36 protein-coding genes and 1 pseudogene are annotated in these 45,721 nt (G+C 53.1%); 15 read left to right on the top strand and 22 right to left on the bottom strand.

All coding sequences use genetic code 11. The features are described from left to right. Positions 1-25 precede the first annotated feature (25 nt). The 6 genes and pseudogenes from glgP to asd all read right to left on the bottom strand — a co-directional run bounded on the left by glgP (position 26) and on the right by asd (position 11,036). On the bottom strand, positions 26-2,473 hold the full coding sequence (gene glgP, locus UC14_RS06475) for a glycogen phosphorylase (RefSeq protein WP_014411488.1): 2,448 nt from the start codon (positions 2,471-2,473) through the stop codon (positions 26-28). A gap of 37 nt (positions 2,474-2,510) precedes the next feature. Further along, on the bottom strand, positions 2,511-3,947 hold the full coding sequence (gene glgA / locus UC14_RS06470) for a glycogen synthase GlgA (protein WP_013573553.1): 1,437 nt from the start codon (positions 3,945-3,947) through the stop codon (positions 2,511-2,513). A gap of 71 nt (positions 3,948-4,018) precedes the next feature. Continuing rightward, positions 4,019-5,296, bottom strand: coding sequence for a glucose-1-phosphate adenylyltransferase (gene glgC, locus UC14_RS06465; RefSeq protein ID WP_013573552.1), 1,278 nt, complete (start codon positions 5,294-5,296; stop codon positions 4,019-4,021). A 17-nt stretch (positions 5,297-5,313) separates the two neighbouring features. After that, positions 5,314-7,338 carry a glycogen debranching protein GlgX gene (gene glgX, locus UC14_RS06460; RefSeq protein WP_112197403.1) on the bottom strand — a complete coding sequence of 675 codons (2,025 nt, stop codon included), beginning with the start codon at positions 7,336-7,338 and terminating at the stop codon, positions 5,314-5,316. Next, positions 7,338-9,520 (bottom strand): annotated as a pseudogene (gene glgB / locus UC14_RS06455) (1,4-alpha-glucan branching protein GlgB). Before glgB ends, glgX begins: the two are co-directional and overlap by 1 nt. A gap of 412 nt (positions 9,521-9,932) precedes the next feature. Then, positions 9,933-11,036 (bottom strand): aspartate-semialdehyde dehydrogenase, encoded by a 1,104-nt coding sequence (gene asd / locus UC14_RS06450; RefSeq protein ID WP_013573549.1) that lies wholly within the window; start codon positions 11,034-11,036, stop codon positions 9,933-9,935. A gap of 210 nt (positions 11,037-11,246) precedes the next feature. On the opposite strand from asd, the gene UC14_RS06445 reads away from it, so the two are divergent. Continuing rightward, positions 11,247-11,840 carry a YhgN family NAAT transporter gene (locus UC14_RS06445; RefSeq protein WP_013573548.1) on the top strand — a complete coding sequence of 198 codons (594 nt, stop codon included), beginning with the start codon at positions 11,247-11,249 and terminating at the stop codon, positions 11,838-11,840. 54 nt (positions 11,841-11,894) lie between these two features. On the opposite strand, the gene nadS is transcribed toward UC14_RS06445, so the two are convergent. The 3 genes from nadS to gntT form a co-directional block, all read right to left on the bottom strand. Beyond that, a complete protein-coding gene (gene nadS / locus UC14_RS06440; RefSeq protein ID WP_013573547.1) occupies positions 11,895-12,185 on the bottom strand; it encodes a NadS family protein in 291 nt (96 codons plus the stop codon). A gap of 15 nt (positions 12,186-12,200) precedes the next feature. Continuing rightward, a complete protein-coding gene (locus tag UC14_RS06435) occupies positions 12,201-12,524 on the bottom strand; it encodes a toxin RelE (protein ID WP_014411485.1) in 324 nt (107 codons plus the stop codon). Between the two features lie 131 nt (positions 12,525-12,655). Further along, a complete protein-coding gene (gene gntT / locus UC14_RS06430) occupies positions 12,656-13,972 on the bottom strand; it encodes a gluconate transporter (RefSeq protein ID WP_013573545.1) in 1,317 nt (438 codons plus the stop codon). A gap of 246 nt (positions 13,973-14,218) precedes the next feature. Between gntT and UC14_RS06425 the strand changes: the two genes are divergently transcribed. Continuing rightward, complete coding sequence (locus tag UC14_RS06425) at positions 14,219-14,734, top strand: gluconokinase (RefSeq protein ID WP_013573544.1); 516 nt, start codon at positions 14,219-14,221, stop codon at positions 14,732-14,734. Positions 14,735-14,879: 145 nt separating this feature from the next. Here the strand turns inward: UC14_RS06425 and gntR are convergent, their stop codons facing one another. From gntR to UC14_RS06395, 5 genes are all read right to left on the bottom strand, one after another. Then, positions 14,880-15,875 (bottom strand): gluconate operon transcriptional repressor GntR, encoded by a 996-nt coding sequence (gene gntR / locus UC14_RS06415; RefSeq protein ID WP_014411484.1) that lies wholly within the window; start codon positions 15,873-15,875, stop codon positions 14,880-14,882. A 105-nt stretch (positions 15,876-15,980) separates the two neighbouring features. Then, positions 15,981-16,898, bottom strand: coding sequence for a LacI family DNA-binding transcriptional regulator (locus UC14_RS06410; RefSeq protein ID WP_013573542.1), 918 nt, complete (start codon positions 16,896-16,898; stop codon positions 15,981-15,983). Positions 16,899-16,911: 13 nt separating this feature from the next. Beyond that, positions 16,912-18,294, bottom strand: a complete 1,383-nt coding sequence (locus UC14_RS06405) for a glycoside hydrolase family 1 protein (protein ID WP_112197405.1) — start codon at positions 18,292-18,294, stop codon at positions 16,912-16,914. A gap of 53 nt (positions 18,295-18,347) precedes the next feature. Then, positions 18,348-19,676, bottom strand: coding sequence for a PTS cellobiose transporter subunit IIC (locus UC14_RS06400; protein ID WP_013573540.1), 1,329 nt, complete (start codon positions 19,674-19,676; stop codon positions 18,348-18,350). Continuing rightward, the gene (locus UC14_RS06395; protein ID WP_013573539.1) at positions 19,673-19,996 is read right to left on the bottom strand and encodes a PTS sugar transporter subunit IIB; all 324 of its coding nucleotides are present in this window, start codon (positions 19,994-19,996) and stop codon (positions 19,673-19,675) included. The genes UC14_RS06400 and UC14_RS06395 overlap by 4 nt, the downstream gene beginning before the upstream one ends. A gap of 400 nt (positions 19,997-20,396) precedes the next feature. Between UC14_RS06395 and UC14_RS06390 the strand changes: the two genes are divergently transcribed. Continuing rightward, positions 20,397-22,184 (top strand): autotransporter outer membrane beta-barrel domain-containing protein, encoded by a 1,788-nt coding sequence (locus tag UC14_RS06390; protein WP_232829642.1) that lies wholly within the window; start codon positions 20,397-20,399, stop codon positions 22,182-22,184. Beyond that, the gene (locus tag UC14_RS27025; protein WP_232829641.1) at positions 22,109-23,116 is read left to right on the top strand and encodes an autotransporter outer membrane beta-barrel domain-containing protein; all 1,008 of its coding nucleotides are present in this window, start codon (positions 22,109-22,111) and stop codon (positions 23,114-23,116) included. Before UC14_RS06390 ends, UC14_RS27025 begins: the two co-directional genes overlap by 76 nt. Before the next feature lie 64 nt (positions 23,117-23,180). Here the strand turns inward: UC14_RS27025 and UC14_RS06385 are convergent, their stop codons facing one another. Next, positions 23,181-23,876: a pirin family protein gene (locus UC14_RS06385; RefSeq protein WP_013573537.1), complete on the bottom strand. Its 696-nt coding sequence runs from the start codon at positions 23,874-23,876 to the stop codon at positions 23,181-23,183. Positions 23,877-24,113: 237 nt separating this feature from the next. Here UC14_RS06385 and UC14_RS06380 point away from each other — a divergent pair, with 237 nt between their 5' ends. The 4 genes from UC14_RS06380 to UC14_RS06370 all read left to right on the top strand — a co-directional run bounded on the left by UC14_RS06380 (position 24,114) and on the right by UC14_RS06370 (position 29,037). Further along, positions 24,114-26,210 (top strand): hypothetical protein, encoded by a 2,097-nt coding sequence (locus UC14_RS06380; protein WP_112197402.1) that lies wholly within the window; start codon positions 24,114-24,116, stop codon positions 26,208-26,210. A gap of 42 nt (positions 26,211-26,252) precedes the next feature. Further along, positions 26,253-27,707: a hypothetical protein gene (locus UC14_RS06375; protein ID WP_232829640.1), complete on the top strand. Its 1,455-nt coding sequence runs from the start codon at positions 26,253-26,255 to the stop codon at positions 27,705-27,707. Beyond that, positions 27,671-28,102 (top strand): hypothetical protein, encoded by a 432-nt coding sequence (locus tag UC14_RS27020; protein WP_232829639.1) that lies wholly within the window; start codon positions 27,671-27,673, stop codon positions 28,100-28,102. The genes UC14_RS06375 and UC14_RS27020 overlap by 37 nt, the downstream gene beginning before the upstream one ends. Positions 28,103-28,527: 425 nt before the next feature. Continuing rightward, on the top strand, positions 28,528-29,037 hold the full coding sequence (locus tag UC14_RS06370; RefSeq protein ID WP_037033731.1) for a GNAT family N-acetyltransferase: 510 nt from the start codon (positions 28,528-28,530) through the stop codon (positions 29,035-29,037). Here UC14_RS06370 and UC14_RS06365 read toward each other — a convergent pair. Then, on the bottom strand, positions 29,034-30,260 hold the full coding sequence (locus UC14_RS06365; RefSeq protein ID WP_013573533.1) for an MFS transporter: 1,227 nt from the start codon (positions 30,258-30,260) through the stop codon (positions 29,034-29,036). The two genes, UC14_RS06370 and UC14_RS06365, sit on opposite strands and share 4 nt — an antisense overlap. Positions 30,261-30,458: 198 nt before the next feature. Here UC14_RS06365 and UC14_RS06360 point away from each other — a divergent pair, with 198 nt between their 5' ends. Continuing rightward, entirely contained in the window at positions 30,459-32,165 is a 1,707-nt protein-coding gene (locus UC14_RS06360) for a lysophospholipid acyltransferase family protein (protein WP_037033733.1), read from the top strand. A 1-nt stretch (position 32,166) separates the two neighbouring features. Here the strand turns inward: UC14_RS06360 and UC14_RS06355 are convergent, their stop codons facing one another. Both UC14_RS06355 and UC14_RS06350 read right to left on the bottom strand, forming a co-directional pair. Next, the gene (locus tag UC14_RS06355) at positions 32,167-33,378 is read right to left on the bottom strand and encodes a serine hydrolase (protein WP_112152015.1); all 1,212 of its coding nucleotides are present in this window, start codon (positions 33,376-33,378) and stop codon (positions 32,167-32,169) included. A gap of 35 nt (positions 33,379-33,413) precedes the next feature. Beyond that, positions 33,414-33,656, bottom strand: a complete 243-nt coding sequence (locus UC14_RS06350; protein WP_013573530.1) for a hypothetical protein — start codon at positions 33,654-33,656, stop codon at positions 33,414-33,416. 156 nt (positions 33,657-33,812) lie between these two features. Between UC14_RS06350 and UC14_RS06345 the strand changes: the two genes are divergently transcribed. Together UC14_RS06345 and UC14_RS06340 are read left to right on the top strand one after the other, a co-directional pair. Further along, on the top strand, positions 33,813-35,468 hold the full coding sequence (locus UC14_RS06345; protein WP_013573529.1) for a methyl-accepting chemotaxis protein: 1,656 nt from the start codon (positions 33,813-33,815) through the stop codon (positions 35,466-35,468). Positions 35,469-35,509: 41 nt separating this feature from the next. Then, the gene (locus tag UC14_RS06340; protein WP_013573528.1) at positions 35,510-35,818 is read left to right on the top strand and encodes a hypothetical protein; all 309 of its coding nucleotides are present in this window, start codon (positions 35,510-35,512) and stop codon (positions 35,816-35,818) included. Between the two features lie 140 nt (positions 35,819-35,958). On the opposite strand, the gene UC14_RS06335 is transcribed toward UC14_RS06340, so the two are convergent. Beyond that, positions 35,959-37,161, bottom strand: coding sequence for an NAD(P)/FAD-dependent oxidoreductase (locus tag UC14_RS06335; protein WP_112197401.1), 1,203 nt, complete (start codon positions 37,159-37,161; stop codon positions 35,959-35,961). 311 nt (positions 37,162-37,472) lie between these two features. Here UC14_RS06335 and pitA point away from each other — a divergent pair, with 311 nt between their 5' ends. Further along, positions 37,473-38,978: an inorganic phosphate transporter PitA gene (pitA, locus tag UC14_RS06330; RefSeq protein WP_013573526.1), complete on the top strand. Its 1,506-nt coding sequence runs from the start codon at positions 37,473-37,475 to the stop codon at positions 38,976-38,978. A 100-nt stretch (positions 38,979-39,078) separates the two neighbouring features. Here pitA and uspB read toward each other — a convergent pair whose 3' ends face one another. Next, entirely contained in the window at positions 39,079-39,414 is a 336-nt protein-coding gene (gene uspB, locus UC14_RS06325) for a universal stress protein UspB (protein WP_013573525.1), read from the bottom strand. 337 nt (positions 39,415-39,751) lie between these two features. Between uspB and uspA the strand changes: the two genes are divergently transcribed. After that, positions 39,752-40,192, top strand: coding sequence for a universal stress protein UspA (gene uspA / locus UC14_RS06320; RefSeq protein WP_013573524.1), 441 nt, complete (start codon positions 39,752-39,754; stop codon positions 40,190-40,192). 93 nt (positions 40,193-40,285) lie between these two features. On the opposite strand, the gene rsmJ is transcribed toward uspA, so the two are convergent. Both rsmJ and prlC read right to left on the bottom strand, forming a co-directional pair. Further along, positions 40,286-41,032 carry a 16S rRNA (guanine(1516)-N(2))-methyltransferase RsmJ gene (rsmJ, locus tag UC14_RS06315; protein WP_037033739.1) on the bottom strand — a complete coding sequence of 249 codons (747 nt, stop codon included), beginning with the start codon at positions 41,030-41,032 and terminating at the stop codon, positions 40,286-40,288. Between the two features lie 9 nt (positions 41,033-41,041). After that, positions 41,042-43,102: an oligopeptidase A gene (prlC, locus tag UC14_RS06310; protein WP_112151950.1), complete on the bottom strand. Its 2,061-nt coding sequence runs from the start codon at positions 43,100-43,102 to the stop codon at positions 41,042-41,044. A gap of 181 nt (positions 43,103-43,283) precedes the next feature. Here prlC and UC14_RS06305 point away from each other — a divergent pair, with 181 nt between their 5' ends. Continuing rightward, positions 43,284-44,126, top strand: a complete 843-nt coding sequence (locus UC14_RS06305) for a 23S rRNA (adenine(2030)-N(6))-methyltransferase RlmJ (protein WP_112197404.1) — start codon at positions 43,284-43,286, stop codon at positions 44,124-44,126. A gap of 176 nt (positions 44,127-44,302) precedes the next feature. Continuing rightward, positions 44,303-45,655, top strand: a complete 1,353-nt coding sequence (gene gorA / locus UC14_RS06300) for a glutathione-disulfide reductase (RefSeq protein ID WP_112197400.1) — start codon at positions 44,303-44,305, stop codon at positions 45,653-45,655. Positions 45,656-45,721 lie beyond the last annotated feature (66 nt).

Genomic DNA, 45,721 nt, shown 5'->3' with positions numbered 1-45,721 from the left:
CTTCGCAGGGGAGGGAGCGACTCCTCTACAACTTCACCGGCTTAATGTTCCAGATCTCATCGGCGTATTCCTGAATGGTACGGTCCGAGGAGAAATAGCCCATGTTGGCGATGTTATGCAGCGTGCGGCGCGTCCATTCTTCCGGCAGTTTATACAGCTCATCGACTTTATCCTGCGTATCGACATAACTGCGGTAATCCGCCAGCACCTGATAGTGATCGCCGAGATTGACCAGCGTATCGAACAGGTTGGTGTAGCGCTTCGGCTCGCCTGGGCTGAAGACCCCGGTGGCGATTTGCGTCAGCACCTGATGCAGCTCGGCGTCCTGCTCGAAGTAAGTATGCGGGTTGTAGCCTTTGCGGCGTAATTCCTCGACCTGCGGCGTGGTATTGCCAAAGATAAAGATATTCTCCTCGCCCACGTGTTCGAGCATTTCGACGTTGGCACCGTCAAGCGTACCGATAGTCAGCGCGCCATTGAGAGCAAATTTCATGTTACTGGTGCCGGAGGCTTCGGTACCGGCCAGAGAGATTTGCTCGGAAAGATCTGCCGCCGGAATGATCAGTTGCGCCAGGCTGACACTGTAGTTCGGAATGAAAACGATCTTCAGCTTGTTGCCAATACGCGGATCGTTGTTGATCACCGCCGCCACATCGTTGATCAGCCGGATGATCTGCTTCGCCGCATAATACGCCGAGGCCGCTTTGCCGGCGAAAATCACTGTGCGTGGCACCCATTCGGCATCTGGCTCTTCGAGAATGCGGTTATAACGGGTGATGACGTGCAGCACATTCATTAGCTGACGTTTATATTCGTGGATACGCTTAATCTGCACGTCGAACAGGCTTTTCGGATCCACCACAATATTCAGCTTCTGGGCGATATACAGCGCCAGCCGCTTTTTGTTGTCCAGCTTGGCCTTGCGGATTGCCTGCAGGAAGCTCAGGTAATCCAGATTCTGTTTCAGTTCCGCCAGCTGGCTGAGATCAGAACGCCAGGTCTGGCCGATGGCATCGTCAATTACCGCTGACAGCGGTTTGTTGGCCAGTGCCAGCCAGCGGCGCGGCGTCACGCCGTTGGTTTTATTACAGAAACGGTCCGGATAAATACGGGCGAAATCAGCAAACAACGACTGCACCATCAGCTCGGAATGCAGCTCAGACACACCGTTAACTTTGTGGCTGGCGATCACCGCAAGCCATGCCATCCGCACTTTGCGGCCATTGCCTTCATCGATAATCGAAACGCGTGACAGCAGGCCATTATCATTGGGTATCTTTTCCGCCACTTCTTTGAGGAAGTGATCGTTAATCTGGAAAATAATCTCCAGATGACGCGGCAGGATTTTGCCGATCATGTCTACCGGCCAGGTTTCCAGCGCTTCGCTCATCAGCGTGTGGTTGGTGTAAGAGAACACGCTGCACACGGTTTGCCACGCGGCTTGCCACTCGAATTTATGCTCGTCGATTAACAGGCGCATCAGCTCAGGGATCGACAATACCGGGTGCGTGTCGTTGAGGTGGATGGCGATTTTATCGGCCAGATTGTCGTAAGTATGGTGCGTGGTGTAATGCCGGTTGAGAATATCCTGCACGGTCGCCGACACCAGAAAATATTCCTGACGCAACCGCAGCTCGCGGCCAGAATAAGTTGAGTCATCGGGATACAACACGCGGGACACGTTCTCAGAATGGTTTTTATCTTCCACCGCCGCGAAGTAATCGCCCTGATTAAATTTCCCCAGATTGATTTCGTTACTGGCCTGCGCGCCCCACAAGCGCAGCGTGTTGGTCGCGTCGGTGTCGTAGCCGGGAATGACCTGATCATAGGCGCAGGCGATGACCTCCTCGGTTTCCAGCCAGCGGGTTTTGATGCCTTCATGCTGCACCCGTCCGCCGAAACGCACTTTATAACGGGTATTGTAACGCTGGAATTCCCACGGGTTACCGTATTCCAGCCAGTAATCCGGCGCTTCTTTTTGCTCACCGTTGATGATGCTTTGCGCAAACATACCGTATTCATACCGGATGCCGTAACCGCGCCCCGGCAGCGCCAGCGTCGCCAGCGAATCAAGGAAACAGGCCGCCAGTCGTCCGAGTCCGCCGTTGCCTAAACCAGGGTCATTTTCTTCACCGATCAGTTCTTCGAGATCAAAGCCCATTTCATCAAGCGCGCTTTTCAGGTCGTCGTAAATACCCATCGCCAGCAACGCATTGGAAAGCGTCCGTCCAATCAGAAACTCCATCGACAGGTAATAAACCTGCCGGACGTCCTGTGAGGTTTGCGCCCGGTTAGAACGCAACCAGCGTTCCACCATGCGATCGCGCACCGCAAACAATGTGGCGTTCAGCCAGTCGTGTTGTGTCGCAATAGACGGATCCTTGCCGATGATAAACATCAGTTTATAGGCAATAGAATGCTTAAGCGCTTCGACACTGACTGTCGGTGAGTTGTAATTAAACGGTGAAGTCATAGCGTTACATTCCCGATCAAGTTAGCTACGTTCAGGGTCAGGACAGCAGGCGGTTATACAGGGTGATATATTCCTGCGCAGCCACCTTCCAGCCAAAATCAATACCCATGGCGTGTTGTTGGACGTGTCGCCAGTGTTTCGGTCGGCTCCACAAAACAAATGCCCGGCGGATCGCATTTCCCAGCGATTTCCCCGTTGCTTCTTCAAAGACAAAACCACTGGCTGTTCCGTCGGCCAGATTTTCCAGTGCACAATCGACCACCGTGTCGGCCAGCCCGCCGGTGCGGCGCACCAGCGGCAACGTACCGTATTTGAGGCCATATAATTGGGTTAATCCGCAAGGCTCAAAACGGCTCGGCACCATAATGACATCCGCCCCGCCGATAATGCGATGGGAAAACGCTTCGTGATAGCCGAGCTGCACGCCGACCTGGCCAGGATTGTCCGCCGCGGCTGCCAGAAATGCCTGTTGCAGCACCGCGTCACCCGCGCCCAGCAGCGCCAGCTGACCGCCGCGTTCGAGTAAATCCGGCAAGGCTTCCAGCACCAGATCCAGCCCTTTCTGGCTGGTCAGGCGACTGACGACAGCAAATACCAGCCGCGAATCATCCACATCCAGCCCCATCGCCCGTTGCAGATAGGCTTTATTGACCGCTTTCGAGCGTAAATCCTCCGCGTCGTAACGCGCTGACAGCAGCACGTCATCACGCGGCTGCCAGATAGCGTCATCGACGCCGTTAAGGATCCCCGTCAGCCGCCCTTGCATTTCACGTTCCAGCAGCAGCGATTCCATGCCATAGCCAAATTCCGGACGGGTGATTTCTTTCGCGTACGTTGGGCTGACGGTGGTCACGTGGTCGGAATAGAACAGACCGGCTTTCAGGAAAGATATCTGGCCGTAGAATTCCAGCCCGTGCATCTGAAAGAACTCGCGCGGGATATACAGCTCATCGAGATGATGCGCGCCAAACAATCCCTGAAACGCCAGATTATGTACGGTGAAAACCGTCCGCACCGGCGCATTACGGGCGCGGATATACGCGGAACATAGACCGGCGTGCCAGTCATGAGAGTGGACGATATCGGGTTGCCAGTGTGGATCGAAATTCAGTGCCAGTTCGCAGGCCATCCAGCTCAGCAACGCAAAGCGCAGATGGTTATCCGGATAGGCAAACGACGATTGATCGTGATACGGGCTGCCGGGACGGTCATACAATCCCGGCACATCAATCAGATAAATACCCACGCCATCAAAGTAACCCAGTGAAAGGGTGACATGCCCGGCAAAAGTTGCCAGCGTGCCAATCACCTGTGTTTCCCCCAGTCCTTTTTTGACGTCAGGGAAAGCCGGAATGAGCACGCGGACATCCGCGCCTTCCGCAATCTGAGCGGCGGGTAATGCACCGGCGACATCCGCAAGGCCGCCCGTTTTTAACAGCGGAAACAGCTCAGAACAAACATGTAAAACCTGCATTCGCGCTCCTGATTATCCCGGTCATCCCGGCGTTCACCGGGATGACGAAAAGTCGTACTTCTATCGTCTGTTTATAGTTTCGCCAGCATTGCGCGGGTCACCAGCACCACGCCACCTTCCGAACGGTAGAAACGGCGGCTGTCTTCATCGGCATTCTCACCAATCACCATGCCTTCAGGGATCTGACAAGCGCGGTCAATGACGCATTTGCGTAGACGGCATGAACGCCCCACATTCACATCCGGCAGGATGATGGCCGAATCGATATTGCAGAAAGAGTTGACGCGTACCCGCGGGAACAGCACGGAATGCACCACCACCGAACCGGAAACAATCACGCCACCGGCCACCAGCGAATTCATGGTCATGCCGTGGCTGCCTGAGCGATCCTGTACAAATTTGGCGGGCGGCAGCGGCTCCATGTGGGTACGGATCGGCCAGTCGCGGTCGTACATATCCAGTTCCGGCGTGACAGAAGCCAGATCCAGATTAGCGCGCCAGTAGGCATCGAGCGTGCCGACATCACGCCAGTACGGCGGCGCTTCATCGTTTTGCGTGACGCAGGAAAGACCAAACGGATGCGCGCGGGCAACGCCCTGACGGGTCAGTTTCGGGATCAGGTCTTTGCCGAAATCGTGGCTCGACTCTTCACTCGCCATATCTTCTTCGAGCATGCGAAACAGATAGTCTGCATTAAAAATGTAGATGCCCATGCTCGCCAGCGCCATATCGGGATTGCCGGGCATCGGCGGCGGGTCTTTGGGTTTTTCGACGAAACTGGTGATGTGATAATCCTCAGTGACGCCGATAACACCGAATTCACTGGCCTCGGTGCGCGGCACTTCCAGGCAGGCGACGGTACATTCACCGCCCTTCTGCACGTGGTCGATCAGCATCCGCGAGTAGTCCATCTTGTAGATATGATCACCCGCCAGGATCACCACAAACTCGGCGTTATAGCGGCGGATGATATCCAGATTCTGATAAACCGCATCGGCGGTACCTTTGTACCAGTGCTCGGTGCTGTGGCGTTGCTGCGCCGGAAGTAGATCCACGAATTCGTTCATTTCTTCGTTAAGGAAAGACCAGCCGCGCTGGATATGCTGAACCAGCGTGTGTGACTGATATTGTGTAATCACGCCGATGCGACGAATGCCGGAGTTCAGGCAATTTGACAGGGCGAAATCAATGATGCGGAATTTTCCGCCAAAGTGAACGGCGGGTTTTGCCCGGGTTGCGGTTAAATCTTTCAGTCTTGAACCACGGCCCCCGGCAAGGATTAATGCCACGGATTTCAGCGGCAACTGCCTTGCCAGCATGACCGGGTCCCGGTTATCTAATGTCGCCATATCTGACTCCTTTGTTTTTATAATGACCGGCTCTGTGAAGTGAAATCTTGTAGGACACAGAGGGTTTTTGCTGCTGCCCGCCATTGCGAGCCTTCCATGACACGCCGGGGTTCCTCATCAAAAAGCACGCTGTTGAACGGTGCCACTGGCTGCCAGTTTCCCGGCGGCAGGTGCAAATCCACCTCGTGCAGTGAGGCATTAACGATAACCAACCAGCGCTGTGACAGGCAGATTTGCAGCCACTGCTGCGGCCCCTGCTCCCAGTCGCCGGGGCTCATCGGTTGCCCCTGTTGATTCAGCCATTGCACGTCATCGCTGCCTTCCTGCCACCAGCGGTTTTGCGTCAGTGCCGGAATTTTCCGGCGCAGCGCAATCAGCGCGCAGGTATAGGCTGTCAGGCTTTCATCGGCGTTCTCCCAGTCAAGCCAGGTCAGCGGATTGTCCTGACAGTAGGCATTGTTGTTGCCCGACTGGCTGTTGCCGAGTTCATCACCGGCCAGCAACATCGGCGTGCCCTGTGACAAACAGAGCGTCGCCAGCAAGGCACGCTGGCTGAGACGGCGCTGCTGTAATACGCCTTCAGACGCCGCAAGCCCTTCTTCACCGTGGTTTTGGCTGAAATTTTCGTTATGGCCGTCGCGATTTTCTTCACCGTTGGCCTGGTTATGTTTCTGGTTAAAACTGACGAGATCGCGCAACGTGAAGCCGTCGTGCGCCGTCAGCATGTTGATGCTGGCGTAAGGCTCACGCTGCGCGGGGTTGAACTTGTCGGCGGAGGCGGCAAAACGCCCGGCAAACTGCCCCAGAGAAAGATCGCCATGCAGCCAGAACTGGCGCATATCGTCGCGCCACACATCACTCCATTCGGCAAAGGGTGCCGGGAAATTTCCGAGCTGATAGCCCCCGGCCCCGATATCCCACGGCTCGGCAATCAGTTTGATTTTCGAGAGGATGTCATCGTTTTTAATGGCCAGGAACAACGGCGATTGTGCGGTGAATTCCGGTGTTCTGCCGAGAACTGTCGCTAAATCAAAACGGAAGCCATCAACATGACATTCACGTACCCAGTAATGCAGGCAATCGAGGGTCCAGGCGATCATGTCCTCGTCCATCAGCCGTATCGTGTTGCCGCAGCCGGTCATGTTGTTGTCGGAACCGTCGTCGTTAAGCCAGTACCCGCTGGCGTTATCAATGCCACGAAACGAAATAAACGGCCCGTCGATATCCAGCTCAGCGCTGTGGTTGAACACCACATCGAGGATCACTTCAATACCCGCCTGATGCAGTGCTTTAACCGCTGATTTAAATTCATTCAGCGCCGACACACCGCCCAGCCCGCTGGCGTAACGCGGTTCAACCGCGCACGGTGCCAGCACGTTGTAGCCCCAGTAATTACTCAGTCCAAGGTGTTGCAGGCGTGGTTCGTCGGCATGATGCTGCACCGGCAAAAGTTCTATCGCGGTGACGCCCAGATGCTGCAAATATTCAAGCATCACCGGATGCGCCAGCCCGGCATAGGTGCCGCGAAGGGCTGCCGGAATATGGGGATGCTGGCGAGTGAGGCCGCGCACATGCGCCTCGTAAATCACCGTTTCACCCCAGGGTTTCGCGGGCGGTTTATCATCACCCCAGTCGAAATTTCCGGCGACCACCACGGATTTCGGCGCAACCACGGCGCTGTCTTTATCGTCGGGCGCATCGGTGCCGCCGGTGAACCGTGCGTTGTCGAGCAGTACGCCGTCAATCGCACGTGCGCTTGGGTCGATCAGCACTTTCTTCGGGTTAAACCGGTGACCCTTTTTCGGGTCGAACGGTCCGTAAACCCGGTAGCCGTAGCGTTGTCCGGCTTTCAGCCCCGGCACAAACCCATGCCAGAGATGGCCGGTGCGCCCGGTCAAAGGCAAATGTTGCTCGCTGCCGGTCTCATCAAAAAGACAGAGTTCCACTTTTTCCGCATGTGCAGAGTACAGGCAAAAATTGACGCCACTATCTCTGAGATGCGCACCAAAAGGTGCGGGCAGACCGGGACCGAGCTGTTTCATTACGCCTCCCTTCGCAAATAAACCGTCGCCAGCGGCGGAATAGTCACGCTGATCGAATGGTCACGCTGATGATGGCCAATATTTTCACTGTAAATATCGCAACCGTTGCCGACATTACTGCCACGGTAGAAATGCGAATCGGTATTGAGGATTTCGTGATAACGCCCAGGCTGACTGATGCCTATGCGATAATGCTCACGCGGAACCGGCGTAAAGTTACTGATGACGATCACTTCACCGCCATTTTCGTCACGGCGGGCAAAGGCGAAAATCGAGTTTTCGTGATCGTCGACCACCAGCCATTCGAAACCGCGCGGTTGTAATCGAGCTCATACAAAGGCGCATTGGCCTGATAGGTCTGGTTCAGGTCGCGTACCAGATGTTGTACGCCTCTGTGCCAGCCGCTTGGATCGTCAAGCAGATGCCAGTCGAGGCTGGCGTCAAAATTCCACTCACGCCCCTGCGCAAATTCATTGCCCATAAACAGCAATTTCTTACCCGGATGTGCCCACATAAAGCCGTAGTAAGCGCGCAGGTTGGCGAACTTCTGCCACACATCGCCGGGCATTTTATCCAGCAAGGATTTTTTACCGTGTACCACTTCGTCGTGGGACAGCGGCAATATAAAGTTCTCGCTGTAAGCGTAAAGCACGCCGAATGTCATGAGGTTGTGATGATATTTGCGGTGAACCGGATCAAGCTGCATATAGGTCAGGGAATCGTGCATCCAGCCCATATTCCACTTGTAATGGAAACCCAGCCCGTTAGCATCCGGCGGCATGGTGACGCCGGGATAATCGGTCGATTCTTCCGCCAGCGTCACCGCACCGCCGAGTTCACGACCAATGGTCTGGTTGGTGTATTTCAGGAAGGAAATGGCTTCGAGGTTTTCGCGGCCACCGTAATAATTCGGGATCCACTCCCCGGCTTTACGGCTGTAATCGCGGTAAATCATGGAAGCCACCGCATCGACACGCAGGCCGTCAATGCCAAACCGTTCAATCCAGTAAAAACCATTGCCTGCCAGATAGTTACGCACTTCATGGCGGCCATAGTTATAAATCAGCGTGTTCCAGTCCTGATGATAACCTTCACGAGGATCGGCATATTCGTACAGCGCGGTGCCGTCAAACTGCGCTAAACCATAGGTGTCGCTCGGAAAATGTCCCGGCACCCAGTCGAGAATGACGTTCAGCCCGGCGTTATGCGCGGCATCGACAAAGGCTTTGAATTCCATCGGCGTGCCGAAACGACGGGTCGGCGCATACATGCCAAGCGGCTGATAACCCCAGCTCCCGTCGAACGGATGTTCGTTGACCGGCATCAGTTCGATGTGCGTAAAACCCATCCATTTGGCATATGAGACTAATTGCTCGGCCAGTTCACCATAGCTGAGCCAGAAATTATCATCGGTATGACGACGCCAGGAACCCAGGTGCACTTCATACACGGAAACCGGCTGATTCAGCGCATTGGCTTTCTTTCGGCTTTCTGAATGCGGCACAACATCCGGTAATTTACGCACGCACGAGGCAGTATCCGGACGCATCTGCGCCTCAAAAGCATAAGGGTCGGCGCGCAGGCTGACATGCCCGCGGCAGTCGATAATTTCGAATTTATACAGTTGACCTTCGCGGACGGCGGGAATGAAGAGTTCCCAGATACCATTTTCACGGCGCTGGCGCATCGGGTGTCGGCGGCCGTCCCAGAAGTTGAATTCACCCACGACGGAAACCCGCGTGGCGTTCGGTGCCCAGACGGCAAAACTGACACCCTCGACGTCATCCAGCGTTTGCAGATGTGCGCCGAGTTTTTCGTATGGCCGCAGGTGCGTGCCTTCTGCCAGCAACCAGATATCCAGTTCCTGCAACAATGTGCCGAACCGGTACGGATCGTCAATCACATGCAGATTCTCGCCCCAGCGGACTTCCAGCTTGTAACGAAAGGCATTTTTACGCCGCGGGATCAGGCCGACAAAGAAACCGCGATCATCGTAACGACGCAGTTCCGCCACCTGTTTACCTTTTTCTACATCAATAACCCAGACCTGATCCGCATCCGGCAACAGGGCACGCACTTCCAGCCCGGCGGCCACAGAATGCATACCCAAAAGAGAAAAAGGATCAGCGTAGTGGCCAGATATAATTTGGTTAATGACGTGCTGATCGGGAAGTACAGACATGTATTTCGTCCTATGATTAATTAAATCAATAAATCCAATAAAATCATTCAGGTATTCAATACGAAACGTGATCCCAGTGTGCTCCCCTTTTTATCGCCGCTTTGTGATCCGGCTGTGTTTCGGTTTTGCCAAAAAGTGCGCGATGACGCTTACGCTCACAATTTCCAAATAAGTGCTTATTTCAGCTTCTCAAAGAGGCATAGCTCTTCTACTAAGCATAGACAAAGGTTCGAAAAATCAGCGGGAAGAAACCGATGAATTTTTCGCAAAATGAAATACAGAGAGTTGCGCTGGAAAAAGGCGGATAAACGGTGAAGTGATTGATGACAGAATCAAAAACGGGACACCGTGCTGGTGTCCCGCAGGGAAATCTTTACAAAGAAAACAGGGCAGTTTTCAATATTGCATCGCGTTAGAGAAGAATACGCAGCATGCGGCGTAAAGGCTCTGCCGCGCCCCACAGCAGCTGATCACCCACGGTGAATGCAGACAGATATTGCGGGCCCATATTCAGTTTACGCAGACGGCCGACCGGTGTGTTCATGGTGCCGGTGACAGCCGCTGGCGTCAGTTCACGCATCGACAGTTCGCGGTCATTTGGGATCACGCGAACCCAGTCATTATGCGAAGCCAGCATCTGTTCGATTTCCGGAATTGACACGTCTTGTTTCAATTTCAGCGTGAAAGCCTGGCTGTGACAACGCAGCGCGCCGATACGAACACACAAGCCATCCACCGGAATAATGCTGGAAGTGCCGAGAATTTTGTTGGTTTCCGCCTGACCTTTCCATTCTTCTTTGGTCTGGCCGTTATCGAGCTGTTTGTCGATCCACGGGATCAGACCGCCCGCCAGCGGAACACCGAAGTTATCGGTTGGCAACGTACCGCTGCGGGTCAGCGCGGTCACTTTACGTTCGATGTCCAGAATGGCGGACGCCGGGTTTTCCAGCTCTTTCGCCACGCTGCTATGCAGCATACCCATCTGGGTCAGCAGTTCACGCATGTGACGCGCACCGCCGCCGGAGGCTGCCTGGTACGTGGCGACAGACGCCCACTCGATCAGGTCATTCGCAAACAGGCCGCCGAGCGACATCAGCATCAGGCTGACGGTACAGTTACCGCCCACAAAGGTTTTAATGCCTTTGTCGATGCCCTGATGGATCACTGCGCTGTTCACCGGGTCAAGGATGATTATCGCGTCATCTTCCATTCTCAGAGAGGATGCTGCGTCAATCCAGTAGCCAGACCAACCGATTTCACGCAGCTTAGGATAGATTTCATTGGTATAATCGCCGCCCTGACAGGTGATGATAATGTCCAGCGCGCTCAGAGCGTCCAGATCATAGGCATCCTGCAAGGTTCCGGACTGACCCGTGAAAGAAGGCGCGGCCTGACCGTGCTGAGAGGTGGAGAAGAATACCGGACGGATAGCGTCGAAATCGCGTTCTTCAATCATGCGTTGCATGAGTACAGAACCGACCATCCCGCGCCAGCCAACGAAACCTACATTTTTCATAATATCTGTCCTGCCCTGAGGGTGATAACTGCTTAAAACGGCTTGAACGCGCGTTTGCACTAAGTTAGTGCCTGTTTTGATGCACTGTGCCCCGTTAACGCGCTGGTCTACCACCTTACAAAATGTAGTAGAAGTGGCAAGTGAATTTAATCAATAGTGCAGCTTTTAATAGCAGCGCAACTTATAACAGGCATTTTTTCTGAGGTAGTCATGACCGAAATGATTTCAGCAACCATTTTGCTGTTTTTAATTATGGATCCGCTGGGCAACTTACCGATTTTTATGTCGGTTTTAAAACATCTCGACCCGAAACGTCGCCGGGTCGTGTTAATCCGCGAAATGCTGATCGCACTGATCCTGATGCTGATCTTCCTGTTCGCCGGGGAAAAAATCCTGTCGTTCCTGAATTTACGTACCGAAACCGTGTCGATTTCCGGCGGTATTATTTTGTTCCTGATTGCTATCAAAATGATTTTCCCGTCAGAAGAGAAAAGCAGCAGCGGCCTGCCAGCCGGTGAAGAACCCTTCCTCGTACCGATGGCCATCCCGCTGGTTGCTGGCCCGTCGATTCTCGCCACGCTGATGCTGCTTTCGCACCAGTATCCGAATCAGATGAGTCATCTCACGCTGGCGCTGTTTATCGCCTGGGGCATGTCGATGGCGATCCTTCTGCTGTCGAACCTGTTCCTGCGCCTGCTCGGCGACAAAGGCGTCAGCGCCCTCGAACGCCTGATGGGCCTGATTCTGGTGATGCTCTCAACACAGATGTTCCTTGATGGGATCAGGGCGTATCTGAAGATTTAGCGGCAGAAAAAACGAAAAAGGCGAGCCACGCGTCTCGCCTTTTTTACATCTGTTTTAAATCGTTTTAAGCGTCTGGATAATTTGCGGATTCAGTTCGAGCATTTTCAATAATTTCAGCGCAGCGCCATTCGGCAAACGCTTTTGTTGTTCCCACGCCTGCACCAGCGAAGGAGATACACCGAGCAGTCGGGCAAATTCATCCTGCTTAATTCCCGCCTTTGTACGGATTTGTTTTACTTCGGGCATGGCAACACGCGTGATATGCGCAGGTGTCATTTCGCCTTTATGGATAGCGACCATCTCTTCAGCGGATTGTCGCAATTCTTCAAAGAATTCTTTCGTCATGGTCTATCTCCTGTGTCATGACAGACTTCGTACAATGTTTTTCAAAATCAATTTTTCGCTTTCCGTCAGTGAATCTTTCTCACTCTTCGGATAAACCAGCAGCATGAAAATCTGACCGTCAGCGCACAGGTAATAATAAATCGCCCGCACACCCGCACTTTTTCCACGCCTTTGATGACCCCAGCGGATTTTTCTGCATCCACCGGTGCCGACAATCAAAGCCCCTGCGTCGGGATAATGGGTGAGGTATTCCTGAAACTGGCGATATTCCTCCTCAGTCAGCAGCTCTTTGCATTTGCGGCTAAAGGTCGGAGTTTCGATAAACTCCAGATATTCCATATGACTCATTCCATGACTCAAGATGGCTGAATAATACTCTCACAGGGTAAGAGTTCGACGCGAGGTTTTTCTCGTCAGAAACGAAAAAGGCGAGCCACGCGGCTCGCCTTTTATATGCTAACAATTTGTCGTCAGACGACCATCGACAACAGCAGACATCCCGCCAGACCGCACAGGGAAATGATGGTTTCCAGCACAGACCAGGATTTGAAGGTTTCGACAATGCTCAGGTTGAAATATTCCTTGAACAACCAGAAGCCCGGATCGTTGACGTGCGAGAAAATCACGCTGCCGGAACCGACGGCGATCACCATCAGTTCAGGGCTGACGCCCGTGGTGGCGATCAGTGGCGCGGCAATACCGCCCGCAGTAATCGCTGCCACGGTAGCAGACCCCAATGCGATACGCAGAACCGCCGCAATGGACCAGGCCAGCAGGATTGGCGAGAGCGTGCTGCCGTCCATCAGAGCTGCAATGTATTTTTCAATACCGCTGTCCACCAGCACCTGTTTAAACGCACCGCCGCCGCCGATGATTAACAACATCATCGCGATGATTTTGATGGAATCGGTCACAGTTGCCATCACATCTTCCATCTTACGGCCACGGTTCAGACCGAAAGTGAAGATAGCGATCAGCACCGCAATCAGCGTTGCCATCACCGGGTCGCCGAAGAATTCAGCATACGCCAGCACCGGATGCCCTTTCGGCAGGATCATTTCGCAAAGTGCGCGGAATGCCATCAGAATAACCGGCACCAGTGAAGTCGCGACGCTGACGCCAAAGCCCGGCATCTCTTCTTCCGTGAAGGTTTTCGGGTTAAACAGACCTTCAGGCACCGGTTTGTCGATACCTTTCAGGAAGCGCGCATACACCGGCCCTGCCAGAATCACCGTCGGCACCGCCAGCAGTGAACCAAACAGCAGTGTTTTACCCATATCCGCATGGAAAATCGTCGCAATCGCCGTCGGACCAGGGTGCGGAGGCAGGAACCCGTGTGTAACGGATAACGCAGCCGCCATCGGAACCCCGACATACAGCAATGGTAAACGCGCCGCCGCGGCCACAGTGAAGACCAGTGGCAACATCAGCACGAAACCGACTTCATAGAACAGGGCAAACCCGACGATGAAACCTGTCAGCACGATCGCCCACTGAATGTGCTCACGGCCAAACTTTTCGATAAGGGTGGTCGCGATACGTTGTGCGCCACCGCAATCCGCCAGCATTTTACCGAGCATGGCACCGAAGCCCATGATCAGCGCAAGACTGCCAAGCGTCCCGCCTACCCCGTTTTTGATCGAGGTGATAACTTTATCGACCGGCATTCCCTGCATAATCCCCACCGCCAGCGCGACAAGAATCAGTGCAATGAAGCCATTAAGCTTAAATCGGATCATAAGTAACAACAGCAGTGCGACACCCACCGCTACAATAACTAATGGCATATTCTTCCCCTCACGCTGTCACCCGGGTATGACTAAAAACCGGGTGAAGCATTGTTTTTAATTTTCAAGATGTTGTAGGAATTAACAGTGCTACGGGTACAGACCGCGACCGCTAAAACAGCAGTGCATTCCTTTGTGATATTAGTCACATCTCCATTTGTTACCGGTATCATGATACCGGTAACATGGTAATATTAGGACTCACTACGCAGTCAAAATGTTCATTTTGGGATAGAGATCATACTTATGGCAGGACAAAGCATCATTCTGATGGGCGTGTCAGGCAGCGGTAAATCCACCGTCGGCGCGGCACTGGCCCGTGAAATTAACGCGAAATTTATCGACGGCGATGATCTTCATCCCCGCGCCAATATTCAAAAGATGGCCAGCGGCACGCCACTGAACGACGATGACCGCGCGCCGTGGTTATTGCGTCTCAACGACGCGGCTTACAGCCTGCGCCATAAAAATGAAACCGGCATCATTGTCTGTTCTGCACTGAAGCGTCGCTACCGTGACGCCCTGCGTAAAGACAACGAAGGCATGGTGTTCATCTACATGAAAGGCAGTTTTGAAGTGATTGCCGAGCGCCTTAAAGCGCGTGCCGGACATTTCATGCCGACCGATTTACTGCGCAGCCAGTTCGATGCGCTCGAAGAACCGGGCGAAGACGAACCGGATGTGTTGCGCGTGAATATCGATCACAAGTTTGAAGGTGTGGTAGATCGTTGTATCGCGGCTTTGAAGACGGTACAGAAGTAAGACTTTAAAAAAGCCACAGGTGAGCCGTCGGTGGCGCAGCCAATTTGGATTCGGGTGGAGCACAGGCCCCGGAGCGTACACGTAGTACGTGAGGAGGACGAGCACCACCCGGATTCAAAGTGGCAAGTAAACCAGGCTCAACAAATCAGATACTTCCACCCGCAGATATCGTAAACCCGACATCCACCATTCTCGGCACCACTTCTTCGCCGCGAAGTCTCGCCAGCAGACGTTCGGCGGAGATTTGCCCCATTCTTTCGCGCGGTGTCAGCACGCTGGCGAGTGGTGGCTCCATCGCCTGCCCCATGTTGTGCCCATGAAAACCGGCAATCGCCATTTGTGAAGGGATTTTCAGCCCCTGGCGCTGACATTCAAAAAATGCGCCCGCCGCGAGGTCATCGTTGGTACAGAAAATACTGTCGATTTGTGGCCAGTCTTTTTGCGCCTGACGCAGTAATTCCGCGCCGCCACTGTAACTGGAAGAACGGCTGGTCATCACACTGTAAGGCTCCAGACCGGATTCACGCATCGCCTGTTCGTAACCCTGCTGTTTGATAATGGTTCGCTCATCCTGACGAGCGCCGAAATACACCACATGACGATGGCCGCGCGCGATAATTTGTTGCGTCATCTGCCGCGCGGCTTCGAAGTTGTTGAAGCCGACCGCCAGATCCACACACGGCGATACACAGTCCATCATCTCCACCACCGGAATACCGGCCACTTCAATCATCTTCAGCGTACGCGCGGTGTGATGGCGTTCGGACAAAATCAGTCCGTCGATATTGTAGGAAAGCAGTGAAGTCAGACGCTGTTCTTCGCGCTCCTGGCTGTAGCCGTAGTGCGCCAACATGGTCTGATAACCGTGGATATCAGTCACGCTTTCGATGCCGCGCAGCACTTCCGCAAACACCTGGTTGGTCAGCGACGGCAGCAGCACACCGATGGCGCGGCTTTTAGCGTTAGAGAGAATATCCGGTGCGCGGTTGGGGATGTAGCCCAGCTCGTCGAGCGCCGCAGAGATTTTTTCCTGCAACGCGCCGGAAACCTGTTCAGGGTTACGCAAATAACGGCTGACCGTCATTTTGGTGACGCCCACCTTGTCGGCAACATCCTGGAGTACGGGTCTTTTTTTCTTCATATTCATCAAAGAGATGGGCCGCTGAAAAGGTTAAGGGATCAGAGCGTGATGTTAGCAAACAATCGCGCAGGCGGATATCCGTTGCTGCGCGACATGAGAGGTTTATCAGGAAGGCAGGGAAAGCTGCCCGCGAACCGGTGCGCTGAGGTTCGCTGAGAGCTGGCCGGTCAGCAGCGCCATCGCGCGTTGTGCCAGGGTTTCCAGCGGATAGGCAATCGCCGGAACAGCAGAAACGCCCGGTGGCAGCGTACTGTCGAGACTGAACACCATCACATTTTCAGGCACGGCGCGCCCGTGCAGGGCGAGCTGACGGAGTGCATCCTGCGCGGTGGCATCGTCCGGCACCAGCAGCGCATTGAACGGCACGTTCTGTGCCAGCAGTTTCGTCAGCGCATCTGCGCCGCTGTGCTCCAGCCGCCGGTCGTAAGGCAGCAGGAATTTCTCCAGTGCCAGATGATATCCTTGCAAGATTTGTCCGGCGGTTTCGCTGTTTTCCGCGTTGATCAGGGCAATCTGCCGGCGCCCTTGTTTGAGCACATACTGACAGGCAGTTTCGGCGGCAAAGCTGCGGTCAAAATGAATGCTGCGTGCTGAATCCGCATCCAGACAATCAATGGTGATCACGTTTTCCGGCAATGCCGGCAGCGGAAAACGCGCACCGATCACAATCATCGCATCGCACAGACCGCGGCCAATTTCAGCTACGGAATGCGTCAGGCTCGCTGCGTCGGTGGCAAAGCGCAGCAGCAGATACTTCTGATTCAGCCGCAACTCTTTTTCCAGCGCGTGGAGATAACCGGTGGACTGATTGATGTTTTCGGTCGCACAAATCACGCCGATACAACCGGTAGACTGCGTGGACAGCGACTGCGCAATCACGCTCGGTTTATATTGCAGTGTTTCCACCGCCTGCATCACAGCCAGGCGGCTTTCTTCTTTGACACCGCGGCTGCCACTCAGGACACGGGACACCGTCGCTTTCGACACCTTCGCCAGCCGCGAAACGTCGTTAATGTTTGCCATGTCTTTCCTTGTGTTAATCGAAACCGTTATTTTTAGACACCGCCGCGAACCATTCGCCGCTTTTCTTCACCGTACGCTTCTGCGTTTCCAGATCCAGCTGGATGAAACCATACCGGTTTTTATAGGCATTCATCCATGACCAGCAATCAATAAATGTCCACATGTGATAACCCAGGCAACCACTGCCTTCCTGCAAGGCGCGGTGCAGCCATTTCAGGTGCCCGCTGACAAACTCGATGCGGTAATCATCATCAATCCGCCCCGCCTGTTCAAAGCGCAGTTCATTTTCCACACCCATGCCGTTTTCGGAAATGAAACAGCGCGGATTACCGTAGTTTTCACGCAGATTGGTCAGAATATCGTAAATGCCCTGCTCGTAGATTTCCCAGCCACGGTGCGGGTTCATTTTACGTCCCGGCATGACATAGTTATCGAAGAACCATTCCGGCATAAACGGACTTTCCGGATTAACCATACTGTCGCGGCACTGAATACGGCGCGGCTGGTAATAGTTGATGCCGAGTAAATCCACCACACCCTGTTGCAGCAGTGCTTTATCGCCCTGCTGGCAGGCCGGAAGCTGATCGTATTTGTTCAGCAATTCCACCAGTTCCTGCGGATATTCACCGCGCAGCGCCGGATCGAGGAAGCTGCGGTTAAACATCAGGTCCGCAATGTTAGCGGCTTTCAGGTCAGCCGGATTCTGTGACCGCGGATAAGACGGCGTAAGGTTAAGAATAATGCCGATTTCACCGCCAGAATTGCGGGCGCGATAGGCCTTCACCGCCAGCGAATGGGCCAGCATAGTGTGATACGCCACGGTGGCAGCCCGTTTGAAATCCACCACGTTCGGGTAATGGAAATCATACAAATAGCCGCCTTCCACCGGCACCACCGGTTCGTTGAACGTAAACCAATGCTTCACGCGGTCACCGAACAGCTCGAAACAGGTATCGGCGTATTTTGCGTAAGCCTGCACGACGTCGCGGTTTTCCCAGCCGCCGATTTCCTGCATCGCCATCGGCATATCAAAGTGGAACAGATTGATAAACGGCTGTACGCCCTGCGCCAGCATTTCGTCGATCACCTGGTTATAAAACGTGACCGCTTCCTGATTCACTTCACCACGCCCGTTGGGGATCAAACGCGCCCAGGAAATCGAGGTGCGGAAGGTGTTGTGATTGAGCTGTTTCAGCAGCGCGATATCTTCGCGCCAGTTTTTGTAAAACGTCGAGGTATCCTGCGGACCGACGTCATTGTGAAAGCGCGTCGGCTGTTGTGAATACCAGTGATCCCACACCGTCGCGCTTTTTCCGTGGCTCAGGGTTTCACCTTCCGTCTGCGGCGCTGAACTGGCACTGCCCCACCAGAATTCTTTTGGAAATGCGTATTTCATCGTCATCCTCGCTGTCCGTTAGCTTTACGTTTTTAACTGAATTATTTGACTGTTTAGCTGTTTGCCGGCACGGCATTGCCCGCCGTCTGTGCCAGGGCTTTTTCCGCTTCCTGTTTCAGCAACGTACGTTCATAGGCTTTCAGGAACGGATAGTACATAACGGCTGATAACACCATACAGAACAGGCACATAATTACCGGGCTGAATGCCCAGTTTGCGGCCCATGACGCACCGATTGGCGCAGGCGTTGTCCAGGGTGTGAGCGAGACCACCTGCGCGACCCAGCCGAGTTTGGTGGCGGTGTAAGCAAAAATAGCGTTCAGCATCGGCACCAGCGTAAACGGCAGGAAGAATACCGGATTCATGATAATTGGCGTGCCAAACAGGATCGGTTCATTGATGTTAAAGAAGCTCGGCACCACCCCCATCCGGCCAATGGTGCGCAGGTGCACGGCCTTGCTGCACAGCAACAAAATCGCCAGCGGTAAGGTCGACCCCACGCCGCCAATTAACAGATAGTGATCCCAGAATCCTTGCAGATAAATGTGTGGCAATGGCGCACCGGCCTGCAACGCCGTCTGGTTGAGTGCCAGATTGGTCATCCAGAACGGGTTCATGATGCCGGTGACAATCAGCGCGCCATGAATCCCCGCAAACCACAGTACCTGACAGATAAACACTGAAATCAAAATCGCTGGCAGGGAATCCGACGCAGAAACCAGCGGTGCCAGCAAATGCATGATGGCTTCAGGAATTATCATGCCGGTGGTGGACTGAATAAACAGGTTCAGCGGGTGCAGCGTGGCGACAATCGCCACCACAGGGATCAGAATTTCAAACGAGCGCGCCACGCCGGTCGGCACTTCTTTCGGCAGGCGGATGGTGATATTGCGGCGTTTGAGCAGCGCATACACTTCGGCGGCATAAATCGCCGTCAGGATCGCGGTGAAAATGCCTTCGCCGGAGAAATACTGCGTCGAGATTTGTTTGTCATGATACGGCGCAGCCACCAGCAGAAACGCCATAAACGCCAGTAAACCGGTCATGATCGGATCAAGCTTGTAGTGTTTGCCGAGGCTTGCGCCAATGCCTACCGAAATAAAAAACGTCATCACGCCCATGCTCAGATACCACGGCAACATCAGCTGCTCGCGGTATTTCAGCGACAGATCCAGCCACCCGCGCGCAAATCCCATGGTGGTATCCGGCGAGAATGGCGGGAAAATAAAGACCAGCATGAACGAACCGATAATCATAAAAGGCAGCGCAGCGATAAAGCCGTCGCGGATGGCGATCACATGCCGCTGCTGGCCAACGCTGCCCGCCAGGGGCGTGATGTGTTTTTCGATGACGTTAACCATCGCCTGATAAAGGCCACTCATACGCGGCTTCCTTCCTGTGCGATCAGGCCATAAGCGAAGTCGAGCACGTTGTCACCGCGCTGCATGCCGTAATCCATCATGTTGATGGTTTCGACCGGAATGTTGAATTCTGCCGCTCTGGCAGATAAATCAGCCTGCATGTAACGCACCTGAGGTCCGAGCAGTACCACCTGATAATCACGGAATTTTTCATCAAACTCGCTGGCACCGAATGCATCAATCTGCACCTCTTCTCCGCGTTCCGCCGCCACTTCTTTCATCTTGCGCACCAACAAACTGGTCGACATCCCCGCCGAACAACAAAGCATGATTCTTTTCATTTTGCTTCACTCCGAGATGATTAATGTTCTGCTCTTTTTAGCCTGTTGAGGGTATTTGAGGCTTTATGGAAACCGGTTTCCATGGTTTCAGGGAAAATGTGCGAACCTGTTCATAAAATTTCACGGTGATTGTCCGGCAATGTGAAACGTTTCACATTTTGCGCATTTTTCATTCGCGCAGTAAGAAACTCACGCTACAGGAAAAACCAGATAACAATTATCACGGAGGGATTAAATTACTCAACAGCAGGATATTTAAAACCGTCAAAAATCAAAATAAGACCTGATTAATATCACGCACTATGTGATGTTAAAAATTGATATGGAATGATTTTGTCGGTGGGAAATTAATCAATACATTGTCCGGCATTCACCGCTTATTATCTTTAAGGAATGCCTGATGCCGGCGTTTAACACCTGTAAAATTACACGATGTATTCTGCTGGCGTGTTGCCTGCCCAATATTGCCGTCATGAGCGCCAGTGCGGCAAATTACACCCTGCCACTGCTGCTGATGAACAATCAAAAGCTGACCTTATCCACCAAGGATAACGAAAATATTGTCGCCGATAACCCGTTGATAAAATATGGCATTATGGTCAATAACGGCGCAGAACTGACGTTCCTGGCTAACACGTTCAACGCTTCCGGCAGCCAGCTTGGCTCCTCGCTTGTCGCGCAAAATGGCGGTGTCATTAATATCGGGAAAGATTCCGTGATTAATCACAACAGTCAATCCGGGGAAATTTCCCATGTGGTGACGATACAAGATGCAGGCAGTGTTTTAAATATCAACGACGCGCCCCTTAATTCTAACAGTGCGGCAGTGGTGATTAATAATAACGCCACCGCGAATATGATTAATACCACAATTAACGCCAATAATGCGGATAATGCCGTTGAGGTGAATAATGGCGCTACGCTGAATGCCACCGGGCTGACTGTTAATCATCTTTCGGGAATGTCCAGCAGTTCGGCAATAGCCATCAACAATGCCGATGCCACATTACTGAATACGTCAATTTTATCTCAGGTTCGTCAGGGGATAAGTATCGACGGGTCCGCTGACCGCTTCTCAAATGTCACTTATGATCGCGGAACCATCATCACAGAGAAAGATCAGAGCAATGCCGTGATATTGTCATTCGGTAATTTACAAATGAAGAATGTCGACATCCACACCTCCGGGCAATATGGCAACGGCGTGATGCTGGAAAACGACAGCAATGTACGGATCAACGGCGGATCCATTACCACGAAGGCGACGTCCACTAACGGCATAACATTCCTCGGCGCTAACAACCTGATTCTGGAAAATGAACTGCTTATTTCCACACCGGGCAATGCCTCCGTCGGCCTGTCACTGAGCGGCGCCCCCATGACAGACGATCAGTGGCAAAACGTTCGCATTGATAACGCGACCATAAACAGCGGCAATATCGGCATCAGCAAGATTTACAACGGTAATGCGCAAGTGATCATCGAAAACGCCGCTCGCATTGTCGGTATTAACGCGGCCATGACCTTTGCCGATAACGGCATCAGTACGGTGAATGTCAGCGGCAAAAGCCAGATTATCGGCAATATTATCAATGCGACGACGGCGAAAACCGATGTCACACTGGATGCCTCCGTGCTGACCGGCTCGGTGCAAAACCTCAATTCACTGGCGCTGAATAATCAGTCGGTGTGGAATCTGACTGGCGATTCCGTGCTCGGGGATTTGTCGCTCGATAACAGCCTGATGAACTTCACCCAACCGCAGCAGGGGGCATTCCACACACTTACCGCCAGCACGCTTTCCGGCAACGGTGCCCTGAATTTCAACACGCAACTGGGCAGCGATAATTCCCCCACCGATTTACTGCATGTTCAGGGTAACGCCAGCGGCAATTTTGGGGTGCTGGTGCGCAATGCCGGGGGCAATGGTGCGCTGACGACAGGCGACGGGATCCGTCTGGTGCAGGTGGATGGCGATGACACATCGTCGCTGAAATTGCTGAGAAAAGTCAGTGCGGGGGCATACGATTATTATCTCTATAAAGGCGGCAGTACGTCGCCAAAAGACTGGTATCTGCGCACCTGGCTCGAGCCGGTGCGCCGCCGGAACCAGTGCCTGATCCTGACCCGACCCCTAACCCGACACCGGAGCCCACACCGCAACCTGCACCCACACCTAAACCGGTGATCGCCTACCGGACGGATGTCGTGGGTTACATTGCCGCGCCCTTCCTTAACCGGCAGTACGGCTTTAGCTCAATGGGGTCTTATCACGAACGTACCGGCGATAGCGTCAAACGTGCTCAGGATGGCACATGGGCACGCGTCGGCGGATCGCATGATAATTATGATGTAGGTCGCTTCAGTTTTGACAGCGACATTCGTTATATCCAGATCGGCAAGGATTTGTATCAGGATGAGACACCGCGCGGGAATAATGTGCATGCCGGGGTGATGATTTCGCTGGGGGATCAGAAAACCAGCAGCTCGGACAGCGCCCGCGGGCTGGTCGGTGAATCCACCGATACCGGAGATGTGTCTACCGATGCTTACGGCATTGGCGGCTATTACACCGTGAAGACCGACAGCGGCGCGTATCTGGATTTCGTCGGGCAAGTCACCGATTACCACACCGAATTCCAGAGTGAAACGGAAGCTAAACAGGACGGCTACGGCGTGGCGCTTTCAGCGGAAAGCGGCATTCCCTTTGCAATAACCCAAAGCTGGAGGCTCGAACCCCAGGCGCAGGTGATTTATCAGTATCTGCATATGAGAGGGTTCAATGACGGTATTGCCGCGGTAGCGAAAACCGCCGACAACAGCGTACAGGCACGCGGCGGTTTGCGGCTTTCTCATCAGCCTCAGGTAGATCAGCCCAACATTACGCCATACCTGAATATCGACGCAGTATCGACGCTCAGCGATGCGCCCGCCGTCACCATCGGCAGCACTGAGATTTCGCCTGATTTCTCGCAAAGCGCCTGGAAAGCAGGTGGCGGGATCACGGCGCCATTGAGTAAAAATGCATCGTTTTACACCAGCGTGAATTATCAGCGTGGCTTTGACGGAAAACAGGAAGGTTACCGGGGCAATATCGGTATTAATGTCAGCTTCAAATGACGAATGAATGATGCAAAAAAAGGCGATGCCGGAGCACCGCCTTTTGCTTTTGACTTCACCATGATCAGACTGGCGGCAGGTCAAACAGCAGAATTTCGCTGTCTTCCTCTGCGTGAACGGACAATGCCGTTTCATCCCAGATCGCCAGCGCATCACTCTGCCCGGCTTTCTTACCGTTGATGGACACGGTGCCTTTTACCACCTGGATCCACACGCGGCGGTCAGCCTGAATCTGATAAACCGACTGTTCATCTTTTTTCAGCGCCCAGCGGGACAACTCCATATCCTGGAACACTTTCAGCGAACCGTCGCGGGCATCCGGTGAAAGCACTAACTGGCGCCCCTGCGGCGCATCGAACATACGCTGTTCGTAACGCGGTTCCAGCCCTTTTTGATTCGGGATAATCCAGATCTGATAAAGGTGCAGTTTACGGTCGCTGTTACCGTTGTATTCAGAGTGTGTCACCCCGGTCCCGGCGCTCATAATCTGGAATTCCCCCGCCTGGATCTGTTCTTTATTGCCCATGCTGTCCTGATGTTCCACGGTGCCTTCCAGCACATAGGTCAGAATTTCCATGTCTTTATGCGGATGCTTACCAAAACCCTGTCCTTCATCGATAAAGTCTTCATTGATCACCCGCAGTGCGGAGAATCCCATGAATTGTGCATCGTAATAATCGGCGAAAGAGAAGGTGTGCCAGCTTTCCAGCCAGCCGTGACTGGCGTGACCGCGTTCTTGTGCCTGACGTAAATAGATCATGTTCAACTCTCCTCAATGTTTTCTCTAGTCTAGTCAACGCCTGAGAATAAGAAAGCGTAAAAACTTCACCCCTCTGTTCAAAAAATATGAACAAATGCAGGTGACTCAATCCAAAGGATTTGAGGAAGGTTGAGGTAAATTGTTCTTGTACAGGTTGCTTAATTACCCATCGGTACAATACTCAAAGAAGAAACTCCTTAAGGTAAATTAATGTGACATCTGTTTCCGGAAATTATCATGATTAACCGCCGCGAGTTGATCGCGGGAATAACCGGTGGTGTAGTGTCGGCGGGATTATTTAAAGCCGTTGAAATTAATCCGGATAAAATGATTAGCGCGAGCAACATTATGGCGTTAAGAAACCTCCCTGCGCCTGCTGACCGGACCTGCGCGATGGTTTTGGGATATTACTTTGCCGGAGATGGTGCGCCAAAACTGGTTTACTGGGATGCGAACAGTGAGAAAGAGGCCAATCAGGGCACCGTTATTTCCTCGTTAAAATCCGCTAAAGGCCGCTGGTTGCAATTACATAACGGCGTCATGGATTTTCGTCAGTTTGGTATAGTTAACCGACAAAATGCTGCAGATGCGGCACTGAAGGCGATGATCAGTGATCCGCTTATTCACCGGATTGAAGCACATACCTCGCTGAATTTCATGTCGCGCCATCGCTTTAACCGTTCGAATATCACCCTCGATTTTAATGGCCAGACAGTGACCGCGACAGGACTGGAAACCCTGGCAGATGCCAAAAATAATTACCTCTCCGCTATTTTCTTTTTCAGGGGAATAGCAGAAGAAAAAACATCAATATCCCTTCTCAGGGATCCTTTGCCTTTATTGTCAGAAATCTATCCGGTTGATGACAGCAGCTTATATCCTGTCGGCCAGTGGTATTGCCTGGAATCGGACAAAGTCTCCGGCCACTGGGAACGCAAAATACAACGACTGGTGCAGGTGACAGAATGCATTGATGAAACGCATATCCGGCTCAATTACAGAAGCGGCTGGGCGCTGGACGCCCAAAGCCAACTGCACTGGCGCAAAGTCACGCCGGTTGAAAATGTCTGTATTCAGAACATGCAATATGTCGCAGAGGGGCAGTTGGCTAATAGCAGTTCCCAGCCGGTCGCCTTCGAATATGCCATTTATTGCGATGTTCTGAATGTTCATGCTCAGGGGACATTCTGGTCAGTCATTTTCCGTCGCTGGAATACCTTCTTTCGCACCGAACAATGCTCGCTGACTAATCCACCTTCGGTTTCCTGGGGCGGCGCAGGCTATCTGACTCAGCAAATTTACTGTCAGTATGGCGTGATTACGGACTGTACGGCATCCAATGCCCGGCATCTTAACGATTTCACCGCCAGCTCTTCCTGCGTGGTAAAGCACTGTCACAGCAACGGTGACAGTTCCGGTGCTTTCGTCACGCACGGTCAGTATGAACATGATCTGCATTTTACGGCCAACTCCGGTATCCTGACACTGGCCAATTCCGGCAAACCCTGGGGACAGTCGGCGGCACGTATTGTCATCAACCAGCACCATTGTTCTATGCTGACAGCCGACACGCACGTTACTGATCTGACCTTAACGGATGTGCACATTTACCGGAGTGTGGAACAGGATAATCTCGGCATATTGCGCCTGAATTGCGACGGACTGACGGTGCAAAACTGCAGCCTCAGCGGAGAACTGACATTACTGCAAAACAGTCAGCGCAGTATCAAAATGAACGTATTCGAAAACTGCGGGTTCGTACTGGATCCTCGCCATGATTCCACTATCAGTAACCTGGCGCCGGATGACCCGTTTATTGTTTCCCATCCGGCGGCCGAAGCCCGGAATTCCATTAATGGCCGTTCGCTGCTGTATTTTTCCCATTGCCAGTTTAAAGGAACGGACAAAGATGTTTCGCTGTTAATTAAAAATAAAGAAGTTAACTTTAACGCCTGCCGTCTTGAAAATGTGTCCCTTATATTAACGGCGGATGAACCTCAGAAAATCGTTATTAATGGTGATTCCACACTGTCCAGCGATCAGGCCTCCCGGCCTTTACTTTCACGGACCGGCGAACATCCTGTGACCTGGCGATTAGGCCCAATGCAAACTGAAGTGACCGGTGACGATCAGCTTCATATTCACATTACCACCGGTATTAATCATTATCAGGCGCATCACGTGACATTCACGCACGGTAAGCGGTTATTCACAGATAAGGCATTTTCCCGTCCGTCTTATTTTATTGAACAGAACAATATCATGATAAATACCCGATCCGTTGTGCCAGCCAGTACAGGGCCGCATATTGTGGTTGAAAATACGGAGATATAACAAAATAAAGTGGCTCACCTCTGAGCCTTAAAAGGATTCACCATGAAAACGTTCAATTCTGTATCCGCGCTGAAGAATCATAAAATACGTCTGGATCATAATGTCTTCGTTAATGGTTATTTTCAGGCCGGTGACGGCGGCGGCGGTCATTATCACTGGGACAAAAACTGCGTTCTGCCCGCCAATAACGGCACAGTCATCCCTTCTGACCACTCGGACACCGGACGCTGGCTGCTTATCCATCAGGGCGTGGGCGATTTCCGCACTTTCGGTATTCTCAATGCTGATCAACCCGCCGACGATGCGCTGGATGCATTAGTCAATGACCCGGCCATCAGCCAGATCTTCGCTTTTTCAGATTTGCTCTTTCAGCGCCGCCATCATTTCACACGTTCTGACATCACCCTGGATTTCCAGAACAACCGGGTTTTCACCACCGGCATTGCCAGCGCACCGGTCAATGACCCGTTTGCCGCCGTACTGTTCTTCCGGGGCACGGTGACCGGCACCCCCGTCTCCTTCACGCTGACTGAAACGTTGCAGGAGCAAACGGATATTTTCCCGGTCGCGGATTCGTCACTGTTCAGCGTGGGCGACTGGTATGCAGTGCAGGTTGCACCGGTGAAAGGCGCGGCGGAACGCGAGCTGCAAAAGCTGGTGGAAATCATCGCGACTCCTGACAGCACGCATATTCAGATTGGCTATTACAACGGCTGGGAACTGCTGGCTGGCAGGGTGATCAGCTGGCAGAAAGTCGAACCGGTCGCATTCGTCACCATCAAAAATATGCAGTTCTTCGGGGCGGGGGCTGATCAGATCAGCGGCAGCCATCCGGTGGCGTTTGAATACGCGGTATATGCCAATGTCGAGGGGATCCATTCGACAGGTTCTTTCTGGCCGGTGGTGATGCGACGCTGGAATACCCATTATCTGACGCAGCAGTGCTCTCTCATTAATCCGCCGAACACCGCCTTTGGCGGTGCCGGATATCTGACACAGCAAATCTATTGTCTGTATGGACATGTCAGTGATTGCAGCGTGGCGAACGCGCGGCATTTAAATGATTTCACGGCGTCGGCATATTGCCTGGTCGAGAATTGTCACGCCAGCGGACAGAGCGCGGAAAAAGGCCCGTTCGTGACTCACGGTCAGTACGAACATGATCTCACCTATACCGGCAATTCCGGCCTGATGACCTTTGCCAATTCCGGTGCCACCTGGGGAGGCAGCGCCAAACGTATCAATGTACGTAAGCACGTCTGTCCGTGGTTTGTCGCCCGCTCCGGCGTGAGTGAACTGACGCTGGAAGATCTGGTGGTGATCACCAACGAGACTATCCCGCAGTCCGGGATGTTGTGGGTGAATGCCGACGGTTTGCAGATGACCGGCTGTACCGCTGACCGCACCCTGATTATCAGCCAGGCATCGCAACGCGCTGCGCGCCCGAACGTTATTCGTCAGTGTCAGTTTTCCCTGCAGGAGGACGCGCGCCGGTAGTACAAAGCAACGTCACTGCCGCCATCACCTTTACCGATACGGTATTTAATGACATCAACGGGCATTCATTTGACAGCACGGCGCCGGTGAATTTTGTCCGCTGTACGTTTAATGCCACCACCGAATTTGCACCGCTCACGCTGAAATCCTCCACACTGTCGGTTCAGGCATCGCAGTTTAATCAGGTCGGCTTCACGCTTTCCGGCACTGCGCCAAAGCAAATCGATATTCTTTCCTCAACCCTGACGCAGGCGACGTTCGACTTCACCGACGTCGCCGCACAACCCGCCAGCTCACTGATGTTCCTTAATAACCGTTTATCCGGCAGCACCGTCATCGCCCAACCACCCGCCGGAGATCGGGTGATATGGCAGCAGAATATGATTCTTGCCTGACGCGGGATTCTTCTAATTAACGTGTTTTTAGAAATAGTTTGAGTTGTGGAGAAGATATAAAGGAGTTTTTCGAAATAGTTTGAGTTGTGGGCAGGCGGCCAGCAAGCGAATCCCCGGGAGCATACACAAGTATGTGACCGGGGTGAGCGAGCGCAGCCAACGCATCCACAGCTCAAAATATGAAGAAAAAAAAGCCAGCACCCGGCTGGCTAAGTAATACTGGAAGCAATGTGAGCAATGTCGTGCATTCATGGGGACCCGTTTGACCTTGGTGTGAGGCCATCCCCGGAACGCATGGCAATAATAATCATTATCATTCGCACTTGTAAAGCGTTTTTTTCACCAAACATTCGATTGACAGTTTTCCTATTCCTGATAAATGTAGAGGATATTCAAACAGTAACCACAAAAAGAGGAGTGTCGCCATGAGCGAAATAGTCATTCGTCACGCTGAAGCCGCAGATGCAGAGGCGCTTCAACACCTATACGCTCAGGTTCCTGTTTACAGCGACACCCTGCAACTCCCTTATCCACCCGCCACGCTATGGGAAGATCGCCTTGCCAATGCCGCACCCGGCCGGTTCGCGCTGGTTGCGTGTATCGACGGCAAACTGGTGGGCAATCTCACCCTGATGGTTGAGCAGCCGTGGCGACGCCGCCATGTGGCGACTTTCGGTATTGGTGTGGATACGCAATTTCAGGGAAGAGGTGTCGGCAGTCAGCTGATCGCTGCTGCCCTTGAGTTGTGTGACAAATGGTTGCACGTGATCCGCGTCGAGCTGACGGTTTATGCCGATAATGATGCCGCAATCGGGCTGTACAAAAAGTTCGGTTTCAGCGTTGAAGGCCTCAGCCCGAGCTACGCAATGCGCGACGGCGAACTGGTGGATACGCTGCATATGGGGCGCATCCGTGGCGTACGGCAACCGGTTTAATCAGCACTGACGGAGGCGCTGGTTTCAGCCGGAGGCTGACGTAACAGCAACCGGACGACCAGCGCCAGCGCCATCAGCACCAGCAGCGCCGAGCCAAGATAAATCGCATCAATGCCAGCCTGCGCCATCAGCACACCGGCCAGCGGGCCGGTAATCCCCAGAGATAAATCAAGGAATGCCGAATAGGTCGCCAGCGCGCTGCCCTGATTTTCCTGCGGCAACTTTTTGACTGCCACCACGCCCAGCGCCGGATAGACCAGCGAGAAACCCACACCGGTAATGAAAGCACCGGCCATTGCTGCCCACGCCGTCGGGGCGAAAAACACCATAATCAGCCCGGCAATCTCCACCACAAAACAGGCCAGCGCCACACGCAATCCGCCAAAACGGTTGATGCTGTTGGGCAATAACAGCCGCATGCCGACAAAGGCCACACTGAAGAATGTCAGGGAAAATGCCGCGCCCGGCCAGCCTTTCGCGGCATAAAACAGGGTGATGAAGGTGGCAATCACCCCAAAACCGGTGGACGCCAGCGCCAGCATCATGCCGTAAGGCAATATTTTCCCCAGCACCTGGCGGAACGGGATTTGCGCCGGGGCTTTTGTGACCACCGGCGGCTTGCGCCACGCGGTGATGAGCGCCGTCAGCGCCACCAAAATGATGCACACCGACAACAGCGTCAGGCCGCCGAAACTGAAAATCAGCACACCGAGTGGCGCACCGATCGCCATCGCACCGTAAGTGACCACCCCGCTCCATGAAATCACTTTGCCGATATGCAGGGAGCCGACCACGCTGATGCCCCACAGCGTCGAACCGGTTCCGGCAAAACTTTGCCCGGCACCAAGCATCACGCGCCCGAGACATAACAACGCCAGACTGACCGCCGGTGTGGCGTCAAATCCCAGTGCCAGCAGATAGAACACGCCGCTGAGCAGGCAGCCGCTCAGCCCGAATATCACCACCCTTTTTGGCCCGACTTTATCCGCATAACGCCCGGCATAAGGGCGGCTCAGCAGCGTCGCGAAATATTGCAGGCTGATGACCAGTCCCGCCCAGAAAGCACTGTAGCCGAGATGCTCATGTACATAACCCGGCAGGATCGCCAGTGGCAGGCCGATGGTCAGATAGTTGGCAAAATTGAACACCAGAATCGAGAGAATTCGCAGCGTGGTCTTTGACGGACTGGTGGCAGTCAGGTCGGGCGAAGCAGCGTCAGGCATGGAAAGTCGCGTCTCACAAAAAAGGGTTCTGGCATGTTACGAAGCCGTAAATGAGTGTTTGACTTTATTAGCAATGGCTTGCTTTCGCAACAAATTGAACCGTTGTTTTACTCAGGCTTCCCCGTACTGCCATCAAAGTGACACATCACTGTCATGCGCGCTGATTATGGTCGGGAGACTTCAACCGGAGGACATCCTATGTTCAGCATGGATACCCTGTTTCAGGATCTCGACCCGCAGCAGAAAACCCCTTCCTGGCAACGCAAACTGTTAAAAATCCTGTTCCGCGAAAAAGAGTTTCACCGTTTCGCCGATCAGTATCCGCACCTGAAAGGCATTGATATGGCCGAGCAGGTACTTGAACATTTTAATATCCGCTGTGAACTGACCGAGCGCGACCGGGAGCAGATCCCGAGCTACGGCCCGGTAGTTATCGTAGCGAATCATCCGATTGGCACGCTGGACGGACTGGCGATATTACATGCGGTGGCGTCGGTACGTCCGGATGTCAAAGTGGTGGCGAATCAGTTGCTGTCGCTGGTGTCTTCGCTCGGCAGCCTGATGATCCCGGTGGATAATATGGGCAACCGCACGCGGCGCAATCAGGTCACACAGATGCAGGAACATCTGGAGAATCAGGGCGTGCTGATTGTGTTCCCCGCAGGTGAAGTATCCCGCATGAGTTCGAAAGGCGTGCGCGACGGAAAATGGCACACCGGATTTATCCGCCTCGCCGCCAAAGCCCGTGCACCGGTGGTGCCGGTACATATCAGTGGCAGCAACAGCGCGCTGTTTTATCTCAGTTCTATGATTTACCGCCCGCTCAGTACGCTTTTACTGGTACATGAAATGTTCGGCCAGCGCGGCAACAGCCTGACGCTTAAAATCGGTGCGCGCATTCCGTATACCAGCTGGCACGATGGACAAATGCAGGCGGGCGATCTGGCAGCGCGTTTTCGTAAACACCTTTACCGCCTCGGCGCTGGCAAGCCGGGTTTGTTCCACACCGAAACGTCGATTGCCCGTGCGGAAAACCGTGCGGTACTAAAACACGCGCTGGAAGCCAGCGAAGTGCTGGGCAACACGCCGGACGGCAAAATGATTTACCTCTATCGTCGTCACGGTGAAGACACTGTGCCGATTTTGCGCGAGCTGGGGCGTTTGCGCGAAATCGCGTTCCGCGCCGTGGGCGAAGGCAGTGGTCGCCGCCGTGATCTCGACGGCTATGATGATGATTATTATCACCTGGTTTTATGGGATCCGCAGGCGCTGGAAATTGTCGGTGCTTACCGGTTCATCCCGACCGCAGAACAAGTCGCCAGCAAAGGGCTGAACGGGATCTATAGCCAGAGCCTGTTCCACTATGGCCATCAGATGGACCCGATTCTGGCGCAGGGTATCGAACTCGGGCGCAGCTTTATTCAGCCCGCTTACTGGGGCAAACGCGGGCTGGATTATCTGTGGCTCGGCATCGGCGCGTATCTGGCGAAATATCCGCAGACCCGTTATCTGTTTGGTCCGGTGTCGATTTCCGGCGGAATGCCGCTGCCCGCCCGTGATTTACTGGTGGCGTTTTACCGCCTGTATTTCTCCCCGGCATTACCGCTGGCGACATCACGACGTCCGTATCCGGCTTCGCTGCCCGATGTGTTAGCACAGTTTTGCGGCGATGATTATCAGGAAGACTTGCAGCGCCTGAAACGCCTGCTGGCGAATCTCGGGTGCAGCATTCCGGCGTTGTATAAACAATATTCCGAGCTTTGCGAAACCGGTGGTGTGCAGTTTATTGATTTCGGCAGCGACCCTGAATTCAACAACTGCATCGACGGGTTAGTGCTGGTGGATCTCAGCCAGTTAAAACCGGCGAAGTTTGAGCGGTATATTGCAGTGCATCAGGCAGAATAGATCACCGGGCTTCTCCCTCTTTAACGGGGGAGGAGAAAAACGTCTCTTTCCCGCAGGTTGCCTTATAGTCATCCGCCATTGCCATTTTCAGCAGTAAATCATGACCAATGTAATTGCTCCAGTTGAAGGTATTCTGTAAAACCACTACCGCATTTTTATGCTTCTTATCAAAACCAATATAACTGGAATAGCCGCCGATATAACCGACCTGGTAAGTAATAATCTGGCCATCTTTATAATCCGTGACCCAGGCAATATTGGCCGCTTCTATTTTTCGCTGGAAATAGACTTTTTCCGTCACCTGAATGGCGTCACTGAGATCGCCTGGTTGTGAATCATCAATATGCGCCCGCAGATATTTCAGCAAGTCATCAGCATTACTGTAAAGGCTGGCCGCCGCTACCATATTATTCGAGAAATGCCAGTCGGGAACGACCTCGCCACGGCGGATAAGTTTAGGCTGATCTCCCGCATGTCCAATCGCACGATACGGATAGGCTTTTAACTGGCTGGCATAAAAACTGGTGTTATCCATTTTTAAGGCATTAAAAATAAAGGCATAAGATAATTGCTGGATATCTTCACCGGTTTTCAATTTCAGAATATAACCGAGCAGTGCATACCCTAAATTAGAATATTGCGGCACAAGCAATAATGGCTTTTTAAATGACGACAGATTATCCACAACGGCGTCGCTGTCCAGTTCATGATAGAAGTTGTCGCCGGTATATAAATACCTGAGAAAACTTTCCAACATATCTTTGGTCATTTTCTGACGGGGCAATCCCGAAGTATGCGTCGCCAGTTGCAGCAGAGTGATATTTTTAGCGTCTTCGCTCAGCGGAATATTTTTTGGCAGTAAATCTGCCAGTTTGTCATCCCACTTTAGCTGCCCTTTGTCGACCAGCCCCGCCACCACTTCTCCCGTCACGCCTTTACTGACCGAACCAAGCGCAAATAGCGTTTCGCCATCAATTTTGTAGCCGTTCACCGCGTTGGTATAGCCATAACCCCAGGTTCTGGCCGCGCCGTTATTTCTGATGATCCCGACCGCCATGCCGCTGGATTTTTCTCTGTGCAGATATCGCTGCGCGACGGTATCCACCATGTCGTCAAGATTTTGGCTACAGGCAAGCTGCTTCACTTCATGAGGATTTTCCTCCACCTGCATTTCAGAAAGTGTACCGCATGACGTCAGAAGCAGAGGAAGCATGATGCTTAAACCGGTAAATCGTCCCGTCATTCTTTTCATTTCATTGATTTATACAGCGCAATAGCACGGTAACAATTATGGGTAAACATCAGATGACCTTGTGACAGAGAAAGAGACATGCCGGATGGCGCAGTGCAGGCCGCAGACTGGGTTATTTCTTCGCGCTTTTCAATGAGAAATTGCTGTGTTCCTGATGTTCTTTTCAACAAACCTTCCTGCCCCTTCGGGAATAATTCAAAAACCGACTCAATGAGAATGAAAAATTTCTTTAAATGCATAAAAAATCACTTTAAACATTCACGTCACGAACATTGAATTAACGTAAATTGTTGAATTAGATCAGTTTAATTAATGTTGATGCAACATTTGCCGATAACCTTGATTCACATCCTGCCGCTTTCCTGAAGGCGGGACTTTTAAAATCAGGGGAAAATATGAACATCACACAGCGTCTTTTACTGACGTTCTCGCTGCTTTCTGCGGCCCTTATCACAATGGGCATCGTCGCGATCATGTTGATTTCGGGTTTCCAGAACCGGTTTGAATATGTTCAGGTCAATACGATCCCTTCAATTAAGGATCTCAATAATCTTATTGATCAAAGCAATAAGCTTTCTCTCACCCTCTATAAACATCAGAGCCAGACTGATAACAGCAAAATGCCTGAAGTAGAAACCCGCATTCAGCAGCAGATTACCGGGTTAAAAACGCTGACAGATTATTATCTGCAGCACGACATCTCAGATGCTGAAGATGAAAGGCTGACGCACGTGGCTTTCGACAATATTCGTAAAGTGGAGGAGGCGCTTCCCGCCTTTCTGACCTCTTCACGGGCGCATCAGGACGAGGTCACTCTGGCAATGATTGAGGGCGATGACAGTATCGGCGGGGCTATCCGTCAGCTCATCTCCGATTACCGAAAGCAGCTTACCTTAAATATCAACATTGGTGAGGAGCTGCGGGCCACCAACCACAGCATTTTCAGCACCACACTGTGGGGAATGGGCGGCAGCGTAACGATCATTATCCTGCTGTTGGGATCCCTTGCACTGGCCACCATCCGTCGGGTACGAAAAAGCCTGCTGGACATCGGGGGGATTATGGCCGTTGCCAGCGAGCGGCTTGATCTGACAGTGAGCGCCGATGACAGCCGTCATGATGAAGTGGGCAACATGGCCCGCGCGTTCAACAACCTGATGCAACGCGTATCCGGAGCGCTGCTGTCTGTGAGCGCGGCTTCCCAGTCCGTCAGCAGCGCCTCGGCACAAATCGCGGCCGGTAACGAAGATCTCTCCTCGCGCACCGAGCAGCAAGCGGCCTCTCTGGAACAAACGGCCGCCAGCATGACCGAGCTCAGTGAGACGGTTCGCCAGACGGCTGACAACACGCGCCAGGCCAGCCAGCTGGCGGGTAACATGAATGCGCTGTCGGAGAAAAGTGCATCATCACTTGAGACGATGCTGGGTACGATGGGTGATATCCGCAGCAGTTCGCGCAAAGTCACTGAGATCATCACGCTTATCGAAGGCATCGCCTTCCAGACCAATATTCTGGCGTTAAATGCTGCCGTAGAAGCGGCACGAGCCGGTGAGCACGGTAAAGGCTTTGCTGTTGTTGCCGGTGAAGTCAGAAATCTTTCACAACGTTCGACCACCGCCGCGCGTGAGATAAAAGAACTGATCGACCTTTCCTACAGCCTGATCGAAGCCGGTGCCCATCAGGCGGGCGATGTCGGCGAGAACATGAACTCCATGGGTAATGCCATCCGTCAGGTGACTGATTTGGTCAACGAGATTGCCGCAGCGGCAACAGAACAGAGTCAGGGAATTTCTCAGGTGCATCAGGCGGTCAATCAGATGGATGACGTGACCCAGCAGAACGCCGCGCTGGTTGAAGAAGCCTCTTCAGCCTCGCGCTCGTTGCAGGATCAGGCGGATGGCCTGGCGAGACTGGTCGGCGAATTCCACCTCAGCAACGCCACGGCTCAGCATCAGTCCCTGGCAAAACCGGCGCAGGCACTTGCCGCCCTTCCACGCAAGGAAAAGCCGGGGGCACTCTCAGCCAATGAGGCCGACTGGCAAAGCTTCTGATCAGGCTTTTACCGTCGTCTTATTACCGGGAGAACGTCATTATGGAAAATCTTCAGGAGCATACCGGCCATCTGGAAAAACACAGGGCGCTGGTAGAGAGCTTCGAACAGATGGCGGCGCTGGTGAATCAGCTTGCTACGGGAGAATACCGGTCGCTGGATTTGTACATTAATAACTGCCGCCATTTTCGCGATCGCAGTCTGGAAGTTCAGGCGGTGCTGGCAGATAAGCGTTTTGAAACATATCTGATGCGCAATGATATTACGCTGTATTACAGCATTCACAGCGTAAATATGGCCTTCGGCATGATGACCAACATGCTGGAAAATTTGAAAGGTTTTTTGTCCTGAGAATGTGTTACCGGGGATACGGTAACGCGGCACGGGGTATTTTTTAATCTTTCCCCTGAAGGATCACTTGCTCCTTCAGGGGGATTTTTAATTCACCGCGCAAACAGCACGTCCTGATGGCGGGTACGGGATGAAGAGTGTTAACTGCCACGAACAGCCACCAGATCCTGCGCACATGCCCACGCCGAGCTCCATGCCCACTGGAAATTGTATCCGCCCAGCCAGCCGGTCACATCCACCACTTCGCCGATGAAATACAGGCCGGGGACTTTCGCTGCCGCCATCGTTTTTGAAGATAATTCTTTGGTATCGATGCCGCCGAGTGTGACTTCCGCCGTGCGGTAACCTTCGGTGCCGTTCGGCTGTACCTGCCAGTTTTGCAGTTGCTCAACCAGTTCGGCCTGCTGAGGCACGTTCAGCTGTTTCAGTGTCACGTCCGGCAACTGCCCCAGCGTTTGCAGGCATTCGACCAGACGCTTCGGCAGTTGCATCGCCAGCGTGTTTTTCAGACTCTGATTTGGGTGTTCCTGACGCTGTGCATTCAGAAACGCCGCCAGATCGACATCAGGAAGTAAGTTAACGCTCACAAACTCGCCAGGCTGCCAGTAACTGGAAAGCTGTAAAACGGCCGGGCCGGACATGCCACGATGGGTAAAAAGAATGCTTTCACGGAAGACAGTGCCGTCTTCAGCAGTAAGCACCGCCGGGACTGACACCCCGGAAAGCGTCTGCAAGTGATCGAGCAGCGGCTTGTGCAGGGTAAATGGCACCAGACCGGCGCGGGTCGGCAGTACTTTCAGGCCAAACTGTTCCGCCAGACGGTAACCGAAGGGTGTCGCGCCCAGCCCTGGCATGGAAAGCCCGCCGCTGGCAATAACAAGTGAGTGAGTGCTTACAGTTGAACCATTCACTTTGATAACAAAGCCATTTTCGGTTTTCTGCACGTCGGAAATCTCGCTGCGCAAGCGCACATCGACATTGCCCTGCTCGCATTCTTTATCGAGCATGGTGACGATTTGCTGCGCCGAGTCGTCGCAGAATAGCTGCCCGAGCGTTTTCTCGTGCCAGGCGATGCCGTAACGGTTGACCATATCGATGAAATCCCACTGGGTGTAACGCGCCAGCGCGGATTTACAGAAATGCGGGTTTTCGGAAAGATAGGCAGCGGGTTCGGCATAAAGGTTGGTGAAATTGCAGCGTCCGCCGCCTGACATCAGAATTTTTCGCCCGGTTTTTTTGCCGTTATCCAGCAGCAGAACACGGCAGCCACCCTGTCCGGCCTGTGCTGCGCAGAACATGCCTGCCGCACCTGCACCAATGACTACCACATCAACCTGTTCCACTTTTGGCCTCTCTTTTCCGGAAATTCAACTACGTTTTAGATAAGGTTTGCCCTGTTAACCGGGGCTTTGAGTCGCGGATTGTAAGGGACGGAGGGCTGTTAAACCAGCCAGACAGACTGCTTGCCGGACGTCGTAAGTAAATGTTTCTGCGTTCAAAGGAGGAATAACATATTGATAGATAAATACTTAATTGAAATAAAGCCAAACATTGAACTGTTTTTAGTCAAAAAAATGTCATATTTTCCTTTTCCCGTCCCCCTGTTCTCGCAGATAATGCGCGGCGTTCATGACCACTAACTGGCGTAACAATTATGCTGCATCTATTTGCCGGATTGGATATTCATACCGGTTCGTTATTGATTCTCGCGTTACTGTTTGTTCTGTTCTATGAAGCCATTAACGGTTTTCATGATACGGCCAACGCAGTGGCAACCGTCATCTATACCCGGGCAATGCGTTCGCAATTAGCGGTCGTGATGGCAGGGGTATTTAACTTCTTTGGCGTCCTGCTCGGTGGTTTGAGTGTGGCCTATGCCATCGTTCATTTACTGCCAACCGATTTGCTGCTCAATGTGGGTTCTGCTCATGGCCTTGCCATGGTGTTCTCTATGTTACTGGCCGCGATCATCTGGAACCTCGGTACCTGGTATTTCGGCCTGCCGGCGTCCAGCTCCCACACCCTTATCGGCGCCATCATTGGCGTAGGGCTGACCAATGCATTAATGACTCACACTTCCGTGGTCGATGCGTTAAACATCCCTAAAATGATTGGTATTTTTGCTTCGCTGATTATCTCTCCGCTGGTCGGGATGATTATCGCCGGTACCATGATTTTCCTGCTGCGCCGTTACTGGAGTGGCAATAAGAAACATGCCCGTATCCACCTGACACCGGCGGAACGTGAGAAGAAAGACGGCAAGAAAAAACCGCCATTCTGGACACGTACAGGTCTGATTCTGTCAGCTATCGGCGTGAGTTTCTCTCACGGCGCTAACGATGGTCAGAAGGGTATCGGTCTGATCATGCTGGTGCTGATTGGCGTGGCGCCAGCCGGTTTTGTGGTGAATATGAACGCGACCGGTTACGACATTACCCGTACCCGCGACGCCGTGACACACCTCGGCCAGTATTATCAGCAACATGTTGATGCCGTGCCGCACGTGGTTGCACAGACGCCAATAGTGCCGGCACCGGACGTCAATATCGCACCGACCGATGAGCCTAAAGTGTTCCACTGCGACAGCAGCCACGCACTTGACGCTATCGGCCGCGCGCAAACCCTGCTGACCAATCTTCAGTCTTACAGCGACCTGGCACCGGAAGAACGCAGCCATATGCGTCGCCTGCTGATGTGTGTTTCTGATACTGCGGATAAAGTGGCCAAGCTGCCGGAAACCTCTCCTGCAGACAAACGCTTCCTCGGCGAGCTTAAAACAGACATTCTGCAAACCGTTGAATACGCGCCTATCTGGATCATTATCGCTGTGGCACTGGCACTGGCGCTGGGTACGATGATTGGCTGGAAACGTGTCGCAACCACTATCGGTGAGAAGATTGGTAAGAAAGGCATGACTTACGCACAGGGTCTGTCTGCACAGCTCACGGCGGCGGTCTCCATCGGCGTAGCCAGCTATACCGGCATGCCGGTATCCACCACGCACGTGCTGTCTTCTGCGGTCGCAGGAACCATGATTGTCGATGGTGGCGGTGTGCAGTCGAAAACCGTGAAAAACATCGCGATGGCGTGGGTCTTAACCCTGCCTGTGTCGATTGTGCTTTCCGGTGTCCTGTACTGGATTGCACTGAAGCTGATCTGATGATTGTCTGACCGGCATGAAATAAAAAGGCGACCTTGCTCAGCAGGTCGCCTTTTTTGTTTCCTTTTTCACGCATCCTCCCTCGCGTTTCTTTCCGTTTCTAATACCAAATCAGCATGGCTAACATACTGATTAATATTAAACCGACCAATGCTGTTGTCAGGATAAACTGACCGCGAACCCGTTCACAACGGCGAATAAACTCAGGATCGTGATGTTCAACGTAGCGCTGAGCATAAATATAGCGTACCAACCTTATTTGCTTGCTGGGCTGACCGTGAGACGTAAAAAATCCTCCTCCATCAACGTACTGATACAGCAGCGGATCACACCCTCGCAGAACCACCAGCAATGCGCGCAAAGAAGAGTAATAGCGCAGCATATTCACTACACACACAAAACATAAAGCCCAAAACAGCGCAACGGGACTGATCATGATTCCCCCTCAAGGCGAACTGACACCGCGCAATGCGCCCGTCGTGCTGGCACACACCCGGCGTTTCGCCCTGCCTTTCCGCAATTTCACACCCCCGGGCTACGTTCGCCCGCCCTCTTGCCCTATCACAGAAGATTGCCAAAACAGGAGACGCCTGCATTATTCAGTGTAGGAAACGAATCCGTAACTGTTCATATTATTTATATCTATACATAGCCGGAAACGGAAATGGGATCTGTATGCTTGATTTATTTAACCCTTTTGGCGCTATACTGAAGTCATGAGTTTTGCATGATGCTGATATTGCTATTAACCGACTTATGGAAGGAGTTTTCTTATGGCTTACAAACACATACTTATTGCTGTGGACTTGTCACCGGAGAGCAAAGTTCTGGTCGAGAAAGCCGTTTCCATGGCGCGTCCGTATAACGCCAAAGTGTCCCTGATCCACGTTGATGTAAACTATTCCGACCTGTATACCGGTCTGATCGACGTTAATCTGGGTGACATGCAGAAACGTATTTCCGAAGAAACGCATCACGCGTTGAACGAACTGTCGCAAAATGCCGGCTATCCGATTTCAGAAACCCTGAGCGGCAGCGGTGATTTAGCGCAGGTGCTGGTGGATGCCATCAACAAATATGGCATGGACTTAGTACTGTGCGGCCATCACCAGGATTTCTGGAGCAAACTGATGTCCTCCGCACGCCAGCTAATCAACACCGTTCATATCGACATGCTGATCGTGCCGTTGCGCGATGAGGAAGAAGAAGAATAAGAGGCGTTGTTGTTAATTTAAAAAAGCCCGCTGGTTTTCACCTGCGGGCTTTTTTTTATGACAGTAGTGGAAAGACGTTACAGCAGCGGCTTTCTATAACGGCGTATAGATATCAAACCGGTGGCTCTTGGTCACCACGGCGGCCTGTGCAGGGATGTCGGCCATCGGCGGCGCATAGTCCGGGCGTTTCACCACAATACGTTTGGTCGCTAAACGGCGTGCCGGTTCCAGCAGGCCATCAGCATCTTCGTCCGGGCCGACCAGCCCCTGAAACACGCGCATCTCTTTCTTCACCAGCGCACTTTTCTGTTTGTGCGGATACATCGGGTCGAGATACACCACTTCCGGCTTTGGCGAAAGCTCAGCAAGCGCCGTCAGGCTTGAGACGTGCAGTAGCGTCATACGCTCGCGCAGCCACGGGCCGATTTCTGCATCGCGATAACCCCGCGCCAGCCCGTCATCAAGCAGTGCCGCGACCACCGGATTACGCTCCAGCATCCGCACTTTGCAACCCAGAGAAGCCAGCACAAACGCATCGCGGCCCAGCCCGGCGGTCGCGTCGACGACATCCGGCAGATAGCGCCCCTTGATGCCGACAGCTTTGGCCACCGCTTCACCGCGTCCGCCGCCAAATTTGCGACGATGCGCCATCGTGCCACCGACAAAATCGACATAAATCGCGCCGAGTTTCGGCTCATCACGTTTACGTAATTCCAGACGTTCAGGCGTCAGCACCAGTGCCATCACAGCATCCGGGTCAGACGTCAGATTCCAGCGCTGCGCCAGAACAGATAAGGCGCCTTCATCGGCGCCTTCTTCACACAGTAAACACACACTCACAGGCAGAGGTTATCCTTTGATTCCGTAGTGGCGCAGCATAGCATCCAGCTGCGGCTCACGCCCGCGGAAGCGTTTGAACAGTTCCATTGGCTCTTCGGAACCGCCGCGCGACAGAATGTTATCCAGGAACGACTGACCGGTTTCGCGGTTGAAAATCCCTTCTTCTTCAAAGCGGGAATAGGCATCTGCAGACAGCACTTCCGCCCACAGATAGCTGTAGTAACCGGCCGCATAACCGCCTGCAAAGATGTGGCTGAAGGCATGCGGGAACCGGCCCCATGAAGGTGACGGCACCACGGCAACCTGTTTCTTGATTTCAGCCAGCGTTTGCAGGATTTGCGCGCCTTTAGCCGGGTCATATTCCGCATGCATACGGAAATCGAACAGGCCGAATTCCAGCTGACGCAGGATAAACAACGCCGCCTGATAGTTTTTCGCCGCCAGCATTTTATCCAGCATCTCTTTCGGCAACGGTTCGCCGGTTTCGAAATGACCGGAGATGAACGCCAGTGCGTCCGGCTCCCAGCACCAGTTTTCCATAAACTGGCTTGGCAGCTCGACGGCATCCCACGGCACACCGGCAATACCGGCGACTCCCGGCGTGTCGATGCGGGTCAGCATATGATGCAGGCCGTGACCGAATTCATGGAACAGCGTCGTGACTTCGTTATGGGTAAACAGCGCCGGTTTGTTGCCGACCGGACCGTTAAAGTTACAGGTCAGGTACGCGACCGGTTTTTGCAGTTCGCCGTCGGCTTTACGCATGCTGCCAACGCAGTCGTTCATCCATGCGCCACCGCGTTTGTGTTCGCGGGCATACAGGTCGAGATAGAAGCTGCCGCGCAGGTCGCCGGTTTCATCGAACAGGTCGAAGAAACGCACGTCTTTATGCCAGGTTTCTACGTCTTTACGTTCTTTGGCGGTGATGCCGTAAATGCGTTTCACCACTTCAAACAGCCCTTCCAGCGCACGCTGCTCAGGGAAGTATGGACGTAACTGTTCGTCGTTGATGGAGAACAGATGCTGTTTCTGTTTTTCGCCGTAGAACGGCAAATCCCAGGCTTCCATTTCGTCCACACCGAAATGTTCTTTGGCGAAAGCACGCAGTTGGGCCAGTTCCTGCTCGCCCTGCGGACGCGCACGGGTTGCCAGACCGCTCAGGAAGTCGATCACCTGTTTCGGGCTTTCGGCCATTTTGGTGGCGAGAGACATATCCGCGAAAGAATCAAAACCTAACAACTGAGCCAGTTCGTGACGCAGCGCCAGTTCTTCGGCCATGACTTCACTGTTGTCCCACTTACCGGCATTCGGACCCTGATCGGAGGCGCGGGTAGCAAATGCGCGGTACATCTCTTCACGCAGTTCACGGTTTTCGCCATAGGTGATCACCGGCAGATAGCTCGGGATATCCAGCGTCAACAGCCAGCCTTCCTGCTCTTTCGATTCTGCCAGCGCTTTCGCGGCGGCCAGCGCACTTTCCGGCAGACCTTTCAGGTCATTCTCATCAGTGATGAGTTTGCTCCAGCCCATCGTGGCGTCGAGCACGTTGTTGCTGTAGGTCGAACCCAGCTCAGACAGACGCGCGGAAATTTCGCCATAGCGCTTTTGTTTTTCCATCGGCAAACCAATGCCGGACAGCTCAAAATCACGCAGCGCGTTATCAATGGCTTTTTTCTGTGCCACGGACAGCGTGCTGAAATGTTCGCTGTCTTTTAAATCGCGGTAGGCCTGATACAAACCGGCGTGCTGCCCGGTCCAGGTGCTGAATTCAGACAGAATCGGCAGGCACTGCTCGTAAGCTTCACGCAGTTCCGGGCTGTTTTTTACGGCATTAAGATGCCCCACTGGCGACCAGATACGGCTCAGGCGGTCATCACTTTCGGCCAGCGGTTGACACAGATTTTCCCAGGTATAAGGCGCGCCCTGCGCGACAACACGTTCGATCGTCTGACGGCTTTCTTCGATAGCGGATTTCATCGCAGGGACAATATGTTCAGGCTTGATCGCAGAGAAAGGAGGCAGGGAGAACGGTTTTAAGAGCGGATTCGACGCGTTTTGCTGTTCAGTCATAGGGCCAGTCCTTCGTAATAGCGTTTGGGGCTGATGCGCCTGTGGCGCACCACGCCGTGAATTCGGGTCGTCTTAAAGATGACGTAACTTCTAACATGCGGTCAAGTTACGGGGAAATCAATGGGTGGCGGCGGGATAGTCTTTAATGGATAATGCCGCGAAGCCGCAGGAGAAGCCGCACATGTTGAGTTACCGCCACAGTTTTCACGCCGGCAACCATGCCGATGTACTGAAACACACCGTTCAGAGCCTGATCATTGAATCTCTGAAAGAAAAAGAAAAGCCCTTCCTTTATCTCGACACCCACGCGGGTGCCGGGCGTTATCAGCTGAGCGGCGAACATGCCGAACGTACTGGCGAATATCTGGAAGGCATCGCGCGCATCTGGCAGCGGGACGATATTCCTGAAGAACTGGCGGCGTATATGTCAGTCGTCAATCACTTCAACCGCAACGAGAGCCTGCGTTATTACCCGGGTTCACCGCTGATTGCCCGTCAGTTGCTGCGCGAAGACGACAAGCTGCACCTGACCGAACTGCACCCGAGCGATTTCCCGCTGCTGCGCAGTGAATTCCAGAAAGATGACCGTACCCGCGTTGCGCGTGCCGACGGTTATCAGCAGTTGAAAGCCCAGTTGCCACCACCTTCACGTCGCGGGCTGATCCTGATGGACCCGCCGTACGAAATGAAAACCGATTATCAGGATGTGGTAAAAGGCATTCAGGAAGGCTACAAACGTTTTGCCACCGGCACTTACGCGTTGTGGTATCCGGTGGTGATGCGCCAGCAAATTAAGAAAATGCTGCGTGATCTCGAAGCAACCGGCATCCGCCGTATTCTGCAAATCGAACTGGGCGTGCGTCCCGACAGCGATCAGCGCGGCATGACCGCTTCCGGCATGATCGTGATTAACCCGCCGTGGAAACTCGAGCAGCAGATGAACAACGTGCTGCCGTGGCTGCTCAAAGTGCTGGTGCCTTCCGGTACCGGTCACACCACGGTGAACTGGGTAGTGCCTGAGTAAGTAAAGAATTTCCCTTCGCTGAGGCCTTTTTCTAAGGTCCCAGCTATCAAACCTATTGCAGTCATCGATCCAAACTTTGCGACAAAACGCATTCACGCGCTAAACTCACAAGCAATTTTTAAGATTAGCGACGCCGGTATGGCGTTCTTCATTTTTGACAACTCATGGAAAATCCGATGACCAAACATTATGACTATCTGGCAATTGGCGGCGGCAGCGGCGGTATCGCATCAATCAACCGTGCAGCCATGTATGGGAAAAAATGTGCGCTGATCGAAGCTAAAGAGCTGGGCGGCACGTGCGTCAACGTGGGTTGTGTCCCGAAAAAAGTGATGTGGCATGCCGCGCAAATCGCTGAAGCGATCCGCAACTACGGCCCGGATTACGGCTTTGATACCACCGTGAACAGCTTCAACTGGAAAACGCTGGTCGCCAACCGTACCGCCTACATCGACCGTATCCATACCTCGTACGATAACGTGCTGGGCAAAAATAACGTTGATGTGATCAAAGGCTTCGCCCGTTTCGTTGACGATCATACTGTGGAAGTGAACGGTGAGAAGATCACGGCAGATCACATCCTGATCGCTACCGGCGGACACCCGAGCCATCCGGATATTCCGGGTGCAGAATACGGCATTGATTCAGACGGTTTCTTCGATCTGACCGAAATGCCAAAACGCGTTGCGGTGGTTGGCGCAGGTTATATCGCGGTAGAAATCGCCGGTGTGATGAACGCGCTGGGTGCTGAAACTCACCTGTTCGTGCGTAAACACGCGCCGCTGCGGACTTTCGATCCGCTGATCGTTGAAACGCTGGTGGAAGTGATGGAAACCGAAGGCCCGGCGCTGCATAAAGAATCCATTCCGAAAGAAGTGGTGAAAAATGCCGACGGCAGCCTGACGCTTAAGCTGGAAAACGGTCAGGAATTTGAAGTCGACAGCCTGGTCTGGGCGATTGGCCGCGAACCGGAAACCGATAACTTCAATCTGAAAGCGACCGGCGTGAAAACCAACGAAAAAGGTTACATCGTCGTCGATAAGTTCCAGAACACCAGCGTAAACGGGATTTACGCCGTTGGCGATAATACCGGTGCCGTTGAACTGACTCCGGTTGCCGTTGCTGCGGGTCGTCGTCTGTCTGAGCGTCTGTTTAACAACAAACCTGACGAACATCTGGATTACAGCAACATTGCGACCGTGGTGTTCAGTCACCCGCCAATCGGTACGGTCGGTCTGACTGAACCGCAGGCGAAAGAGCAGTTCGGCGAAGAAAACGTGAAAGTCTACAAATCTGCTTTCACCGCCATGTACACTGCCGTCACTCAACACCGCCAGCCGTGCCGCATGAAACTGGTGTGCGTCGGTGCTGAAGAGAAAATCGTCGGTATCCACGGCATCGGCTACGGTATGGATGAAATGTTGCAGGGCTTTGCGGTCGCACTGAAAATGGGCGCGACCAAGAAAGACTTCGACAACACCGTCGCCATCCACCCGACCGGTGCGGAAGAGTTTGTGACTATGCGTTAATTCGCGGGGCTTGCGCTGAGTCGCAATGCACTGAAAGGCTGCCGATCGGCTAATGCCGATCGTTTA

Source organism: Rahnella sp. NRRL B-41462 (assembly GCF_003263525.1).
GTDB classification, from domain to species: Bacteria; Pseudomonadota; Gammaproteobacteria; order Enterobacterales; family Enterobacteriaceae; genus Rahnella; species Rahnella aceris.
Note: the sequence above shows the minus strand (reverse complement) of the source record. Positions and strands in the feature narration are given on the sequence as shown.

Coding starts and splice junctions, on each gene's coding strand:
- gntT (WP_013573545.1), bottom strand. CDS start 13,972: ATGCCATTAGTTATTGTAGCGGTGGGTGTCGCACTGCTGTTGTTACTT.
- glgX (WP_112197403.1), bottom strand. CDS start 7,338: ATGAAACAGCTCGGTCCCGGTCTGCCCGCACCTTTTGGTGCGCATCTC.
- UC14_RS06395 (WP_013573539.1), bottom strand. CDS start 19,996: ATGAAAAGAATCATGCTTTGTTGTTCGGCGGGGATGTCGACCAGTTTG.
- glgA (WP_013573553.1), bottom strand. CDS start 3,947: ATGCAGGTTTTACATGTTTGTTCTGAGCTGTTTCCGCTGTTAAAAACG.
- nadS (WP_013573547.1), bottom strand. CDS start 12,185: ATGACGAAAGAATTCTTTGAAGAATTGCGACAATCCGCTGAAGAGATG.
- UC14_RS06305 (WP_112197404.1), top strand. CDS start 43,284: ATGTTGAGTTACCGCCACAGTTTTCACGCCGGCAACCATGCCGATGTA.
- UC14_RS06445 (WP_013573548.1), top strand. CDS start 11,247: ATGACCGAAATGATTTCAGCAACCATTTTGCTGTTTTTAATTATGGAT.
- UC14_RS06375 (WP_232829640.1), top strand. CDS start 26,253: ATGAAAACGTTCAATTCTGTATCCGCGCTGAAGAATCATAAAATACGT.
- gntR (WP_014411484.1), bottom strand. CDS start 15,875: ATGAAGAAAAAAAGACCCGTACTCCAGGATGTTGCCGACAAGGTGGGC.
- UC14_RS06435 (WP_014411485.1), bottom strand. CDS start 12,524: ATGGAATATCTGGAGTTTATCGAAACTCCGACCTTTAGCCGCAAATGC.
- UC14_RS06405 (WP_112197405.1), bottom strand. CDS start 18,294: ATGAAATACGCATTTCCAAAAGAATTCTGGTGGGGCAGTGCCAGTTCA.
- UC14_RS06340 (WP_013573528.1), top strand. CDS start 35,510: ATGGAAAATCTTCAGGAGCATACCGGCCATCTGGAAAAACACAGGGCG.
- UC14_RS06390 (WP_232829642.1), top strand. CDS start 20,397: ATGCCGGCGTTTAACACCTGTAAAATTACACGATGTATTCTGCTGGCG.
- UC14_RS06425 (WP_013573544.1), top strand. CDS start 14,219: ATGGCAGGACAAAGCATCATTCTGATGGGCGTGTCAGGCAGCGGTAAA.
- UC14_RS06355 (WP_112152015.1), bottom strand. CDS start 33,378: ATGCTTCCTCTGCTTCTGACGTCATGCGGTACACTTTCTGAAATGCAG.
- UC14_RS06360 (WP_037033733.1), top strand. CDS start 30,459: ATGTTCAGCATGGATACCCTGTTTCAGGATCTCGACCCGCAGCAGAAA.
- UC14_RS06380 (WP_112197402.1), top strand. CDS start 24,114: ATGATTAACCGCCGCGAGTTGATCGCGGGAATAACCGGTGGTGTAGTG.
- UC14_RS06400 (WP_013573540.1), bottom strand. CDS start 19,676: ATGAGTGGCCTTTATCAGGCGATGGTTAACGTCATCGAAAAACACATC.
- glgC (WP_013573552.1), bottom strand. CDS start 5,296: ATGGCGACATTAGATAACCGGGACCCGGTCATGCTGGCAAGGCAGTTG.
- UC14_RS06365 (WP_013573533.1), bottom strand. CDS start 30,260: ATGCCTGACGCTGCTTCGCCCGACCTGACTGCCACCAGTCCGTCAAAG.
- glgP (WP_014411488.1), bottom strand. CDS start 2,473: ATGACTTCACCGTTTAATTACAACTCACCGACAGTCAGTGTCGAAGCG.
- UC14_RS06385 (WP_013573537.1), bottom strand. CDS start 23,876: ATGATCTATTTACGTCAGGCACAAGAACGCGGTCACGCCAGTCACGGC.
- prlC (WP_112151950.1), bottom strand. CDS start 43,102: ATGACTGAACAGCAAAACGCGTCGAATCCGCTCTTAAAACCGTTCTCC.
- pitA (WP_013573526.1), top strand. CDS start 37,473: ATGCTGCATCTATTTGCCGGATTGGATATTCATACCGGTTCGTTATTG.
- uspA (WP_013573524.1), top strand. CDS start 39,752: ATGGCTTACAAACACATACTTATTGCTGTGGACTTGTCACCGGAGAGC.
- UC14_RS06370 (WP_037033731.1), top strand. CDS start 28,528: ATGAGCGAAATAGTCATTCGTCACGCTGAAGCCGCAGATGCAGAGGCG.
- uspB (WP_013573525.1), bottom strand. CDS start 39,414: ATGATCAGTCCCGTTGCGCTGTTTTGGGCTTTATGTTTTGTGTGTGTA.
- gorA (WP_112197400.1), top strand. CDS start 44,303: ATGACCAAACATTATGACTATCTGGCAATTGGCGGCGGCAGCGGCGGT.
- UC14_RS06345 (WP_013573529.1), top strand. CDS start 33,813: ATGAACATCACACAGCGTCTTTTACTGACGTTCTCGCTGCTTTCTGCG.
- asd (WP_013573549.1), bottom strand. CDS start 11,036: ATGAAAAATGTAGGTTTCGTTGGCTGGCGCGGGATGGTCGGTTCTGTA.
- UC14_RS06350 (WP_013573530.1), bottom strand. CDS start 33,656: ATGCATTTAAAGAAATTTTTCATTCTCATTGAGTCGGTTTTTGAATTA.
- UC14_RS06410 (WP_013573542.1), bottom strand. CDS start 16,898: ATGGCAAACATTAACGACGTTTCGCGGCTGGCGAAGGTGTCGAAAGCG.